The organism is Duganella sp. CF458 (assembly GCF_900113115.1).
In the GTDB taxonomy this organism is placed as follows: Bacteria; Pseudomonadota; Gammaproteobacteria; order Burkholderiales; family Burkholderiaceae_D; genus Rugamonas.
This window is the reverse complement of sequence record NZ_FOOF01000004.1, coordinates 1-56693: the sequence shown is the minus strand read 5'-3', so window position 1 is coordinate 56693 and position 56693 is coordinate 1. Positions and strand designations below refer to the sequence as shown.

The 56693-nt window shown below is 62.3% G+C and carries 53 protein-coding genes (1 of these 53 running past the window's edge); 39 read left to right on the top strand and 14 right to left on the bottom strand.

The genetic code is table 11. The features are described from left to right. The 6 genes from smc to BM269_RS07210 form a co-directional block, all read left to right on the top strand. Positions 1-2485, top strand: partial view of a chromosome segregation protein SMC gene (gene smc, locus BM269_RS07235; protein ID WP_090436353.1) — the 3' portion only. 1052 nt of this gene lie to the left of the window's left edge; only the last 2485 of its 3537 coding nucleotides appear in the window; its start codon lies beyond the left edge, outside the window; the stop codon is at positions 2483-2485. 14 nt (positions 2486-2499) lie between these two features. Further along, positions 2500-3636, top strand: a complete 1137-nt coding sequence (locus BM269_RS07230) for a cell division protein ZipA C-terminal FtsZ-binding domain-containing protein (RefSeq protein WP_090436352.1) — start codon at positions 2500-2502, stop codon at positions 3634-3636. 8 nt (positions 3637-3644) lie between these two features. Further along, positions 3645-6008 (top strand): NAD-dependent DNA ligase LigA, encoded by a 2364-nt coding sequence (ligA, locus tag BM269_RS07225; RefSeq protein WP_090436351.1) that lies wholly within the window; start codon positions 3645-3647, stop codon positions 6006-6008. A gap of 2 nt (positions 6009-6010) precedes the next feature. Continuing rightward, positions 6011-6547: a peptide deformylase gene (def, locus tag BM269_RS07220; RefSeq protein ID WP_090436350.1), complete on the top strand. Its 537-nt coding sequence runs from the start codon at positions 6011-6013 to the stop codon at positions 6545-6547. 76 nt (positions 6548-6623) lie between these two features. Then, positions 6624-8609: an OPT family oligopeptide transporter gene (locus tag BM269_RS07215; protein WP_090436349.1), complete on the top strand. Its 1986-nt coding sequence runs from the start codon at positions 6624-6626 to the stop codon at positions 8607-8609. A gap of 23 nt (positions 8610-8632) precedes the next feature. Further along, positions 8633-9454 carry an aldo/keto reductase gene (locus BM269_RS07210; RefSeq protein WP_090436348.1) on the top strand — a complete coding sequence of 274 codons (822 nt, stop codon included), beginning with the start codon at positions 8633-8635 and terminating at the stop codon, positions 9452-9454. Positions 9455-9464: 10 nt separating this feature from the next. Here the strand turns inward: BM269_RS07210 and BM269_RS07205 are convergent, their stop codons facing one another. Continuing rightward, entirely contained in the window at positions 9465-10232 is a 768-nt protein-coding gene (locus BM269_RS07205) for a MipA/OmpV family protein (RefSeq protein ID WP_170860305.1), read from the bottom strand. 109 nt (positions 10233-10341) lie between these two features. Here BM269_RS07205 and BM269_RS07200 point away from each other — a divergent pair, with 109 nt between their 5' ends. Together BM269_RS07200 and BM269_RS07195 are read left to right on the top strand one after the other, a co-directional pair. After that, positions 10342-11013, top strand: a complete 672-nt coding sequence (locus tag BM269_RS07200) for a response regulator (RefSeq protein WP_090436346.1) — start codon at positions 10342-10344, stop codon at positions 11011-11013. Beyond that, a complete protein-coding gene (locus tag BM269_RS07195) occupies positions 11010-12413 on the top strand; it encodes a sensor histidine kinase (RefSeq protein ID WP_090436345.1) in 1404 nt (467 codons plus the stop codon). Before BM269_RS07200 ends, BM269_RS07195 begins: the two co-directional genes overlap by 4 nt. On the opposite strand, the gene BM269_RS07190 is transcribed toward BM269_RS07195, so the two are convergent. The 4 genes from BM269_RS07190 to map all read right to left on the bottom strand — a co-directional run bounded on the left by BM269_RS07190 (position 12391) and on the right by map (position 17432). Continuing rightward, positions 12391-13143, bottom strand: a complete 753-nt coding sequence (locus tag BM269_RS07190; protein ID WP_307152482.1) for a flagellar brake protein — start codon at positions 13141-13143, stop codon at positions 12391-12393. The genes BM269_RS07195 and BM269_RS07190 overlap by 23 nt on opposite strands. Before the next feature lie 122 nt (positions 13144-13265). Next, positions 13266-14015, bottom strand: coding sequence for a pseudouridine synthase (locus tag BM269_RS07185; protein WP_170860304.1), 750 nt, complete (start codon positions 14013-14015; stop codon positions 13266-13268). Beyond that, positions 14015-16597: a [protein-PII] uridylyltransferase gene (locus BM269_RS07180; protein WP_229204530.1), complete on the bottom strand. Its 2583-nt coding sequence runs from the start codon at positions 16595-16597 to the stop codon at positions 14015-14017. The genes BM269_RS07185 and BM269_RS07180 overlap by 1 nt, the downstream gene beginning before the upstream one ends. 16 nt (positions 16598-16613) lie before the next feature. Then, a complete protein-coding gene (gene map / locus BM269_RS07175; RefSeq protein WP_090436344.1) occupies positions 16614-17432 on the bottom strand; it encodes a type I methionyl aminopeptidase in 819 nt (272 codons plus the stop codon). 336 nt (positions 17433-17768) lie between these two features. On the opposite strand from map, the gene BM269_RS07170 reads away from it, so the two are divergent. Together BM269_RS07170 and BM269_RS07165 are read left to right on the top strand one after the other, a co-directional pair. Further along, complete coding sequence (locus tag BM269_RS07170) at positions 17769-20186, top strand: phosphocholine-specific phospholipase C (protein WP_090436343.1); 2418 nt, start codon at positions 17769-17771, stop codon at positions 20184-20186. Positions 20187-20301: 115 nt separating this feature from the next. Then, positions 20302-22197, top strand: coding sequence for a M6 family metalloprotease domain-containing protein (locus BM269_RS07165; RefSeq protein WP_090436342.1), 1896 nt, complete (start codon positions 20302-20304; stop codon positions 22195-22197). Positions 22198-22202: 5 nt separating this feature from the next. Here BM269_RS07165 and BM269_RS07160 read toward each other — a convergent pair whose 3' ends face one another. From BM269_RS07160 to BM269_RS07150, 3 genes are all read right to left on the bottom strand, one after another. Continuing rightward, positions 22203-22814, bottom strand: coding sequence for a hypothetical protein (locus BM269_RS07160; RefSeq protein ID WP_090436341.1), 612 nt, complete (start codon positions 22812-22814; stop codon positions 22203-22205). A gap of 62 nt (positions 22815-22876) precedes the next feature. Beyond that, positions 22877-23077 (bottom strand): DUF4287 domain-containing protein, encoded by a 201-nt coding sequence (locus tag BM269_RS07155; RefSeq protein ID WP_090436340.1) that lies wholly within the window; start codon positions 23075-23077, stop codon positions 22877-22879. Positions 23078-23087: 10 nt separating this feature from the next. Then, the gene (locus BM269_RS07150) at positions 23088-23522 is read right to left on the bottom strand and encodes an SRPBCC family protein (RefSeq protein WP_090436339.1); all 435 of its coding nucleotides are present in this window, start codon (positions 23520-23522) and stop codon (positions 23088-23090) included. A gap of 327 nt (positions 23523-23849) precedes the next feature. Here BM269_RS07150 and rpsB point away from each other — a divergent pair, with 327 nt between their 5' ends. The 17 genes from rpsB (at position 23850) to BM269_RS07065 (ending at position 40526) form a co-directional block, all read left to right on the top strand. Beyond that, complete coding sequence (gene rpsB, locus BM269_RS07145) at positions 23850-24602, top strand: 30S ribosomal protein S2 (protein ID WP_090436338.1); 753 nt, start codon at positions 23850-23852, stop codon at positions 24600-24602. A gap of 145 nt (positions 24603-24747) precedes the next feature. Beyond that, positions 24748-25662, top strand: a complete 915-nt coding sequence (gene tsf, locus BM269_RS07140) for a translation elongation factor Ts (protein WP_090436337.1) — start codon at positions 24748-24750, stop codon at positions 25660-25662. A gap of 164 nt (positions 25663-25826) precedes the next feature. Beyond that, positions 25827-26543 (top strand): UMP kinase, encoded by a 717-nt coding sequence (gene pyrH / locus BM269_RS07135; RefSeq protein ID WP_090436336.1) that lies wholly within the window; start codon positions 25827-25829, stop codon positions 26541-26543. A gap of 33 nt (positions 26544-26576) precedes the next feature. Continuing rightward, complete coding sequence (frr, locus tag BM269_RS07130) at positions 26577-27137, top strand: ribosome recycling factor (RefSeq protein ID WP_090436335.1); 561 nt, start codon at positions 26577-26579, stop codon at positions 27135-27137. 65 nt (positions 27138-27202) lie between these two features. Then, the gene (gene uppS, locus BM269_RS07125; protein WP_090436334.1) at positions 27203-27952 is read left to right on the top strand and encodes a polyprenyl diphosphate synthase; all 750 of its coding nucleotides are present in this window, start codon (positions 27203-27205) and stop codon (positions 27950-27952) included. Positions 27953-27995: 43 nt separating this feature from the next. Further along, positions 27996-28832 carry a phosphatidate cytidylyltransferase gene (locus BM269_RS07120; protein ID WP_090436333.1) on the top strand — a complete coding sequence of 279 codons (837 nt, stop codon included), beginning with the start codon at positions 27996-27998 and terminating at the stop codon, positions 28830-28832. 8 nt (positions 28833-28840) lie between these two features. Further along, on the top strand, positions 28841-30013 hold the full coding sequence (ispC, locus tag BM269_RS07115) for a 1-deoxy-D-xylulose-5-phosphate reductoisomerase (RefSeq protein WP_090436332.1): 1173 nt from the start codon (positions 28841-28843) through the stop codon (positions 30011-30013). 15 nt (positions 30014-30028) lie between these two features. Further along, positions 30029-31393: an RIP metalloprotease RseP gene (gene rseP, locus BM269_RS07110; RefSeq protein ID WP_090436331.1), complete on the top strand. Its 1365-nt coding sequence runs from the start codon at positions 30029-30031 to the stop codon at positions 31391-31393. 17 nt (positions 31394-31410) lie between these two features. Beyond that, on the top strand, positions 31411-33744 hold the full coding sequence (bamA, locus tag BM269_RS07105; protein WP_090436609.1) for an outer membrane protein assembly factor BamA: 2334 nt from the start codon (positions 31411-31413) through the stop codon (positions 33742-33744). A 44-nt stretch (positions 33745-33788) separates the two neighbouring features. Further along, positions 33789-34301, top strand: a complete 513-nt coding sequence (locus tag BM269_RS07100) for an OmpH/Skp family outer membrane protein (RefSeq protein WP_229204529.1) — start codon at positions 33789-33791, stop codon at positions 34299-34301. A 19-nt stretch (positions 34302-34320) separates the two neighbouring features. Next, positions 34321-35376: a UDP-3-O-(3-hydroxymyristoyl)glucosamine N-acyltransferase gene (lpxD, locus tag BM269_RS07095; protein WP_090436329.1), complete on the top strand. Its 1056-nt coding sequence runs from the start codon at positions 34321-34323 to the stop codon at positions 35374-35376. Further along, positions 35373-35834 carry a 3-hydroxyacyl-ACP dehydratase FabZ gene (gene fabZ / locus BM269_RS07090; protein WP_055924214.1) on the top strand — a complete coding sequence of 154 codons (462 nt, stop codon included), beginning with the start codon at positions 35373-35375 and terminating at the stop codon, positions 35832-35834. Before lpxD ends, fabZ begins: the two co-directional genes overlap by 4 nt. Positions 35835-35839: 5 nt before the next feature. Then, complete coding sequence (gene lpxA, locus BM269_RS07085; RefSeq protein WP_090436328.1) at positions 35840-36631, top strand: acyl-ACP--UDP-N-acetylglucosamine O-acyltransferase; 792 nt, start codon at positions 35840-35842, stop codon at positions 36629-36631. Beyond that, positions 36615-37769 (top strand): lipid-A-disaccharide synthase, encoded by a 1155-nt coding sequence (lpxB, locus tag BM269_RS07080; RefSeq protein WP_090436327.1) that lies wholly within the window; start codon positions 36615-36617, stop codon positions 37767-37769. Before lpxA ends, lpxB begins: the two co-directional genes overlap by 17 nt. A 130-nt stretch (positions 37770-37899) precedes the next feature. Beyond that, entirely contained in the window at positions 37900-38517 is a 618-nt protein-coding gene (rnhB, locus tag BM269_RS07075; RefSeq protein WP_090436326.1) for a ribonuclease HII, read from the top strand. Beyond that, positions 38514-39299, top strand: coding sequence for a TrmH family RNA methyltransferase (locus BM269_RS07070; protein ID WP_090436325.1), 786 nt, complete (start codon positions 38514-38516; stop codon positions 39297-39299). The genes rnhB and BM269_RS07070 overlap by 4 nt, the downstream gene beginning before the upstream one ends. 27 nt (positions 39300-39326) lie before the next feature. After that, the gene (locus tag BM269_RS07065; protein WP_090436324.1) at positions 39327-40526 is read left to right on the top strand and encodes an EAL domain-containing response regulator; all 1200 of its coding nucleotides are present in this window, start codon (positions 39327-39329) and stop codon (positions 40524-40526) included. 8 nt (positions 40527-40534) lie between these two features. Here the strand turns inward: BM269_RS07065 and BM269_RS07060 are convergent, their stop codons facing one another. Beyond that, positions 40535-41380, bottom strand: coding sequence for a posphoenolpyruvate synthetase regulatory kinase/phosphorylase PpsR (locus tag BM269_RS07060; RefSeq protein ID WP_090436323.1), 846 nt, complete (start codon positions 41378-41380; stop codon positions 40535-40537). A 153-nt stretch (positions 41381-41533) separates the two neighbouring features. Between BM269_RS07060 and ppsA the strand changes: the two genes are divergently transcribed. From ppsA to BM269_RS07025, 7 genes are all read left to right on the top strand, one after another. Beyond that, positions 41534-43960: a phosphoenolpyruvate synthase gene (gene ppsA, locus BM269_RS07055; protein WP_090436322.1), complete on the top strand. Its 2427-nt coding sequence runs from the start codon at positions 41534-41536 to the stop codon at positions 43958-43960. Positions 43961-44036: 76 nt separating this feature from the next. After that, on the top strand, positions 44037-44456 hold the full coding sequence (locus BM269_RS07050) for an NfeD family protein (protein ID WP_090436321.1): 420 nt from the start codon (positions 44037-44039) through the stop codon (positions 44454-44456). 13 nt (positions 44457-44469) lie between these two features. Next, the gene (locus BM269_RS07045) at positions 44470-45390 is read left to right on the top strand and encodes an SPFH domain-containing protein (protein WP_090436320.1); all 921 of its coding nucleotides are present in this window, start codon (positions 44470-44472) and stop codon (positions 45388-45390) included. Between the two features lie 166 nt (positions 45391-45556). Further along, positions 45557-45979, top strand: coding sequence for a DUF4259 domain-containing protein (locus BM269_RS07040; protein WP_090436608.1), 423 nt, complete (start codon positions 45557-45559; stop codon positions 45977-45979). Further along, entirely contained in the window at positions 45976-47049 is a 1074-nt protein-coding gene (locus tag BM269_RS07035) for a hypothetical protein (RefSeq protein WP_090436319.1), read from the top strand. Before BM269_RS07040 ends, BM269_RS07035 begins: the two co-directional genes overlap by 4 nt. Positions 47050-47061: 12 nt before the next feature. Next, positions 47062-47310, top strand: a complete 249-nt coding sequence (locus tag BM269_RS07030; protein WP_090436318.1) for a DUF1272 domain-containing protein — start codon at positions 47062-47064, stop codon at positions 47308-47310. Next, entirely contained in the window at positions 47288-48133 is an 846-nt protein-coding gene (locus BM269_RS07025; protein WP_090436317.1) for an NAD-dependent protein deacetylase, read from the top strand. The genes BM269_RS07030 and BM269_RS07025 overlap by 23 nt, the downstream gene beginning before the upstream one ends. On the opposite strand, the gene BM269_RS07020 is transcribed toward BM269_RS07025, so the two are convergent. Continuing rightward, positions 48114-48656: a FlgO family outer membrane protein gene (locus BM269_RS07020; protein ID WP_090436316.1), complete on the bottom strand. Its 543-nt coding sequence runs from the start codon at positions 48654-48656 to the stop codon at positions 48114-48116. The genes BM269_RS07025 and BM269_RS07020 overlap by 20 nt on opposite strands. 66 nt (positions 48657-48722) lie before the next feature. After that, complete coding sequence (gene smpB, locus BM269_RS07015) at positions 48723-49172, bottom strand: SsrA-binding protein SmpB (RefSeq protein ID WP_090436315.1); 450 nt, start codon at positions 49170-49172, stop codon at positions 48723-48725. A gap of 67 nt (positions 49173-49239) precedes the next feature. Here smpB and BM269_RS07010 point away from each other — a divergent pair, with 67 nt between their 5' ends. Together BM269_RS07010 and BM269_RS07005 are read left to right on the top strand one after the other, a co-directional pair. Next, positions 49240-49671 carry a type II toxin-antitoxin system RatA family toxin gene (locus BM269_RS07010; protein WP_057262688.1) on the top strand — a complete coding sequence of 144 codons (432 nt, stop codon included), beginning with the start codon at positions 49240-49242 and terminating at the stop codon, positions 49669-49671. Beyond that, positions 49664-49945: an RnfH family protein gene (locus tag BM269_RS07005; RefSeq protein ID WP_090436314.1), complete on the top strand. Its 282-nt coding sequence runs from the start codon at positions 49664-49666 to the stop codon at positions 49943-49945. Before BM269_RS07010 ends, BM269_RS07005 begins: the two co-directional genes overlap by 8 nt. Positions 49946-49956: 11 nt before the next feature. Here the strand turns inward: BM269_RS07005 and BM269_RS07000 are convergent, their stop codons facing one another. Together BM269_RS07000 and BM269_RS06995 are read right to left on the bottom strand one after the other, a co-directional pair. After that, positions 49957-50484, bottom strand: a complete 528-nt coding sequence (locus BM269_RS07000; RefSeq protein WP_090436313.1) for a DUF4124 domain-containing protein — start codon at positions 50482-50484, stop codon at positions 49957-49959. A 90-nt stretch (positions 50485-50574) separates the two neighbouring features. Further along, positions 50575-51093 carry a gluconokinase gene (locus BM269_RS06995; protein ID WP_229204528.1) on the bottom strand — a complete coding sequence of 173 codons (519 nt, stop codon included), beginning with the start codon at positions 51091-51093 and terminating at the stop codon, positions 50575-50577. A gap of 143 nt (positions 51094-51236) precedes the next feature. On the opposite strand from BM269_RS06995, the gene guaB reads away from it, so the two are divergent. The 3 genes from guaB to BM269_RS06980 all read left to right on the top strand — a co-directional run bounded on the left by guaB (position 51237) and on the right by BM269_RS06980 (position 55942). Then, positions 51237-52697, top strand: a complete 1461-nt coding sequence (guaB, locus tag BM269_RS06990; protein ID WP_090436312.1) for an IMP dehydrogenase — start codon at positions 51237-51239, stop codon at positions 52695-52697. Between the two features lie 54 nt (positions 52698-52751). Then, positions 52752-54353, top strand: coding sequence for a glutamine-hydrolyzing GMP synthase (gene guaA, locus BM269_RS06985; protein ID WP_090436311.1), 1602 nt, complete (start codon positions 52752-52754; stop codon positions 54351-54353). A gap of 395 nt (positions 54354-54748) precedes the next feature. Beyond that, on the top strand, positions 54749-55942 hold the full coding sequence (locus BM269_RS06980) for a tyrosine-type recombinase/integrase (protein ID WP_090436310.1): 1194 nt from the start codon (positions 54749-54751) through the stop codon (positions 55940-55942). 58 nt (positions 55943-56000) lie between these two features. Here the strand turns inward: BM269_RS06980 and BM269_RS06975 are convergent, their stop codons facing one another. Then, a complete protein-coding gene (locus BM269_RS06975) occupies positions 56001-56183 on the bottom strand; it encodes a helix-turn-helix transcriptional regulator (protein ID WP_229204527.1) in 183 nt (60 codons plus the stop codon). Positions 56184-56693 lie beyond the last annotated feature (510 nt).

Below are 56693 nucleotides of genomic sequence, written 5' to 3'. Positions count from 1 at the left end.
ACTGTCGGCGCGCGTGGAAGAAGCGCGCATGCTGGCGGAGCAGAAGGGCGAGCTGCTGCCGGTGCTGGAGCAGGAGTGGCGCGAGGCGCAGACCAGGAGCACCGAGTCGCGTGCCCGCATCATGCAGGCGCAGCAGCAACTGGAGCTGGAATCGGCGCACCAGCGCAATGCCTCCAACATCCTGGCCGGCCTGGCGACGCGCAAGGAGCGCTTGCAGCAGGAGAAGGGCGGGCTGGCAATGCCCGATTCCTCGCACCTGGCCAACCTGAAGATGCAGCTGGAAGAAAAGCAGCAGTCGCTGGAAGAGCAGAACATGATGCTCGAGGAAGCGCTGGAGCAGCAGCCAAAGCTCGAGGAGGAGCGCCAGGCCGCGCAGGCTGCCGTGCAGTCGGAATCCGCCGCCACGCACCAGCTGGAAGCGCGCCTGAACGCGTTGCGCCAGCTGCAGGAGCGGGTGCAGACCGAAGGCAAGATCACCCCGTGGCTGCAAAAGCATGAACTGAATGAGCTGCCGCGCCTGTGGCAGAAGCTCGATATCGAACAGGGCTGGGAAACCGCGCTCGAAGCAGTATTGCGCGAGCGGACTTCGGCGCTGCAGGTGTCCAATATCGAATGGGCCAAGCATTTCTTCAACGATGCGCCGCCGGCCAAGCTGGCCTTGTTCGCGCCCGCTGCGGGCGGCGCTGCACCTGCGCCTGCGCCTGCCGGCGATGCGGCGCTGCGGCCGTTCATTGACCTGCTGAAGCTGAACGACCCGGGCTTGCGCGCAGTGCTGCAGGACTGGCTGCACAATGTCTTCCTGGCTGACGACAACGCCAGCGCCTTCGCGGCGCGCGCCACGTTGCCGGCCGGAGGCTGCTTCGTCACCAGGCAAGGTCACATCATCACGCAATCGTCGGTGCGCTTCTACGCCGCAGACGACGAGCAGGCCGGCATGCTGGGCCGCCAGCACGAAATCGAGAACATCACCAAGCAGTTGCGCGCACAATCGATGCTGGCCGAAGAAGCGCGCAGCCGCGCCGTGCGCGCCGATGCGGCGCTGGGCAACCACAGCCGCCTGCTGACCGAGCTGCGCGCCAAGGTGCAAAGCCTGACCGCCAGCGTGCACACGCTGCAGCTCGAAGTGGTCAAGCTGTCGGAAATTGAAGCGCGCTTCAACCAGCGCAGCAACCAGATCGAGACCGACCTGGCCGAAATCTCGGCGCAGGAAGAAGAGCAGATGCAGGTCAAGCTCGAATCCGAGGAAAAGTTCGAGCAGCTCGATATGGAGCTGGGCAATCTGCAAGGCGAGCATGAAGACGGCCAGACCGCCTTCATGGCGAAAGAGCAGCGCCTGGCCGATGCCCGCGAAGCTCTGCGCGAACTGGAACGCAAGGCCCAGGAAGCCGAATTCGCCGAAAAATCGGGCCGCAACCGCATCGACGAACTGCGCCGCAATATTGCCACTGCCACCGCGCAGGTCGCGCAAGTGACGGAAAGCCTGCAAGCGGGCAAGCTGGAACTGGAGGGCCTGGAAGCCGGCACCGCCAACGAGGGCTTGCAGGACCTGCTGGACCGCCGCACGCAGCAGGAACGCGCGCTGGCCGACGCCCGCCATGAACTCGACCAGATAACGCAGCAACTGCGCCAGTTCGAAGACTCGCGCATGCAGTCCGAACGCAGCCTGCAGCCGCAGCGCGACAGGATCACCGAGATGCAGTTGAAGGAACAGGCGGCGCGCCTGAACCAGGAGCAGTTCGCGCAGCAACTGGCTGAAGTACAGGCTGACGAAGCCGCGCTGGCCGAAAAACTGCACCCGGACATGAAAGCGTCCTACCTGCAGGGCGAAGTGACCCGCCTGACCAACGCCATTACCGCGCTGGGCGCCGTCAACCTGGCCGCGCTGGATGAACTGGCCACCGCGTCGGAACGCAAGAATTTCCTGGATGCGCAGAACCGCGACCTGAACGAGGCGATTGCGACCCTGGAGGATGCGATCACCAAGATCGACAAGGAAACCCGCGACCTGCTGCAGGACACCTTCGACCGCGTCAACCAGAGCTTCTCCGAACTGTTCCCGATCCTGTTCGGCGGCGGCCAGGCGAAGCTGATCATGACGGGAGAGGAAATCCTCGACTCCGGCGTGCAGGTCATGGCGCAACCGCCAGGCAAGAAGAACGCCACCATCCACCTGCTGTCCGGCGGCGAAAAAGCGCTGACTGCCACGGCCCTGGTGTTCTCGATGTTCCGTTTGAATCCCGCGCCATTCTGCCTCCTGGACGAGGTGGACGCGCCGTTGGACGATGCCAATACCGAGCGCTTCTGCCGCATGGTCAAGCGCATGTCCGACCAGACCCAATTCCTCTTCATTTCGCACAACAAGATTGCGATGGAGATGGCCAATCAACTGATCGGTGTGACGATGCAGGAGCAGGGCGTATCGCGCATCGTGGCGGTGGACATGGAATCCGCCGCATCATTTGCTACAGAGGCTCAAGCCGCATGATTACAGATTTTCAAATGAGTTTGATTGCCGCCGGCGGCGTGTTCGTCGTTGGCGTCATTAGCTACAACAAGTGGCAGGAGTACAAGCTGAAAAAGCGCGTCGAGCGTGCCTTCGACGGCCAGCACGACGACGTGCTGATGCGGACCGATGACGGCGTGCGCGCCGAGCCGCGCTTCCACCTCGACGACGTGCCGATGCCGGACGCCGGCTCCGGCGCCTACGGCGTGCCGGAGCATGTCGGCAGCCACGTCGGCAACGTCGCTGCGCCGAATTTCGCGCCCAACGTCGCGCCGGACAGCAATGAAGCCGCGCTGCCGGTACGTAGCGCCGATGCGGATGTGCCGGCCGAAGAACTGGCCACCTGCCTGGTCGACCCGCTGATCGATTGCCTGCTGCCGCTGGAGATGGAAGCGCCTGCGCGCGGCGAGAAGCTGCTGCCTGCGCTGCAGAAGCTGCGCTTTGTCGGCAACAAGCCCATCCACTTTATCGGCCTGGCCGTCAGCGGCGATTGGGAGCCGGTGCGCCACGGCGTGGTGTACACCAGGCTGCAAGGCGGCGTGCAACTGGCCAGCCGCAGCACGGCATTGAACGAACTGGAATACTCCGAGCTGGTGAGCCGCCTGCGCAGCGTATCCGACGAAATCGGCGCCGAACCGCAGATCCCGGACATGATCGAGGTGATGCAGGATGCGAAAAACCTGCACCGTTTCGTTGCCAACCACGACGCCCAACTGGGCGTGAACCTGGCTTCCAACGGCGCGCCATGGAATATCGCGACCCTGCTGGGCGCGCTGGAAAAGCTGGGCTTCGATGTGCGTCCCGACGGCCGTTATGCGATGCCCGACGGCGAGGGCGGCTACCTGTTCTCCCTGTCCACCAACGTCACGCTGGCCGAGGAAACCACTTCGCGCCTGACGCTGTTGCTGGACGTGCCTTGCGTGGCCCCGGCGCGCGACGGCTTCGGCTCGATGATCGGCTGCGCCAAGAACCTGATGGCACGCCTTGACGCGACCATCGTCGACGACGCCAACCAGCCGCTGGCCGACGAAACCCTGGCCAGCATTGCCGGCCAGGTGAGGGAGTTCTACGACGACATGGCGGCATCGGATATCCCGGCCGGCTCCACCCGCGCGCTGCGCCTGTTCAGCTGAGCGGAAGCATGAGCGACACCCAACACGCCACACCAGCGGAACGCGCGGCCTGGCTGAACGCCGAGTTGAACCGCCACCTGCACGCCTACCACGTGCTGGACGCGCCGACCATTCCGGATGCCGAATACGACAAGTTGTTCGTCGAACTGCAGTCAATCGAGGCGGCGCACCCGGAATTGCAGGCGCCCGATTCGCCAACCCTGCGCGTCGGCGCGCCGCCGCTGGGCGAATTTGCCGCTGTGACGCATGCGGTGCCGATGCTGTCGTTGAATAATGGTTTCAACGAGGAGGATATCGAGAACTTCGACCGCCGCGTGCGCGAAGGGCTCGACGCCGTGCAACTGGTCGAATACGCCACCGAGGCCAAGTTCGACGGCCTGGCCATCAACCTGCGCTACGAAGACGGCGTCTTCGTGCAGGCCGCAACGCGTGGCGATGGCTACACGGGCGAAGACGTGACCGCCAATATCCGCACCATCAAAGGCATCCCGCTGCGGCTGAATACCGATGCACCGCCGCCGGTACTGGAAGTACGCGGCGAAGTGCTGATGTTCAAGGCCGATTTCGCCGCCCTGAACGCTCGCCAGCGTGAATTGGGCCAGAAGGAGTTCGTCAATCCGCGCAACGCAGCGGCCGGCGCGCTGCGCCAGCTCGACTCGCGCATCACCGCGCAGCGCAAGCTGAGTTTCTACGCCTACGGTATCGGCGAACTGACCGGCGCCGAGCTGCCGGCAACGCATAGCGCGCTGCTGGACTGGTATGCCGAACTTGGACTGCCGGTATGCGCCGAGCGTGAAGTCGTGCGCGGCAAGGACGGCCTGCTGGGCTATTACGAGCGGATCGGAAAAGCCCGTCCATCGCTGCCGTACGAGATTGACGGCGTGGTGTACAAGACCAACCGCTTCGAAGACCAGCGTGCGCTGGGCTTCGTATCGCGCGCGCCGCGTTTCGCGCTGGCGCACAAGTTCCCGGCCGAAGAAGCGCTGACCACGGTGCAGGCGATCGAGGTGCAGGTTGGGCGCACCGGCGCGATTACGCCGGTGGCGCGCCTGGCGCCGGTCTTCGTCGGCGGCGTGACCGTCACCAACGCCACGCTGCACAACGAGGACGAAGTGCGCCGCAAGGACGTGCGTGTCGGCGACACCGTCATCGTGCGCCGGGCCGGCGACGTGATCCCGGAAGTGCTGTCCGTTGTACTGGAAAAACGCCCGGCACCGGAGCCGCTGATGTGGGCATTGCCGGCCGAATGCCCGGTGTGCGGTTCGCACGTGGTCCGCGCGGCAGACGAAGCAGTGGCGCGCTGCTCCGGCGGCCTGTTCTGCTCGGCCCAGCGCAAGGAAGCGATCCGCCATTTCTGCGGCCGCCGCATGATGGATATCGAAGGCCTGGGCGACCGCTATATCGACAACCTGGTCGAGTGCAATCTCGTACATGGCGTGGCGGACCTGTATCGCCTGACGCTGGACGACCTGCTGAAAATGAAACGCCTGGCCGACGAGCGTGACGGCAGCACGCCGGAAACCGTGGCCCAGGGCAAAGTACCGACCAAGTGGGCTGAAAACCTGCTGGACGCCATCGCCGCTGCCAAGAATCCTCCGCTGGAGCGGCTGCTGTTCGCCCTGGGCATTCGCCACGTCGGCGAATCGACTGCCAAAACCTTGGCCGACTGGCTGGGCAAGCTGGAATTGATCCGCAAGGCCCCGGTGGCCGTGTTGCGCGTGCTGCCCGATATCGGCGGCACCGTGGCCGAATCGATTGCGGACTTCTTCGCCGAAGAGCGCAACCAGGAAGCGCTGGACGCCTTGCTGGCAGCGGGCGTGGCGCCGAAAGGGGAGCACGCGCCGAAAGCCGCATTGCGCGAAAAACTGGAAACGGTCGCGCTGCTGGCGGCGATCGGCATCCCCAAGCTGACCGAACCACGGGCCCGGCAGCTTGCCGAGCAAGTCGAACAGGTCAAGCCGGGCGCCACGTTGCTGGCACTGGCCCACCTGCCGGTCTTCAACGTCTTCGGCCTGCCGGCCAACGTGGCGGAAGCATTGGAAGAGTGGATGCGCGAGCAGGCCAACCGCGACGCGCTGGTGGCCTTGCACGAACTGCGGGAAGAGCTGCTGGCGGAACTGCCGGCAGTGGCCGAAGCGGAAGGCGCCATGAGCGGCAAGACCTTCGTGCTGACCGGCACGCTGACGACCATGAGCCGGGACCAGGCGCAAGCCATGATCGAGGCCGCGGGCGGCAAGGTATCCGGTTCGGTGTCGAAGAAAACTTCCTACGTCGTCGCCGGCGCGGATGCCGGCAGCAAGCTGGCCAAGGCCGAAGAGCTGGGCGTGACGATTCTTGACGAAGCGGGCTTGCTCGCGCTGCTGGGAGGCTGAGCATGGCCGTACGTGAAATCCTGAAGATGGGCGATCCGCGCCTGCTGCGCGCGGCCGAACCGGTGCGCGAGTTCAATACCAAGGAGCTGCACGCCCTGATCGTCGACATGTTCGACACCATGCACGCCGCAAACGGCGCCGGCCTGGCCGCGCCGCAGATCGGCGTCAACCTGCAGCTGGTGATCTACGGCTTCAAATCCAATGCGCGCTATCCGGACGCGCCGCAGGTGCCGGAAACGGTGCTGATCAACCCTGTGCTGACGCCGATCGGCGACGACATGGAAGAGGGCTTCGAAGGCTGCCTGTCGGTGCCGGGCCTGCGCGGCAGCGTGCCGCGCCATACCCGCCTGCATTACGAGGGCTATGACCAGTTCGGTGAGCGCATCGTGCGCGACGCGGACGGTTTCCACGCCCGTGTGGTGCAGCACGAGGTGGATCATTTGCTGGGAATCCTTTACCCGGCACGGATCCGCGACTTCTCCAGGTTCGGCTTCACCTCGGTGTTGTTCCCCGACCTCGATCCCGGCGACGACGATTGATTTGTTTGGCGGCGCCGCGAATCTGGCGTAATATCCCGGCCACTTTGTATCCTTATCAACACAACGGATTACCCAGATGAGCAACCAGTCGCAGAATAACCCGCTCGAATTCAGTGTCCGCGGCATCGTCCTCGGTATCTTCATTACGCTGATCTTCACCGCCGCCCAGGTGTACCTTGGCCTGAAAGTCGGCCTGACCTTCGCCACCTCGATTCCCGCCGCCGTGATTTCCATGGCCCTGCTCAGCGCATTCAAGGATGCGACGATCCAGGAAAACAATATCGTGCAGACCATCGCTTCGGCCGCGGGCACGCTGGCCTCGGTGATCTTCGTGCTGCCTGGCCTGCTGATGATCGGCTGGTGGGCCAAGATCCCATTCTGGCCAACCTTCGGCGCCTGCGCCATCGGCGGCGTGCTGGGCGTGATGTACACCATGCCGCTGCGCCGTGCGCTGGTGTCGCAGTCGGACCTGCCGTATCCGGAAGGCGTGGCTGCTGCGGAAGTGCTGAAAGTCGGCACCCAGTCCCGCGCCGGCGCGCAAGAAGGCAAGGCTGGCCTGTGGGCTGTGATCTGGGGTTCCGTGGCTTCCGCCATCTTCGCCTTCCTCGCCGCGGCCAAGCTGGTTGCCGCCGAAGTGGCGCATTTCGCCAAATTCGGCAACGGCGCCACCGGCCTGGGCGCATCGAGCTCGCTGGCCCTGGTCGGCGCCGGCCACCTGATGGGTATTGCGGTCGGCATGGCCATGCTGGTTGGCCTGGTGATCGCCTGGGGCATCCTGGTGCCCTTGCTGACCATGGCCAACCCGGCCGCACCTGGCGTTTCGGTGGCCGACCACGCGCTCGGCATCTGGAGCACCCAGGTACGCATGATGGGCGCGGGTACCATCGGCGCCGCGGCAATCGTGACGCTGGCGACCCTGGCCAAGCCGGTCATCGGCGGCTTGAAGTCGGCCATGGAATCGGCGCGCAGTGCCAAGGCAGGCGGCGCCGATGTGCCGCGTGAAGACAAGGACCTGCCGATCTTCATCGTCGGCCTGGTGACCCTGCTGTCGATGGTGCCTGCCGGCTGGCTGCTGTCGTCCTTCCTGTCGGGCGGCCCGCTGTCCTCGATCTCGACCCCGCTGGTGGTGGTGGGCATCGGGTACATCCTGATCGCCGGCATGCTGGCTGCCGCGGTCTGCGGTTACATGGCCGGCCTGATCGGCTCCTCCAATTCGCCGGTGTCGGGCCTGGCCATCCTCTCGATCCTCGGCGCCGCAACCTCGGTGGGTTGGGTGGGCCGCGAAATCATGGGCCCCGACACCGCCCAGGCGCTGATCGCGTTCGCGCTGTTCGTCACCACCGTCGTGCTGGCCGTCGCCGTGATCGGTAACGATAACCTGCAGGACCTGAAGACCGGCCAGCTGGTTGGCGCCACCCCATGGAAGCAGCAGGTTGCCCTGATCATCGGCGTATTCGCAGGCTCCTGCGTGGTGCCGCCGGTGCTGGAACTGCTGAACCACGCGAACGGCTTTGCCGGCGCACCGAATGCCAACGCGATTTCCGACCAGCCTTTGGCCGCGCCGCAAGCGACCCTGATTTCCACGCTGGCAAAGGGCGTGATCGGCGGCGACCTGAAATGGGACCTGATCGGCTATGGCGCCCTGATCGGCCTGGCGCTGGTGGCGCTCGACTTCATCCTGAAGAGATCGAGCCACCGCAAATATAGCTGCGCACCGCTGGGCGTCGGCCTGGCAATCTACCTGCCGTCGGCGGTGACGTCGCCGGTCGTGGTGGGCGCAATTGGCGGCTACTTCTTCGAGCGTGCAATGCGCGGCAAGAAGCATGGCGAAGCGGCTTCCCGCCTCGGCGTGCTGGTCATGTCCGGTTTCATCGTCGGCGAAAGCTTGTTCAATGTAGCCTTGGCCGGCCTGATCGTGCTGACCAACAAGGGCGAACCGCTGGCAATCGCCAACAGCATGAGCGAGGCGACCACGATGCTGATTGCGTTGGCCGTGGCTGGCGCGGTGGTGGTGGGTCTGTACCGCTGGTCCGCGAAGTCGGCCAGCGCCATTGAGGCTTGACGCAACACTTTCGGAGTGCGGCCATGACGCTTTCGAGGATCGGGCAGGGTACGTGGAATATGGGCGAGCGCGCTGCCGGCAAGGCAGCCGAAGTGCGCGCCCTGCAGCTTGGGCTGGACCTCGGCATGACGGTGATCGACACGGCCGAGATGTATGCCGACGGCGGCGCGGAAAAGGTGGTTGGCGAAGCGATCGCCGGCCGCCGGAGCGAGGCTTACCTGGTCAGCAAAGTGCTGCCGCAGAATGCTTGCCGCAAAGGCGTGGTGGCAGCCTGCGAGAAAAGCCTGAAACGCATGAAGGTCGATCACATCGACCTGTACCTGCTGCATTGGCAGGGTAGCGTGCCGTTTGCCGAAACACTGGAAGGCCTGGTCGCCTTGAAGCAGGCCGGCAAGATCCATGAATTCGGGGTCAGCAACTTCGATCTTGCGCAAATGAAGGCAGCCACCGCATTGGCGGGCGGCGATGCCATCGAAGCCAACCAGGTGCTGTACAACCTGCGCCGTCGCGGCATCGAATGGGATCTGCTGCCCTGGTGCCAGGAGCGGGGTGTCCTGCTGATGGCGTATTCGCCGCTGGAATCGGAGCGCAAGGAGCAGCAACGTTTGCTGGCCGAACCGGCGCTGCTGGCGGTCGCGGCGCGGCACCAGGCCACGCCGGCACAAATCGCGCTGGCATGGCTGCTGCGGCAGGACGGTGTCATGCCGATCCCGAAAGCGACCAGCGAGGCGCACGTGCGCGCCAATGCGGCGGCCATGACGTTGCGCCTGGACCAGGAAGACCTGGCCCAGCTGGACAAGTCGTTTGCGCCGCCGCGGCGTGCCACCCCGCTGGACATGCTCTGACAGCGTCTTCCTAGTAGCGATAGCTGGCGTAGAAAGCGGCCGTCGGCGCCGTATTGCGCCGTGTGATCGGGCTGCGCGCCGCTTCGCGTACCAGCGTGCTCGAGCCCAGCATGCCGGTGAGTGTCCAGCGCTGGTCGACATGGTGCTCCCAGGCGAATTTCAGCACAGCCTCGTACATGCCGGCCTTCGGCGAGAACTGCTTGTGACCGGTGCGCAAGGCTTGCGATGCGCTCACGCCGTGGTACGTCTGCATATACTTTTGATCCGCGAAATTCGCGCCCAGCGACAGGGCTAGCTTGTCGCTCTTGTCTTCGTGCAGCACGCCGCTGATGTCCAGGCCCGCGGTCTTGCCGTTCTCCTTATGCGACAACGGCAGCGAAGCGCTGGCGCCCAGCACCAGGCCCGGTACGATGCTGTAGCCGGCGTGCAGGTTGGCCGTGGCGCTGGCCTTGATATCGCCCATGCCGCGCAGCTCGGTACTGCCGCGGCTGCCGATAATGCTGGACTCGTTCTTCTCCAGGCGTTCTCCGCGCACGCCCAACGCTGCATCCAGCGAGAGATTTCCCAGCGCAGTGCCATATCCCAAGCCGCGCATGCTGCTGGCATACAGGCCGTTGGCCATCTGGTAGTCGAGGATGATGACGGGGGCGAGTTGCATTTCCTTCGAGCCGGCGTAGCGCGGTGCAGCGGCCAGGCCGCCGCCAAGGGTGAGCGTGTTTTCCTGTGCATAGGCACTGGTGCAGCAAGCGAGGATGAGAATTGAGACTGGAAGTTTCATGACTTGTTCTAAAAAAAGTGATGGAGGCGGCAGTTTCCCAGCGCTCCATGAAGATTGGATAAAGCGCATCTTCATGCTTCCTTCAGGTAGCTGTGTTTAGAATGGCGGCATGAAGATCCTTCTGATTGAAGACGATATGGACCTTGGCAACGGCATCCGCATTGCGCTGACCGACCAGGGAATGGACGTGACCTGGGTGCGCCAGCTGGCCGATGCGCAGCGCCAGCTCGAGCAGCGCGGCTTCGACCTGCTGCTGCTGGACTTAGGTTTGCCGGACGGTAATGGCATGGACCTGGTGGCCAGCCTGCGGCGAGGGCGGGAGGGCGTGCCGATCCTGATCCTGAGTGCTCGGGATGCCTTGTCCGACCGGCTGCTTGGCCTGGATAGCGGCGCGGACGACTACCTGGTCAAGCCGTTCGAGCTGGCGGAGCTGCTGTCGCGGGTCCGCGCACTGGCCCGCCGCAGCTATGGGTTTGACGGCGAGACCATGGAGCTGCGTGGCATCGTGCTGCATGTGCCGACGCGGCGTGTCACGGTCAACGGGCGTCCCGCCGACCTTACCGGCAGCGAGTATGAATTGTTGCGTATCCTGATGATGCGCGCTGACCGCGTGGTGACCAGGCGCAGCCTGGAGGAGCAGGCATTGCCTGGCTCCCAGGCCAACGCCAGCAATTCACTGGACGTCCATATGGCCAACCTGCGCCGCAAAGTGGGGGAAGGCCTGATACGCACCGTGCGCGGCGTGGGATATGTTATCGACCAGCGCGAGGTGGGCCGGTGATCCGCACCATCTGGCGGCGGCTTGTGGCGCATAGCATGGTGGCGCGCCTGTTGATGGCGCAGATGTTTGTCCTGTGCCTGCTGTGGCTACTCGCGCTGGTCTACGTGGTGCATGACGCGACCCGGGATAAAGTCACGCTGGAGCTGGATTCAAGCTACCACGCGATCATTGCCATCGCCGAGAACGAACTGGGCCACCCGGTAAAGATGCAGGATTCCATCCGAAAAGTGGAAATCGCACTGCGCGAAATGGCCGGTGTCGAAATCAACGCTTTTCCCGGCCCCAGCTTCATTGTCGAGAACAGCAACGGACTGCTGTACCGCTCTGTTGAAGTGCCGCCGGGCACAAGAGCCGGTGCGCTCGGTGAACTCTTGCTGTTCGAAAGTGGCGGTAGCACGTGGCGCAGCCGCACCGTGCAGTCGACCAGATCGGACGTGCGCATCACCAGCATCATGCCTGCCGATGGCGTCAACATCTTCTTACGGCTCGTATCGCGCGGCACGTTCTTGCTGCCCTTGTTGATCAGCTTTCCTTTCCTGATCCTGCCGGCCTGGCTGTCGATACGGCTGGCCCAGGGACCCTGGACCAAGGCCATGGCGGACCTGGCGACGCGCGGCCCGCAGGACTTGCGCCCATTGCCGGTCGATGGCCGCCCGCGCGAGCTGGTTGCCATGTTCAACCGGATCAATGCCTTGCTGGCACGGGTCAGCGACAGTGCGGAACGTGAGCGCGCCTTCATCGCCGATGCCGCGCACGAACTGCGCACCCCGCTGGCGGCCATGCGCGTGAACGTGGAAGCGTTGCAGCGCCAGGCCAGTGACCCGCGCCAGCAGCAGCTGCTGGACGGGATTGTCAGCGGCAATGCGCGCGCCACACGGCTGGTTGGCCAGCTACTGGGGCTGATGCGAAGCGACGCGACAAGCGGCGACCAGGATGAGCAGATCTGCTTTGACGCGTTGGTGCAGGAGCGGATGGCTGCCCTGGCCGGCATTGCCGACGCCAAGGGCGTCGAACTGGAGCTGAGTGGCGACGAAGGGCTTCACCTGTCCGGGCGCAGGGAGGGGCTGGTGTCCCTGGTCGACAACCTGCTCGATAACGCCATCAAGTACAGCCCGGAGCGTGGCAAGGTGCTGGCCGATGTGCGGCGCGCCGACGGCAGCGCCGTGCTGCGCATTTCCGACCAGGGGCCCGGCATCACGCCCGAATTGCGCGAACGCGTGTTCGACCGCTTCTTCCGCGATCCGCGCCAGGCGCAGGCGCATGCCGGCAGCGGCCTGGGATTGGCGATCGCCCTGGCGGTGGCGCGCCAGCACGGCGGCAGCATCGCGCTGGATGCCGCCGGCAGCATGGGCCTGTGCGTGACGGTGCGGATGCCCCTCAGCGCGGGGAACGGGTACTGAGGCGTTCGAGGATGCGGTGCAGTTCATCCTGCATCGCGGGCGACAGGTTCTGGAACTGGCAACCGATCTGGACCTGCTCGCCGAGCAGGAAGGAGCGGAAATGGCGCGACAGGCGGATTTCCAGGTCGCAGATCAGCACCGAACCCGGACCCATGTCCAGGCGCACGCGCTGCAGCTTGCGGCCGACGTGCAGCCCGACCGCGTCGCGCGGCGAGCAGCGCATGCCGACGCCGCCGACTGCGAAGTCGTACAGCTGCAATTCGTACGGCTTGCCATTCAGGACAAACGAAGCGGTGTGGTAGGTGCCGAGCGGCGTTTCCAGGCGCGGCGCGGCGCGGCGGTTGAGCACCTGGCAGCGCTCGGGAAACTGCGCGGGAATCAGCGTCGGCTGCTCGGGCAGGGCATTCCAATGCGGATCGTCCAGCTTGAACTGGAACTTGGCACCGCGCAGCCACGCCACGAAAGTGCACTCGCCGGGCGGCAGGGACGAACCTTCGTTAAGCTGGATGACGAAATGCGGCAGTTCGGGATCGACCGAGAGCAGGCGGGCCATCACCGCTTGGGCGTTGTCCCGATGGTAGATGGTAATCGCGTCGCCCGCATCGGCCAGCGCCGTCAGTGCGTCGCCGATGTCGTCGGGGTCCACGATATCGTGTGGATGCGACCCCGCGGGAATCGGATCGACCGCGTCTTGTGGACGGGGCGGCCCCTTGCGGAAGTCGTTTGGCATTGGATCGTTCACAGCTCAGGTTCTCGTTTTTTAGGAGAAGACGCCAATACTTTACCGCGTTCTGAGGCCCAGCGCTTGCTAAACGGCAATGAATGCTGCCTTTCTGTTGCGTTGATGCCGACTCAGAATCGCTCGTCCGGGCTGAGGTAGCGCCATTGCCCTTCAGGCAAGTTTCCAAGTTTGACACGACCAATCCGCACGCGCTTCAAGCCTAACACGCGCAGCCCGACCATCTCGCACATACGGCGGATCTGGCGCTTCTTGCCTTCGCGCAGGGTGAAGCTGAGCTGGTCGTCGTTCTGCCAGCGTACCTTTGCCGGCAGCAGCGGTTTGCCGTCCATCCACAGGCCGTGGTTCAGGCGCTGCAAATCGCTGTCGGGCAGGCGGCCCGGCCTGGTGTACTCGACGCGCACCAGGTATTCCTTGTCAACGTTGGTGTTTTCGCCAATCAACTGCTTGGCTACGCGGCCGTCCTGGGTCAGCACCAGCAGGCCGACCGAGTCGATGTCGAGGCGGCCGGCGGGCACCAGGCTGCGCAGCTGGTTGCGGTCGAAGCGTTCCGGCGAACTGTCTTCGGCCCAGCGGTTTTCCGGCTTGATCAGGACCACGGCCGGCTGGTAGCCGTCTTCGGCCTGGCCGGACACATAGCCGACCGGCTTGTTGATCAGGATGGTGACGCGGCGCGCCTGTTCGGCGGCAGCCTGGCGCTCCACGGTGACTTTCTGGCTGGGGTAGACCTTGGTGCCCAGTTCGGACACCACCTGGCCATCCACGCGCACCCAGCCCTTGGCGATCCATTCATCGGCTTCACGGCGGGAGCACAGGCCCAGTTCGGACATGCGTTTGGACAGGCGTAACAATTCTTCGGACATCAGATTTTCAGTACATCGAGTAAGTCGGTTTCCAGCTGGAGCTGGGTGCGGGCATTGGCCAGGGCCGGACCGTCGACGATGAACACGTCTTCCACGCGTTCGCCGAGGGTCATGATCTTGGCCGTATGCAGATTGATCTTGTATTGGGTCAGCACGTTGGCGATCGAGTACAGCAGGCCGGTGCGGTCGTTGGCCGCCACCGACAGCAGGTAGTACTGACCACGCTCGTCGGGCCGCAGGTCCACTGTCGGCTGGATCGGGAAGGTGCGCGACAGGCGCGACAGGCGTCCCTTGCTGGGCGAGCTAAGCGGCCCTTGCGTCACCAGCAGCTCGCACAGTTCGTGCTCGATCAGGTTGATGATGTCGCGGTAGCTCTTGGCGAAATTCTGCTCGGTGACCAGGAAGGTGTCGAGCGCATAGCCATGCTTCGTGGTGTGGATCTTGGCATCGAGGATGCTGAAGTTCTTGCGGTCGAAGTAGGAGCAGATGCGCGCGAACAGGTCGGGCTGGTCCTTGATGTAGACCGCCACCTGCAAGCCTTCGCCGATCGGCGCCAGGCGCGCTTTCACCACCGGTTGCTCGCTGTCCAGGCGGTCCCATAGGGCGCGGGTCTGCCAGGCGATATCGCTGGCGTCGTGGCGCAGGAAGTAGGCCAGGTCGAGCTGCTTCCACAGCGCTTCATGCGCATCGGGCGGCAGGCCGTACAGGCGCAAGGTGGCCAGCGCTTCCTGCTGGCGGTTCTTCAGCTCGCGGTCGGCGGAATGCGGTTCGCCGCCCAGTACGCGCAGCGTCATCTTGTACAGGTCTTCCAGCAGCTTGCCTTTCCAGGCGTTCCAGACCTTCGGGCTGGTGCCGCGGATGTCGGCCACCGTCAGCAGGTAGAGCGCGGTCAGGTGGCGTTCGTCGCCGACCGTCTTCGCAAACGCCTGGATCACGTCCGGATCCGACATGTCCTGTTTCTGCGCCACGTGCGACATGGTCAGGTGCTGTTCGACCAGGAAGGACACCAGTTCGGTGTCTTCCTGATTGATGCCATGCTCCTGGCAGAATTGCTCGACGTCGGCCACGCCCAGCTTGGAATGGTCGCCGCCGCGGCCTTTGGCGATATCGTGGAACAGCGCGGCCACGTACAACAGCCATGGCTGCGGGAAGTTCGCCATCAGCTGCGAGCAGAACGGGTATTCGTGGGCGTGCTCGGTCATGGTGAAGCGGCGCATATTGCGCAGCACCATCATGATGTGCTGGTCCACCGTATACACGTGGAACAGGTCGTGCTGCATCTGGCCCGTGATCTTGCGGAAGCTCGGCAGGTAGCGGCCCAGGATGGACAGCTCGTTCATCCGGCGCATATTGTGGATGATGCCCTGTGGCGCCTGCAGGATGCGCAGGAAGTAAGCCTTGTTGACCGGATCGGCGCGGAAGCCGGCGTCGATCTTGAAGCGCTCGTGCCACAGCGCGCGCATGGTGCGCGCGGTCATGCCTTTCAGGGCAGGGCGCTCGCACAGCAGAACGAAGATTTCCATGATGGCCGACGGCGTCTTTTCAAACGTGTCGTCGTCGTTCATGTCGATCATGCCGTTCACTTCGCTGAAGCGCTCGTTGATGCGCAGCGTCTCCCCGGCATGCGGGAACAGGTAGGATTCGATGTTCTGCAGCAGGATGGTATTCAGCTGCACCACGGTCTTGGCGGCCCAGTAGTAGCGCTGCATCAGGTATTCGCTGGCGCGGCGCATGTGGATGCCGGAGCCGGTGGCTTTCAGGCCCAGGGTTTCGGCCACGGCGGTCTGCACGTCGAACACCAAACGGTCCTCGCGGCGGCCGGCCACCAGGTGCAGGCGCACGCGGATATCCTTGAAGGCGCGCTCCTTCTCCATCAGCTGGCGCGCCTCGGTCTGGGTGATCAGGCCGCGCACGGCCAGCGTGCGCCAGGAATTGGCCAGGCCGGCAGCCTTGGCCATCCACAGGATCACGTGCAGGTCGCGCAGCCCGCCCGGGCTTTCCTTCACGTTCGGCTCAAGGCTGAACGGGGTGTCCTCGTACTTGGCATGGCGCTGGCGCATCTCGATGGTCTTGGCCTCGAAGAAGGCGCGCGGGTCCATGACCTTGTTGTAGGCGTCCTGCAATTGCGCGAACAGCACCATATTGCCGGCCACAATGCGCGCTTCCAGCAGGCTGGTTTGAACGGTGATGTCGGCCCTGGATTCGGCCAGGCATTCGTCGATGGTGCGGATGCTGTGGCCCACGTCCAGGCCCAGGTCCCATAGCAGCTGGACGAATTCTTCCAGCTTGCCGCGCGTGGCATCGTCCGGCGCCTGGTGCAGCAGGATCAGGACGTCGACGTCGGAATAGGGGAAAAGCTCGCCGCGGCCGTAGCCGCCCACCGCCACCAGGGCCGCTTGCGGCGGCAGGCGGTTGGCAGCCCAGGCTTGCGTCAGGACGTCGTCGACGCTGCTGCGCAGGTTGCGCAACAGCTTCTCGGGCATGCCGTCTTCATGGAAGTTGGCAATGATGCGCTGGCGGTCCGACTTGAGTCGGGCCTTGAGCTGTTCCCGCAGGTCCTTCTTCATCGCGGCGTGGGGCATGCGTGTATCGGCCGAATCAGGCTGCGGCTTTTTCGGTGACAAAGGCCGGCGGCGGCGGGCTGCCGGCGGACAGGGTGAACACTTCGTAGCCGGTCTCGGTGACGACCAGGGTATGTTCCCATTGTGCGGACAGGCTGCGGTCCTTGGTCTTGATGGTCCAGCCGTCAGGCATTTCCTTGATTTCGCGGCGGCCGGCGTTGATCATCGGCTCGATCGTAAACACCATGCCCGCTTGCAGCACCGGGCCGGTGCCCGGCTTGCCGTAGTGGAGGATCTGCGGTTCTTCATGGAACACCTTGCCGATGCCATGGCCGCAGAATTCGCGCACCACGCTGTAGCCGTTTTTCTCGGCATGCACCTGGATGGCGTGGCCGATGTCGCCCAGGGTGGCGCCCGGTTTCACCTGCTCGATGCCGAGCCACATGCATTCAAACGTCACGTCGGACAGGCGCTTGGCCAGGATCGACGGCTTGCCGATGAAGAACATGCGGCTGTTGTCGCCGTGGTAGCCGTCCTTGGTGATGACGGTGATGTCGAGGTTGACCACGTCGCCATCCTTCAGCACCTTGTCGCCCGGGATGCCGTGGCAGATCACGTCGTTGACGGAGGTGCAGATGGCCTTGGGGTAGGGCGTGTAGCCCGGCGGGCAGTAATTCAGCGGCGCCGGCACCGTGCCCTGCACATTGGTCATGTACTCGTGGCACAGGCGGTCCAGCTCGCCGGTGGTGACGCCGGCCTTGACGAAGGGAGTGATGTAATCGAGCACTTCGGAGCCGAGGCGGCCGGCCTCGCGCATGCCTGCGATGTCCTCGGGGGTTTTGATATGGATAGTCATGGATTTTGCAAAGGGTGCGTTGTCCCCGGGATTATAAACGACAACGCTATGCCGACTTGGCGCCTGGCCCCGGCGCAATCGGCTCATGCCATGAAGCGGTCATAAATGCGGCTTAGGATCCTGCATTCCGCCTTTGCTTGCGGTCGAAAGTTCATTGCTGTGGCTTTTGGCGGTATTTCGCAATTTAGCGGCGCATGAATCTTTCGAATGCCGTGTGCGGTCTGTGCTGAACTGTTGTTTGCTTTCGTTTATTGATGCAAAACGCAACTTCGCGGCGTGCCGGCGCGTGATTTCTCGCCATAATCGAACCACCCAAACTGACCTGAAGGAACCCCGATGTCCACCAGCCGCCGCAAGTTCCTCGGCTTCGCCTCCGCAGGCGCTGCCAGCACCTTCTTCCCCGACCTGATCAAGCAAGCCCTGGCTGTCCCGGCCTACAGCGCCACCGGCACCCTGGCCGACGTGCAGCACGTGGTCATCTTCATGCAGGAAAACCGCTCCTTCGACCATTACTTCGGCACCTTGGCCGGGGTGCGCGGCTTCAACGACCCGCGCGCCATCACGCTGCCGGGCGGCAAACCGGTCTGGTACCAGCCTAACGGCACTGGCAGCTACGTCCTGCCGTTCCACTTCGACGCCAAGAACACCAGCGCGCTGTCGCTGGGCACCAACCATAGCTGGAAAGGCTCGCAAACCACCTGGCAAGGCTGGGACGCCTGGGTCAAGCAGAAAACGGCACAGAGCATGGGCTATTTCGATCGCGCCGACCTGCCGTTCTATTACGCCCTGGCCGACGCCTTTACCATCTGCGATGACTACCATTGCTCGATTTTCGGCGCCACCGACCCGAATCGCATGTATTCGCTGACCGGCACCAACCAGAACTGGCTGGGCGCGATGGGCAGCCTGTACAACATCGACTCGGCCGGCTACTACAACAATGATCCGAAGTACGACAACATCACGCCGGCCGTGACGGCCAGCGCGCCGAACTGGCGCACCTATGCCGAAATCCTGGAGGCCAACAGCGTCAGCTGGAAGGTGTACCAGGAATGGGACAACTACGGCGACAACTACCTGGCCTATTTCCGCAACTTCCGCGTCAACGCCGACGGCACCCGCCTGTCGGAAAGCAGCCCGCTGTACCAGAAGGGCCGTGTCATCGCTCCCGGTTCCACTGAAACCAATGCGCGCGGCACCAAAGGCGACTGGCTGGTGAATGCCTTTGCCGATGACGTGCGCAACAACCGCTTGCCGCGCGTTTCCTGGATCGTCGCGCCGAACGATTACACCGAGCACTCGCCGAACTCCCCAAACGCAGGGGAGAACCTGACCGCCCGCCTGCTGGCGGCGCTGGTTGCCAATCCGGATGTCTGGTCAAAGACCGTGTTCCTGATTACCTACGACGAAAATGACGGTTTCTTCGACCACGTGCCTTCGCACATGGCGCCGCTGAATACGGGCATGGGCCGCAGCACCATGGCCGACAACGGCCAGTATGAGAACTACAATGGCGTGCCGGTCGGCCTTGGCCCGCGCGTGCCGATGCTGGTGATCTCGCCCTGGAGCAAAGGCGGGCGCGTTTGTTCGCAACTGTTCGACCATACGTCCAAGCTGCGCTTCCTGGAGGAGTGGCTGGTGGCGGGCCTTGGCAAACAGCGCGCGAGCATCGCCTGCGACAATATCTCACCGTGGCGCCGTGCCGTATGCGGCGACCTGACCTCCGCCTTCGACTTCAAGGCGCCCAATGCGAGCTGGCCGTCGACTGTGCCAAAGTCGACCACCTATCAACTGGTATCGGGCAAGCCTTACCCGCAACCGCCGGCGGTACAGGCTTTGCCGGCGCAGGAAGGCGGTAGCCCGCGCTACTCCTGTGCCTTGCCGTACGCTTTTGCCGCCACCGCGCGTGTCGCTTCGGCGAAACAGGTGGAACTGTCCTTCTTCAACCAGGGCGCGGCAGGCGGCGCATTCATCGTCTATTCCCAGGCCCGCAGCGACGGCCCCTGGTACTACACCGTGGAGGCGGGCAAGAAGATCGAGCGCGAAGCCTGGAATTGGAACACGCCGAACTACCACCTGAGCGTGGTCGGCCCGAACGGCTTCCAGCGTGAATTCGGCGGCGTGCTGGCGCTGGCCGCGGCAGCCGGTGGCGCCCGCCCGGAAGCCTGGCTGAATGCAAAGCCATCGGCGCTGTCGGTGGATGTCGTGCTGTCCAACCTGGACGGCGGCCGCGCCGCCACCTTCCGCCTGGGCGACAACGCCTACGGCCGCGCTGCGACCAGCCACACCGTGGCCGCCGGGCAGCAGGTGACGGTCAATGTGCCGCTCGGCGCGAGTTACGGCTGGTACGACCTGAGTGTGACCTGCGACGTTGATGCGCAATACCTGCGCCGCATGGCTGGCCGTATCGAAAATGGCCAGGCAAGCCGCACCGATCCGGTGCTGGGCCGCACTGCGGCTGGCCCGCAAGCAACGCTGTCGGCCAGCGCGGGCTCGGTTGTGCGCGGTACGCCGGTCAGTTTCACTTATTCGGTACCGGCATCGCAGGTCAACAGTAAGAATTGGATCGGTATTTACCGGAGTGGTGTGACTCCCGGTTCCTCCGCTTCGCTGTCCTGGCAATACGTCAGCACCGGCAGCGGAAGCGCCACGTTTGCCACGTCCGGACTGGCCGCCGGCAGCTATGTGGCTTGGCTGCTGTACAACGATGGCTACACCACCTTGACCAGCCCGGTGGCGTTTTCGGTGACGTGATGGAAGTGCGCGATTGTGCCGATTTCCGCACCGCGCACATATAAATTCATCAAGACTTGCACAATCGTGCGTGATTTACTTTCCTTTCTTTACAACAACAAATGGAGAGACCGAAATGCGATTGAAAGTTGCAACTGCTGCGGTGATGCTGCTAACCAGCCTGTTCGCGCAGGCTGGCTTGCCTTACAAAGACAGTATTTATGAGTTCAAGCAGCCGGGCGGCGAAAAGCTGCGCGTGCACCTGGACGGTAACGACTATTACGCCGAACAGCGTACCGACGACGGCTCGTTGATTGTCTATGACGCGGCCAGGAAGGGCTTCTGCTACGCCACGGTGAACGCCGCCGGCGACGAGCTGGTGTCGACCGGCGTGCTGGCGACCAATGCCAAGGTGCGCAGCCTGGGCGGCGGCACCGCCAAGAAACAGGATGGCCTGAGCCCGGACGCCCGCGCCCGCAAGGCGAAGGAAAAGTTTGAAAAGATGAACAACCGCTCGCTGGAGAGTGCCCGCAAATCCGCGAGCATCGCAGCGAGCGCACCGCAGGCGCTGGCCGCCCCCGTGACAGGGCAGGTGAAAGGCCTGACCGTGATCATCGACTTCCCGGACGTGCCGGGCACGATCACCCAGGCGCAGGTCAATTCCTTCCTGAACGATATGCCTTACACCGGCTTTGGCAACGCGCAATCGGTGCGGGGCTACTGGCAGTCCGTCTCGGGCGGCAAGCTCGATTACACCAATGCCACCACGGTCTACTACCGCGCCAAGCGTAACAAGGCCTATTATGCGGACAGCTCGCTCGATTCCGGCGTGCGCTCGCAGGAGCTGATCTCGGAGGCGCTGAATTGGCTGGAGTACACGCAGGGCTTCAACTTCGCTTCCCTGAGCGTGGACGCCAGCAAGCGCATCCGCGGCCTGAACTTCTTCTACTCAGGCGGTGCCGACAGCGCCTGGTCCAAAGGCCTGTGGCCGCATATGGGCTGGCTGGGCAAGCAGTTCTGCGCGGACGGCGTTTGCACCGGCTACTACCAGATCACGAACATGGGCAACAGCCTGGCCATCGGCACCTTCTCGCACGAGACGGGCCACCTGGTGATGGGCTGGCCGGACCTGTACGACTACGACGGCAGTTCCGAAGGCTCGGCGGCCAGCTATTGCATCATGGGCTTCGGCAGCATCGGCGCGCAAAGCCAGTATCGCCCGGTGCCGCCAAATGGGTTCTTCCGCTACCAGGTCGGCTGGGACACGGTGACCGAACTGAATCCGGCGCTGAATGCCAGTGCACCGAAAGGGCGCCTGAGCCACACTTCCGGCTCGCACGCGCTGTATCGTTGGACCAACCCGGCCAAGACTGATGAAGCGTTCTACGTTGAGGCGATCTACAAAGCCGACCAGAACCTGTACCAGCTCGGCTCCGGCCTGGCAGTGTGGCACGTCGACCCGGCCGGCAACAATTCCAACGAATGGCATCCGTACGTGCAGATGGAGCACGCCGACGGCCGCCGCGACCCCGAGAACAATGTGAATCGCGGCGACGGCACCGACCTGTATGACGGCGCAATCTACAAAGCCTTCTACGATACAGTGCCGAACAACTATGCCAGCCATGGCACCAACTCGCGCTGGTGGAGCGGCAGCGGTTCGAACTTCGGCCTTGCCAACATCAGTGCGGCTGCGAAGACGATTTCCTTCGATGTGGTGAAGGGCGACGGCTCGGCGGGCGGCGAGACGTATACCGGCTACCTGTCCGGCACCAATGCATCCGCCATCCATCCATCGCCATATTTCTACTACAACGGCGGCACGATCAAGGCCAATCTGTCCGGCCCATCGAATGCCGACTTCGAGTTGAAGATCGAGAAGTGGAATGGCAGCGCGTGGGTGCAGGTGGCTTCATCGACCAGCCCGACGTCGACCGAGGCAATCAGCTACAGCGCGGCCTTGGCTTACTACCGGATCACCGTCTACTCGTATAGCGGCTCAGGCAACTACACGCTGACCGTCACGAAGTAACTCGCCTACGGCAAAGGTGCCTGCTGGCCGCCGGCTTTCTGCAGGGCGGCCAGACGGGCATCAATTGCGGTCAGCAGTGCTTCCGTACGCTGGCGCTGCGCCGCCATGTCCCGCTCGGCCGTCGTGCGATAGCGCGCTGAATCGAATGCTGCGTGGTAATTCTGGACCAGTGCCAGGTAGATCGCACCAACTCCCAACACGGTGCTGAGGGAAGCGCCCACGACGAGCTTTTTCAAGCTGGCAATCGAGGCCTCGATTCGATCAAACCTGGCCTCGGTAGCCCTTTGGCGCTCGTCGGCCCTTGCTTCATAGCCATCCATACGCTGCTCGAAGGCTTCCGCCCTGATGGCCTCGCGCTCCACAATGTCGCGCATGCGTTGCTCAAGGGCTTTTGCCCGAAGCGCATCGCGTTCACGCGCAGCAGCTTCGCGCTCGCGGGCAGCAGCCTCGCGCTCGTCAGCCCGCGCGGTGTACGCTTCAATCGTGGAGCGGAATTCCGCGAGTCTTGCGTCCGAGCGACCCTCAGTGATCGCGAGGTTGGAATCAACATACTGTTTGGTTGCTGGATCCATGATTTCATCTTCGGCGGGGAGGGGATGGATGTCAACCAGGCTCATGAGGGCACCACGACGTGTTCCCCCATTGTGGCGACGCTCCCCGCCCACCGCTTGGACGCGGATCAAGCTTTGCCGTTCTCCGCCTTGAAGTGCGCAACAAGGGCATTGGCATGGCCGTGGCCCATGCCGTGGTCGGTCTTCAGCACCGCCACCATATCCATATGCTTGACGCCCTTCATGCCTTTCAAGAGCTTGAACCAATGCTCGACCGGCTTGCCATATTTCGCTTCGATTGATGGAAAATAAGAGGAGGGAGTTCCCATGGTCGTCTCCTTATTGCTCAACCAGCAAAGCGAGCAGGGCCAGCGACTGTTGCCAGCCGACGTAGCACTGTTCGGCGGGGATCACGGCCGGTACGCCTTCCTGGGTGATGTCGACTTCCGTGCCGCAGGACACCGCGCGCAAGGTGATGGTGGTTTGCATCTGCCCCGGCAGGTTCGGGTCGTCGAACACTGCGGTGTAGCGGATCTTCTCGCCTGGATGCAGTTCCAGGTATTCGCCGCCGAAGGAGTGGCTGAAGCCGGTGCCAATGTCGACAAAGGACATGCGGTACTTGCCGCCGACGCGGGCGTCCATTTCATGCACGTCACCCAGGTAACCATTCGGCGGCAACCATTTGTTGAAGGCCGAGGCGGTGGTCCAGGCCTTGTAGACGCGATCCGGAGCAGCGCGCAGGACACGGTGCAGTTTGATGGTATTCGTAGCCATTTCAGTAGTCTCCAGGTTTGGGGTGGGTTGGTAGAGGTACGACGCGCCGGCGCGTCCGGAATCGACACGATCACGACAAAAAATACACAATAATTCAGAATTCTTTGTATTTATTATCAAGTTTGCACTAAGATGCCGTCCGGCGCACTGCGCGGAAGGCTGCAACACGCTTGCATGAGCCCCCTCCAATACGCTAAAATTTATGGTTGCCTGACCTAGCGTCTTGCAATAGCAGCAAATTTTCTTATTTTATAAACCCGAATCCCCCCAACAAGGGTGCCCGCAAGGGTCACTGGGAGGATTCCAGACCAAACCCTGGAGTAAATAATGTCTGTAACGATGCGTGAAATGCTGGAAGCCGGCGTCCACTTCGGTCACCAAACCCGTTTCTGGAACCCAAAGATGGCTCCGTTCATCTTCGGCCACCGCAACAAGATTCACATCATCAACCTGGAAAAGACCCTGGCCATGTACCAGGACGCGATGAAAACCATCCGTCAAATCTCCGCTTCCCGTGGCACCATCCTGATGGTTGGCACCAAGCGCCAGGCTCGCGACATCATCGCTGCTGAAGCTCAGCGCGCCGGTGTTCCGTTTGTTGACCAGCGTTGGCTGGGCGGCATGCTGACCAACTTCAAGACCATCAAGACCTCGATCAAGCGCCTGAAAGACATGGAAGCTTCCATCGAAGACGGTTCCGTCGAGAAGCTGTCGAAGAAAGAAGCACTGCTGTTCCGTCGCGAACTGGACAAGCTGCAGAAATCCATCGGCGGCATCAAGGATATGGGCGGTGTTCCTGACGCAATCTTCGTGGTTGACGTTGGTTACCACAAAGGCGCGATCACCGAAGCCGCTAAGCTGGGCATTCCAGTGATCGGCGTGGTCGATACCAACCACTCCCCAGAAGGCGTGACCCACGTCATCCCTGGTAACGACGACTCCTCCAAAGCGATCACCCTGTACGCTCGCGGCGTAGCAGACGCGATCCTGGAAGGCCGTGCAAACGCTACCACTGAAGTCCTGGAATCCATCAAGACTGCAGCTGGCGACGAGTTCGTAGAAGTTAACGAGCAGGCTTAATTGCCTGGCCGTCGCAAGACGGCTTCAGCTTGAGAAAGGGGTGGCCCACCAGCTCCCCCTTTTTTTTAAACAGAATACTCCGGAAGAGCTGGCTGCCTGTGGCGCCGCCCCGGAACAGAATCCCAACCGAATACAGGAGAAACACATGGCAGCAATTACTGCAGCAATGGTAGGCGAACTGCGCGCAAAAACCGACGCGCCAATGATGGAATGCAAAAAAGCGCTGACCGAAGCCGGCGGCGACATGGACAAAGCGGAAGAGCTGCTGCGCGTTAAGCTGGGCGGCAAGGCTGCCAAGGCATCCGCCCGCGTTACCGCGGAAGGCGTGGTTGCCTCCTTCATCGCCGGCGGCGTTGGCGCCCTGGTCGAAGTGAACTCCGAGACCGACTTCGTTGCCAAGAACGACGACTTCCTGGCCTTGGCTGCCCTGGCTGCCAAGCTGGCTGCTGAACAAAACCCGGCTGACGTTGCAGCCCTGCTGGCACTGCCAGCTGGCAACGGCCAGACCCTGGACGAAGTGCGCGCTGCCCTGGTTGGCAAAATCGGCGAAAACATGTCGATCCGTCGCTTCCAGCGTTTCGAAACCACCGGCAAGCTGGCTTCCTACCTGCACGGCACCAAGATCGGCGTGATCGTCGAGTTCGACGGCGCCGACGAGCAAGTTGGTAAAGACGTGGCCATGCACATCGCTGCAATGAAGCCGGTTGCCCTGTCGTCCGAGCAAGTGCCTGCCGACCTGATCGCTAAAGAGCGTTCGGTTGCCCAGGCCAAGTCCGACGAAGATGCAGCTGCTGCTGTTGCCGCTGGCAAGCCTGCCCAGCCAGCCGACATCGTTGCCAAGCGCATCGATGGCGCTGTTGCCAAGTACCTGAAAGAAGTGTCGCTGATGAACCAGGCTTTCGTGAAGAACGACAAGCAGTCCATCGAGCAGATGCTGAAAGCCGCCAACACCACCGTCAAGGGCTTCACCATGTACGTCGTGGGCGAAGGCATTGAAAAGAAAGTTGACGATTTCGCGGCGGAAGTCGCAGCCCAGATGGCTGCCTCCAAAGGCGCATAATCAAGAGAACGGGCCGAAAGGCCCGTTTTTTTAAGCCTGCTGTAAAGGGGTGTTAAGTCTTTTTTAAGGCTTTCAATCCTGAATTAAACGGTGGACAATGGCATTTCCGTTATCATTGCCGCCGAAGCCACACCGAACAAAACATTTAAAAGGAGCCCCAGCTCATGTCAAAACCAGCCTTCAAGCGCGTCCTCCTGAAATTGTCCGGCGAAGCCCTGATGGGCGATGACCCGTACGGCATCAACCGCGGCACTATCGAACGCATGGTGGCGGACGTCGCCGAAGTAGCAAAGCTGGGCGTTGAACTGGCGGTCGTGATTGGCGGCGGCAACATCTTCCGTGGCGTGGCGCCTGGCGCCCAGGGCATGGACCGTGCAACCGCCGACTACATGGGCATGCTGGCCACCGTGATGAACGCGCTGGCCTTGGCCGACGCGATGAAACACGTCGGCGTGACCGCTCGCGTGATGTCGGCCATCGGCATCGAACAGGTGGTCGAGCCTTACGTGCGCCCGAAAGCCCTGCAGTACCTGGAAGAGGGCAAGGTCGTCGTCTTCGCCGCCGGCACCGGCAACCCGTTCTTCACCACCGACACCGCAGCGGCTCTGCGCGGTTCGGAAGTGAGTGCGGAAATCGTGCTGAAGGCCACCAAGGTCGATGGCATCTACACCGCCGACCCGAAGAAGGATCCGAACGCCACCATGTACCACAAGATCAGCTTCGATGAAGCGATCGCCAAGCACCTGCAAGTCATGGATGCCACCGCCTTTGCGTTGTGCCGTGACCAGAAACTGCCGATCAAAGTATTCTCGATTACCAAGCCGGGCGCGTTAATGAACGTGATTATGGGCGAGGAAGAGGGTACACTGGTCCACGTTTAAAATATTTCAAGTAATTGCAACAGGAGAGCAGCAATGTCTATCGCTGACATTAAAAAGAACACTCAGGACCGCATGGTCAAATCGCTGGAAACCCTGAAGGCCGACCTGGCCAAAGTGCGTACCGGCCGCGCCCACGTGGGTATCCTGGACCACGTGATGGTTGACTACTACGGCAACCCGACCCCGCTGAACCAGGTTGCCAACCTGACCCTGGTCGACGCGCGCACCATTGGTGTAGCCCCGTTCGAAAAGAAAATGGGCGCCGTCATTGAAAAAGCGATTCGTGATTCCGACCTGGGCCTGAATCCGGCTTCGCAGGGCGACATGATCCGCGTGCCGACCCCGCCGCTGAACGAAGAGCGCCGCAAGGAAATGGTCAAGCTGTGCAAGGGCGAAGGCGAAGACGCCAAAGTCGCGGTGCGCAACATCCGCCGCGACGCCAACGAAGGCTTGAAAAAGCTGGTGAAGGACAAGGCGATTTCAGAAGATGAAGAGCGCCGCGCAGTTGACGAAGTGCAGAAGCTGACCGACAAGTTCATCGCCGACATCGACAAGACCGTCGCCGAAAAAGAGAAAGAAGTCCTGACCGTCTAAGGTCCCGAAACCGGGGAGGATAGGGGTATTGCCCCTGCCTCCCCGGATTTTTAGTTTACGCACCTATGAAATATTCGAGTTCGACAACCGCAGTTCCTGAGGCGCCCAAGGTGCCGCGCCACCTGGCGATCATCATGGACGGCAATGGGCGCTGGGCCACCAAGCGTTTCCTGCCGCGCGTGGCGGGCCACGTCAAAGGCGTGGAAGCGGTACGTACCGTGGTGGAAGCCTGCGCCGAGCGCGGCATCGAGTACCTGACCGTCTTTGCATTCAGTTCCGAAAACTGGCGCCGTCCGGAAGAGGAAGTTTCGCTGCTGATGAAACTCTTCGTTACCGCCCTGGAGCGCGAAGTGGCGAAGATGCATGCGAACAATATCCGCTTGAAGGTGGTGGGCGACCTGTCGCGCTTCGACCAGAAGCTGCAGGACATGATCGCCAATGCCGAGCGCAAGACCGCCAACAACACCCGCCTGACCGTCACCGTGTGCGCCAACTATGGCGGGCGCTGGGATATCATGCAGGCAGTCGGCAAGATGGTGGCCGAGCATCCGGGTGCGACCGATTTCTCGGAAGAGCAGCTGGCGCCGTACCTGTCGATGGCGTATGCGCCGGAGCCGGACCTGTTCATCCGTACCGGCGGTGAAGAACGCATCTCCAATTTCCTGCTGTGGCAACTGGCCTATACGGAGCTGCATTTCACCGACACCTACTGGCCCGACTTCAATGCCGAACGCCTGGATGAGGCGATTGCCTCCTACCAGGGCCGCGAACGCCGCTTTGGCCGCACTGGCGACCAGGTGGCAAAGAAAAGCTGATACAAGCGAATAAGCTGACAAGCGCTAACAAGAGCCAATAACAATGCTGAAAACCCGCGTGATTACCGCCGTCCTGCTGCTGGCGGTATTGTTGCCTGTCCTGTTCTCCGGCTACCAGCCGGCGGTGAATGTGGTGGTGGCTGTGTTCTTCGCCGCCGCCGTGTGGGAAGCCTTCCGACTGTTCAAGAACCGCGCCGCGATCGTCGTGGCGGCGGCATGGACGGCGGCCTTTGTCTACACCTTCTTCTTCAATGCAGGCCTCGGGCAAGCCCAGTTCTGGCTGGCCATCGGCGCCGCCATCTGGCTGATCCGCTTTGCGCCGTCCCTGAAGCTGGGCTTGCCGCCGGCCGAAGGCATGGGCAACACCATGCTGAGCATGGTGTACGCGGTGACCCTGGTGGCCTGCTTCGTCGCCATCCTGCTGCTGTTCGCGCGCGGCCCGGTCTACCTGCTGTCGGTGATGGCTATCGTGTGGGCGGCGGATATCTTCGCCTATTTCTCTGGCAAAGCCTTCGGCAAACATAAGCTGGCACCCACCATCTCCCCCGGCAAGTCGTGGGAAGGCGCGGTGGGCGGCCTGGTCGCCGTACTGCTGCTGGCCGGCGCCACCGTGCTGCTGGCGCCATCGGTGCCGCTGCTGCAGGAAACCTTTGCGGTGCGCCTGGCCGGCCGCATGGGCTGGGGCATCATGCTGGCCGTGCTGGTGCTGATCGTCGCCGCCTCCATCGTCGGCGACCTGTTTGAATCCATGCTCAAGCGCCGCTCCGGCATGAAGGACAGCAGCAACCTGCTGCCCGGCCATGGCGGCGTGCTTGACCGTATCGACGCGCTGGTGCCGGTGCTGCCCATCGCTGCGTTGATCACCCCAAGGCTGTTCTAAGGAATTCCATGCAACGCATTACCATTCTCGGCGCTACCGGCTCGATCGGCGTCTCCACGCTGGACGTCGTTGCGCGCCACCCGGACCGCTACGCGATCTACGCGCTGACCGCCCATAGCCGCGTCGAAGAACTGGCGGCCCAGTGCATCCAGTTCCGCCCGGCGCGCGCCGTGGTGGGCAGTGCCGCCGCAGCCGGCCAGCTGGGCGCTTTGCTCAGTGCCGCCGGTTGCCGCACCGAAGTGGAGTGGGGTGAAGCCGCGCTGTGCGCCGTTTCCTGCGCCGCCGACACCGATGTCGTGATGGCGGCCATTGTCGGCGCCGCCGGCCTGGCGCCGACGCTGGCGGCAGCCCGCGCCGGCAAGAAAGTCATGTTGGCCAACAAAGAGGCGCTGGTCATGTCCGGCCAGCTGTTCATGGATGCCGTGGCTGAAAGCGGCGCCGTGCTGCTGCCGATCGATTCCGAACACAATGCGATCTTCCAGTGCCTGCCGCAAGGCTATGGCCGGGTGCCGGCGGCCGCCGGCGTCACCAAGATCCTGTTGACCGCTTCCGGCGGCCCGTTCCTGAAGCGCGACGTCGCGACGCTGGAAAACGTGACCCCGGACGAGGCTTGCAAGCACCCCAAGTGGGTGATGGGCCGCAAGATTTCGGTCGATTCAGCGACCATGATGAACAAGGGCCTGGAAGTGATCGAAGCCCACTGGCTGTTTGGTGCCCCGGCCGAACAGATCGAAGTGGTGATCCATCCGCAATCGGTGATCCATTCGATGGTGTCCTACAACGACGGCTCGGTGCTGGCGGAGCTGGGCAACCCGGACATGCGCACGCCGATCGCCCATGCCCTGGCTTACCCGGAGCGCGTCGCCTCCGGTGTGGCGCAACTGGACCTGACCCAGGTCGGCACCTTGCAATTCGAAAAGCCCGATTTCAAGCGCTTCCCCTGCTTGGCGCTGGCCTTCGATGCCTTGCGGGCAGGCGGCACCGCGCCGGCCTTGCTGAATGCTGCCAACGAGGTGGCGGTGCAAGCCTTCCTCGACGAGCGCATCGGTTTCCGCCGCATCGACCGGGTGATCGCCCAGGTCATGGACGAATTGCCGCATGGCGCGGCCAGCAGCATCGAAGCCGTGATGGCGCAGGATGCGCTGGCACGGGCCGTGGCAGAACGGATTATCGCCGGATAAGCAGCACAGAAGCCCATGGACACTTTCCGCACCATACTCGCCACGATCGTCTGCCTTGGCTCCCTGATTATCATCCACGAGTTGGGGCACTACCTGGTGGCACGCTGGTGCGGTGTCAAGGTGTTGCGTTTCTCGGTCGGCATGGGCCGCATCGTCTGGATGCGCAGGTTCGGCAAAGACCAGACTGAGTGGGCCCTTTCCGCCATCCCGCTGGGCGGCTACGTCAAGATGCTGGACGCGCGCGAAAGCGATGTGTCCGGCCTGCCGGCCGAAGACCTGGCCCGCGAATTCACCCGCCAGAATGTCTGGAAACGCATCGCCATCGTGGCCGCCGGCCCGCTGGCCAACTTCCTGCTTGCTATCGCCTTGTACGCCGGCCTGTACATGTCCGGCGTGCGCGAGCCGACTGCGCGCCTGGCCGAACCTGCGAAGGCAACGGCTGCCGCCAACGCCGGCCTGCACCGGGGCGACCTGGTCAAGTCCGTCAACGGCGATGCGGTGCAGGGCTGGTCCGAGCTGCGCTGGGCCATCATCCAATCCGCCATCCACAAGGACGGCCTGAAGCTGGTGGTCGAGCGCCCCGGCTACGGCGAGCTGCGCGTTGCGCTGCCGGCCGAAGCCGCAGCCCATGTGAGCCTGGAAGACGACGTGCCGGCCGTGATTGGCCTGGACCTGATGCGCCCGCCGCCGGTGATTGGCCGCATGCAGGAGGGCGGTGCGGCCCGCCGCGCCGGCATGCTGAAAGGCGACGTCATCGTTGCGGTGGACGGGCAGCCGATCGACGATGCGCGCGGTTTCGTGGCCGAAGTCCTGCGCTCCCCAGGCCGCAAGCTGGTGGTGACCGTGCTGCGCGAGGGCCGCCAGCAGCAATTGGAACTGACCCCCGACGCGGTCGAGGACCGGCAGGCAAACAGCAAAGGTCTTGTAACAGTCGGTAAGATCAAGGCCGAACTGGTGGGCGCAGTTGATACGATGGTGGTGCATTACGGGCCGCTGGAGGCGACTGCCAAAGCCGTGCGCCAGGTGAAGGAAATCTGCACCATGACCTTCAAGATCCTGGGCCGCATGATTGTCGGTGAAGTCTCCCTGAAGAATATTACCGGCCCGTTGACCATCGCCGAATATGCCGGGGAAACGGCGAAAATGGGCGCCGAGCCATTTATCGCCTTCGTCGCCTTTATCAGCGTGAGTCTTGGACTGATGAATTTGCTGCCAATTCCTGTTCTGGATGGGGGGCATTTGCTGTATTATTCGCTGGAAGTTTTGACAGGGCGCCCCGTTTCCGAGCGCTTTGGAGAAATGGCGCAGCGTATTGGACTGGGATTGCTGGTGTCGTTAATGGCGCTGGCGATATTCAATGACCTGGCCCGGCTGCTTTAATTTTTTTCGATTTGCCGATGAAATTACACACTGATCGTATCGCTCCTCAATTCCGCCGCACCCTGGTAGGCGCTGCCGTCCTGGCCTTCTGCTCCGGCAGCGCAATCGCCGCCGAGTCGTTTGTCGTCAAGGACATCCGCGTCGAAGGCATCCAGCGTACCGAAGCCGGTACCGTGTTCAGCTACCTGCCGGTGCGCGTGGGCGAAACCTTCAGTGACGACAAATCCGTAGCCACCATCAAGGCCCTGTACGCCACCGGCATCTTCAAGGATGTGAAGCTGGAGCGCGACGGCAATGTGCTGGTGGTGATCGTGGAAGAGCGCCCGGCCATCGCCAAGGTGGACTTCAAGGGCACCCACGAATTCGAAAAGGACATGCTGGTCAAGGCGCTGAAGGACATCGGCGTCGGCGAAGCCAAGACCTTCGACAAGGCATCGGTCGACCGCGCCGAGCAGGAATTGAAGCGCCAGTACCTGTCGCGCGGCCTGTACGGCGTGAAAATCACCACCACCGTGACGCCGATGGAGCGCAACCGCGTCAGCATCGACTTCGAGGTCGATGAAGGCGACGTGGCGCGCATCAAGCAGATTAATATCGTCGGCAACAAGGCTTTCAGCGACAAGGAGCTGAAAGAGCAGATCGCCCTGAATACCGGCGGCTGGTTCAGCTGGTACACCAAGTCCGACCAGTATTCCAAGACCAAGCTGAATGGCGATATCGAGACCCTGAAGTCCTGGTACCTGGACCATGGTTATATCGAGATGAACGTCGATTCGACCCAGGTCTCGATTACCCCGGACAAGAAGGACATCTACATCACCATCAATATCACCGAGGGTGAGAAGTACACGGTCTCCGACATCAAGTTCGAAGGTGAAATGTTCGGCCGTGAAGACGAGTTGCGCCAGCTGGTGCTGCTGCAGAAGGGTAAGCTTTACTCCGGCAAGCTGCTGACCGGCACCAACAAGCTGATTACCGACCGCCTGGGCACCTTCGGCTTCGCTTTCGCCAACGTGAATGCCAACCCGGAAATCGACCAGGCCAAGCGCGAAGTCGCGTTCACCTTCTTCATCGATCCGGGCAAGCGCGCCTATGTGCGCCACGTGAACATCTCGGGCAACACCACCACCCGCGACGAAGTTATCCGCCGCGAATTCCGCCAGTTCGAATCGAGCTGGTACGACGCTTCCAAGATCAAGCAATCGCGCGACCGCGTCGACCGCACCGGCTACTTCAAGGACGTGACGGTCGATACGCCGGAAGCACAGGGCACCTCGGACCAGGTGGACATCAACCTGTCCGTGGTCGAGCGCCCGACCGGCAACTTCCAGATCGGCGGTGCGTTCTCGCAAGCCGAGAAGTTCACCTTCAACGCGGCGATCCAGCAGGCCAACTTCGCCGGCTCGGGCAACACGGTGGGCCTGGAACTGAATACCTCGAAGTACAGCCGTACCATCGCGTTCTCGCACACCAATCCCTACTTCACGCCGGACGGCATTTCGCGCAGCTATGAGCTGTACCTGCGTACGTTCCGCCCGCCAGCGGTGAATACCGGCTTGTACACCATCAAGCAGACCGGCGGCCGCGTGAGTTTCGGCGTGCCGTTCTCCGAACAGGACACCATCTTCTTCGGTATCGGCCTGGAAAAATCGAACGTGGAAACCGACGAATCGTCGCCGACCTACTTCAAGCAGTACGTGCGCGACCTGGGCGGCCCGGCCAACGGCGTCGGTTCCGTCAACGCCTACTCGGTACCGCTGACCGCGGCCTGGGCGCGCGACAGCCGCGACTCGGCCATGACGCCGACCCTGGGTTATATGCAGCGCATCAACCTGGAACTGGACGCGATCGGCGAGTCGAAGTACTGGCGTGCCGTGTACGAAACCCAGTGGTACAAGCCGCTGACCAACAAGATCACCCTGGCGCTGAAAGGCGAGGTTGACTACGGCCGCGGCTTCGGCGGCAAGAACTACCCGGTGTTCAAGAACTTCTACGCCGGCGGCATCGGTTCGGTGCGCGGCTACCAGAGCTCCTCGCTGGGCGCGGTCGACCCACGCTACGGCGACTCGCTGGGCGGTGCTTCGCGCCTGATCGGTAACGCCGAACTGCAGATGCCGTTCCCCGGCCAGGGGCAGGACCGTTCGCTGCGCTGGTTCGGTTTCCTCGATGGCGGCCAGGTGTACGCGGAACGCCAGAAGATGCGCTTGTCCGAGCTGCGCTTCTCGGCCGGCCTGGGCCTGAGCTGGATTTCCCCGGTAGGCCCGCTGAAGTTGAGTTATGCTTTGCCTCTGAACGACAAACTGGGTGACCGCCTGGAACGCTTCCAGTTCCAGATGGGTACTGGTTTCTGATGCATTTAGTGCACCAAAGCAACTTATTTGGACGGAGAATCGAGTTGAAGACTGCAACCGCTACCCTGGGCAAGATCGCTGCCGTACTGGCGCTGGGCATGATGGCCTCGGCACCGGCGCTGGCGCAGTCCTCCCGGATTGCCTGGCTGAGCGCCGAGCGCATCTACAACGAATCGAAGCTGGCCAAGCTGGCCGACGGCAAGCTGCGCGACGAGTTTTCCAGCCGCGAAAAAGCGCTGCAGGAACTGGCCATGCGCTCCAAGGCAGCCGCCGAAAAATGGGAAAAGGAAGGCACCGCCAAGCCCGAGCCTGAGCGCAGCAAGCTGCAGCGCGAAGCTTACGAGGCGGACCTGAATTTCCAGCGCCGCCAGCGCGAATTCCGCGAAGACTTGAACCAGCGCACCAACGAAGAGCGCGCTGCGATCGCCGAAAAGGCGACCAAGATCATCAAGCAGCTTGCAACGACCGAAGGCTACGACATTGTCCTGCAGGACGCCGTGTGGGCCAGTCCGCGCATCGACATCACCAACAAGGTGCTGGAAGCGCTGGACAAATAACCGATAGATTGGATTTAAGATGGGCCTTCGACTAGGAGAACTGGTCGAGCGCCTGGGCGGCCAACTGGTGGGGGACCCGGAACTTTATGTTGCCGGGATCGCGCCGTTGACCGATGCAGGCGCTTCGCATATCAGCTTCCTCAGTAACAGCAAATTCCGCTCGCAAGCGGGGCAAAGCCAGGCGGCAGCCCTGATTGTCAGCGCCAATGACGATGCCACCGTGGCCGAGACCTATACGGGTGCCCGCATCGTCGTCAAGAATCCCTATGTGTACTTTGCCCGTGCCGCGCAGATCTTCGAAGCGCAGACGGCGTACGTGCGCCCGGCAGGCGTGCACCCGACGGCTTACGTCGACCCGGCTGCCAGCGTGGACCCGAGCGCCCATATCGGCCCCAAAGTGGTGGTCGAAGCCGGCGCCGTGATCGGCGCCGGCGTGGTGCTGGACGCCGGCTGCTATATTGGCCGCGACGCCCAGGTGGGCGAGGGCAGCCATTTCTTTGCCAACGTGACCTTCCATTCGAAGTGCGTGATCGGCAAGCGCGGTATCATCCACTCGGGCGCCGTGATCGGGACCGACGGCTTCGGCTTTGCCAACGACGGCGGCGTCTACGTGCGCATCCCGCAGGTGGGCCGGGTGGTGATCGGCGACGATGTCGATATCGGCGCCAACACCACCGTCGACCGCGGCGCGTTGGCGGACACTATTATTGAAGACGGCGTGAAGCTGGACAACCAGATCCAGATCGGCCACAACTGCCATATCGGCGCGCACACGGCAATGGCCGGCTGCGTCGGCGTGGCGGGCAGTGCGAAAATCGGCAAGTACTGCACCTTCGGTGGGGCGGCGATGATCCTGGGCCACCTGACGATCGCGGACCACGTCCATATTTCGTCGGGCAGCCTGGTATCGCGTTCGATCACCGAAGCGGGCCAGTACACGGGCTTTTACCCGTTGGCCAAGAACAGCGACTGGGAGAAGTCGGCTGCGATTGTCCGGAACTTGCCGACGATGCGCGATAAAATGCGCGCCCTGGAAAAAACCATTAAAACTAAAACCGAAGACGAAGAATCATGACGACTACCGAAAACAAAACGATGGACATCTGCGAGATCAAGGCGTACCTGCCGCACCGCTACCCGCTGCTGCTGGTCGATCGCGTCATCTCGTATGAAGAGAACAAGTCCATCACCGCGATCAAGAACGTCACCGTGAACGAAGAGTTTTTCAACGGCCACTTCCCGCACAAGCCGGTGATGCCTGGCGTGCTGATGATCGAAGCGATGGCGCAGACCGCAGCCCTGCTGTCGTTCAAGTCCATGGGCATCAAGCCGGACGAGAATTCGGTGGTGTACTTTGTCGGCATCGACAACGCGCGCTTCAAGCGCCCGGTTGGCCCTGGCGACCAGTTGAAGATGGACGTGGAAATCCTGCGCAATGCGCGCGGCATCTGGAAGTACAAGGCGGTCGGCTCGGTCGACGGCCAGGTAGCGCTGGAAGCTGAGCTGATGTGCACCATCCGCTCCGTGGAGTAAGCAGCATGGCGACCATCCACCCAAGCGCGATTGTCGACCCGAAGGCCGAACTGGCCGCCGGCGTCGAGATCGGCCCATACACGATCATTGGCCCGAACGTGGTGATTGGCGAGAACACCGTGGTGGGCCCGCACGTCGTGATCGAGGGCCATACCACGATCGGCAAGAACAACAAGTTCTTCCAGTTCTCGTCCATCGGCGCCGCGCCGCAGGACAAGAAATGGAACGGCGAACCGACCCGCCTGGAGATCGGCGACGACAACACCATCCGCGAATTCTGCACCTTCAACGTCGGCACGGTGCAGGACAAGGGCGTGACCAGGCTGGGCAACAACAACTGGATCTCGGCCTATGTCCACCTGGCGCATGACTGCGTGGTCGGCAACAACACCATCTTCTCCAACAACGCCCAGATGGCGGGCCATGTGGAGATCGGCGACTGGGTCATCATGTCGGGCTTCGCCAACGTGCACCAGTTCTGCAAGATCGGCGCCCACGCTTTTGTCGGCATGAGCACCAGCCTGACCCAGGACGTGCCCCCGTTCGTGCTGTTGAACGGCAATCCGGCGGCAGCCCACGGCGTCAATATCGAAGGCCTGAAACGGCGCGGCTTTACCCGCGAGCAGATCAATGCCATCCGCAACGCCTACAAGCTGCTGTACCGCTCCGGCCTGACGCTGGACGAAGCCAAGGCGGCGATGATCGCAGCCGAAGCCGAACTGCCTGAGGCGGACGTGCTCCACGCGCGCGCGATGCGCGAATTCCTCGATACGACCACCCGTGGCATCGTCCGCTGACGTATCGATCGCAGTAGTCGCCGGCGAACCTTCCGGCGACCTGCTGGCAGGCCGCCTGTTGGGCGGCCTGCGCCCGCACCTGCCCGACGCGCGCTTCCACGGCATCGGCGGCCCGGCCATGATGGAACATGGATTCGAGTCGCAGTGGCCGATCGAGAAGATGACCGTGCGCGGGCTGTTCGAAATCATTCCACGCTACCGCGAGCTGAAAGGCATCCAGGACACGCTGCGCGACCAGTTGCTGGCCGATCGGCCGGCCTGTTTCATTGGTGCCGACTATCCGGGCTTCAACCTGGGGCTGGAAGCGCAGTTGCGCGCCGCCGGCATCCCGACCGTGCATTACATCGGCCCGCAGATCTGGGCCTGGCGCGGCGGCCGCATCAAGAAAATCATCAAGTCGGTATCGCATATGCTGGTGATCTTCCCGTTCGAGGAAGAGATCTACAAGAAAGCGGGCGTACCGGTCACCTACGTCGGCCACCCGCTGGCCGAAGTGATCCCGCTGCAGCCCGACGAAGCGGCCGCGCGCCGCCAACTGGGCCTGGCGGACGACGCCAACGTGGTCTGCGTCATGCCGGGCAGCCGCATGGCGGAACTGAAGTACAACACGGCCGCCTTCATCGGCGCCTGCAAGCTGCTGCTGCAGCGCGACCGCACGTTGAAGTTCGTGGTGCCGATGGCGGGAGAAAAGCAGCGCAAGTATTTCCTGGAACTGATCGCCGAAGCCGGCCTGCAGGATGTCGAGCTGATGCTGCTCGATGGCCAGTCGCACAGCGCCATTTGCGCCGCCGACGCCGTGCTGGTTGCCTCCGGCACCGCTTCGCTGGAAGTGGCGCTGTTCAAGAAGCCGATGGTCATCGCCTACAAGATGATGGCCGCGTCCTGGCATATCATGAGACATATGGGCTACCAGCCATGGATCGGCCTGCCGAACATCCTGGCGCGCGAGTTCCTGGTGCCGGAAATGCTGCAAAACGCAGCCACTGCCGAGACCTTGGCCGACGCCATGTGGAAACAACTGAGTGACGTGCCGCACCGCCTGCAACTGGCGCAGCGCTTCACCGACATGCATCACAGCCTGCTGCGTAACAGCGCCCAGGAAGGCGCCGCCGCAGTCCTAAAGGTCATCAACAGATAAGCCCGTGTCCCACCATGGGGTCACACCCGAAATGAGACACGATCCCAGCCGTATCGCGGATCAGCCCGTGTCCCGATTCGGGTGTGACCCCAAGGTGGGACACGAACTGGACAGTAGAAAGAATTGAGTGATGTCCCAACAATCCGGTCTGTTTGACGACCTTCCATATTCCCTCGACGAGATTATCTGCGGCGTTGATGAGGCGGGGCGCGGCCCCTTGGCCGGTCCGGTGTTTGCCGCGGCCGTGATCCTGGACCGCAACCGCCCGATCGCCGGCCTGCGCGATTCCAAGAAACTCAACGAGGCCCGCCGCGACGAGCTGGCGCCGCTGATCCGCGAGCACGCAATCGCCTGGGCCGTCGCCAAAGCTTCGGAAGAGGAAATCGACCGCCTGAATATCCTGCAGGCTAGCCTGCTGGCGATGAAGCGCGCGGTCTATGCGCTGCAAACCATACCGACCCTGGCCCTGATCGACGGCAACAAGTGCCCCGTGATGCGCATCCAGAGCATCGCCATCGTGGAAGGCGACGACAAGATCGAATCGATTTCGGCTGCCTCGATCCTGGCCAAGACCGCGCGCGACGCGGCCCTGGTCAGGCTGCACAGGAAATACCCGCAGTACGGCTTCGACCAGCACAAAGGCTATGGCACCGCGCTGCACCTGGAGCGCTTGCGCGAGCACGGCGCGTCGCCGGTGCACCGCCGCAGCTTTGCGCCGGTACGCGAAGTCCTGGAGCGCGCGCTGTGAAGCACATCACTTCGCGCGACAACGCGCAATACAAGGAACTTAGCAAGCTGGCCACCAACTCGCAGGCCCGCCGCAAGGCCGGCCGCAGCCTGCTCGATGGCGTGCACCTGTGCGAAACCTGGCTCGAGCTGCGCGGCCACCCGGAACAGGCCATCGTGGCCGAAGGCGCGCTGCGGAATCCGGAAGTGGCGGCCATCATCGCCCGCCTCGAAGCCGGGCATGCCCACGTCCTGTGCCTGGCCGACCAGCTGTACCACGCTGTCAGCCAGGTGGAGCATGGCGTCGGCCTGATGTTCCTGATCGGCACACCGCAGAAAGAGGTGCCGCAGGCTTTGACCACCAACGCAGTCCTGCTCGATAACGTGCAGGACCCGGGCAACGTCGGTTCCATCCTGCGCAGCGCCGCCGCGGCGGGCGTGAAGGAGGTGTATTGCGCCCCCGGCACCGCCTTCTGCTGGTCGCCGAAAGTGCTGCGCGCCGCCATGGGCGCCCACTTCGTGCTGGACATCTACGAAAACGTCGACCTGCCGCAACTGGTGCAGAGTGCCCGCATCGCCACCCTGGCCACCAGCGGCTACGCGGCCGAGCAGCTTTATCAGCTGGACCTGAAACGACCGGTCGCCTGGATCTTCGGCCACGAAGGGCAGGGCGTATCCGAGTCGCTTTTAAGCAACGCCACGCACCGCGTGATCGTGCCGCACCTGGGCAAAGTCGAGTCGCTGAACGTCGCCGCATGCGCGGCAGTATGCTTTTTCGAGCAAGTCAGGCAAAATCTGACTTAGTAAAACTAAGCAAGTGGGATTGGCGTTATGGAAATTGCAAGCTTGCACTTTCTGGTCGCCGAGGGCGAACCCATCCAGCGAGAGCTACTGCTTGGCATGCTGCGCCACCTGGGCGCCCAGCACGTCACGCCGGCGTCCGACGGAGTCGGTGCGCTGCGCATCCTGGAAATCGGGCTCAGTCCTCCCACCAACATCGCCCTGATGGACTTGACGCTGCCCGGCATGGACGGGCTGGAAGTCATCCGCCGCCTGGCCGAAATCGACTGCCGGGCCGGCATCATCATCCTCGCCGCGGAAAATGCCGACGTGCTGTTTTCGGTCGAGACCATGGCCGAAGCCTACGGGCTCGATGTGCTGGGCAGTTCAGGCAAGCCGATGACCTCGGCCCGGCTGCTGGAACTGATTGCCAACTACCGTGAGCCTGCCGTCGAACCGGACCCCGGTCCGGCACACCCGGAATTCACGTTTGCGGAAGTGGAGCGCGGACTGCAGGAACGCCAGTTCGGACCTTACTTCCAGCCCAAGATTGAACTGGAAACCGGTGCCGTCACCGGACTGGAAATGTTCGCCCGCTGGCACCACCCGGAGTATGGCGTGCTGGGCCCGTCAGCCTTCGTGCCGGTGCTGCAAAGCGTGCGGCGAGTTGACTTCCTCGACTGGTGCATGATCGAACAGTCGGTGGCGGCCTGCCGCAGCCTGCACGACCAGGGCATTCCGATTTCATTTTCTTTCAATGTCGACCCGAGCACGCTGGCGCACCCGCAGTTCATCGCCCAGATGACGGCCTGCCTCGAGCGCCACCGCGTGCTGTCGGACTACGTCACGTTCGAGATCACGGAAGCTTCGGTGCTGACCACCAACCCGCACTTCCTGGAACGCCTGCTGCGGCTGCGCATGATGGGATTTGGCCTGGCGATCGACGATTACGGCACCGGGCGCTCCAACCTGCAACTCCTGGCCGCCATCCCCTTCTCGGAATTGAAGATTGATCCCAGCTTTGTCGATGGCGCCTCGCGCAAGCGCCCCATCGGCACCGTATTGAAATCCTTTATCGGGCTGGCCCGCAGCCTGTCGCGCGACGCTTGCGCGGTCGGGGTCGAAACCAGGGCGGATTGGGACTTCCTGCAAGGCCTGGGCTGCGCTTACGCCCAGGGCTTCTATATAGCCAACCCGATGCCGCTGGACGACATTCCGGGCTGGCTGCACGACTGGAAAAGCTTCTTCTGAGCGGAAGCTCAATACACCGAACGATTCGGCTTGATTTCCTGCAGGATGGTGGTCGAAATCTCTTCGATCGACTTGGTGGTGGACGACAGCCAGCGGATGCCTTCGCGGCGCATCATGGCTTCCGCCTCGTTGACTTCATAGCGGCAGTTCTCCAGCGAAGCGTACTTGGAGCCGGCGCGGCGCTCGTTGCGGATCTCGGACAGGCGCTGCGGCTCGATGCTCAGGCCGAAAATCTTCGATTTGAAGGCATACAGCGCGGAAGGCAGTTTGCCGCGCTCGAAATCGTCCGGGATCAGCGGGTAATTGGCGGCCTTCACGCCATATTGCATGGCCAGGTACAGCGAAGTAGGGGTCTTGCCCGAACGCGACACGCCGACCAGGATCACGTCCGCCGACGACAGGTTCTTGTTGGACTGGCCATCATCGTGTGCCAGCGAGAAGTTGATCGCCTCGATACGGTTCTTGTATTCCTCGCTATCGACCACGTTGTGCGAGCGGCCGATGGTGTGGGTCGACTTGACCCCCAGTTCCTGTTCCAGCGGCGCCACAAAAGTCTGGATCAAGTCCATATGCATGGCGTTGGCGCGCTGGATGACCTCCGACAGCTCCGCCTTCACCAGGGTGGAAAACACGATCGGCTTGGTGCCGTCCTCGGCCCCGACCTCGTTAATTTTGCGCACTGCATCATACGCTTTGTCGCAGGTGTCGATGAAAGGCAGGCGGATCTGGCGGAAGCGCAGGTCGAACTGGGTCAGCACCGAATGACCGAAGGTTTCAGCGGTGATGCCCGTGCCGTCAGAGACAAAGAAGACGGTGCGGCTAGACGATGGCAATAAACGTTGATCTTGTGGCATCAAAAAAGCTTTTCCAATGGATGAATCGTCAATTTGCTCGGCAGGCTGTAAAATGCCTGCCAACAGTAAGATTGTGCTGCACGGCGCCAAGAATGACAAGAACGATGCCGCGCGCACCTGCGTAAAGATTTTTATCATCAAAAAGGTGTCTTTATGACTAACGCAGCATTGAAGGAGCAATCCGACGGGGTGTACGTTGCCTCGTTCGAGACCTTGCGCATGACGGATGTCGAATCCGTCGGCGGCAAGAACGCGTCGCTGGGGGAGATGATTTCCCAGCTGGCTGGTGCCGGTGTTCGGGTGCCTGGCGGTTTCGCAACCACCGCGCAAGCCTTCCGCGACTTCCTGTCGCACAGCGTTGACGGCGGCCCATCGCTGGCCAAGCGCATTGCCGACCGCCTCGAACACTTGAACGTCGACGACGTGCGCGCCCTGGCCGCCTCGGGCGCCGAAATCCGCCAATGGATCATCGACACCCCATTCCAGCCACGCCTGGAAGCCGAGATCCGCGCCTTCTACGACCGCCTGGTCGCCGATTCCAGCACTGAAGTGTCGTTCGCCGTGCGCTCCTCCGCCACCGCGGAAGACTTGCCTGACGCATCCTTCGCGGGCCAGCAGGAATCCTTCCTGAACGTGGTCGGCATCGACAACGTGCTGGAAGCGATGAAGCACGTATTTGCATCCCTGTACAACGATCGCGCGATTTCCTACCGCGTGCACAAGGGCTTTACCCACGCCGAGGTGGCGCTGTCGGCCGGCGTGCAGCGCATGGTTCGCTCCGACACGGGCGCATCGGGCGTGATGTTCACCATCGACACCGAGTCGGGCTTCAAGGACGTGGTCTTCATCACTTCCTCGTACGGCCTGGGCGAAACCGTGGTGCAGGGCGCCGTGAACCCGGACGAATTCTACGTCCACAAGCCGATGCTGGAGCAGGGCAAGTCCGCCGTGATCCGCCGCAACATCGGCTCCAAGCTGATCAAGATGGAATTCACCAATGAAGCCAAGGCCGGTCGCTCGGTGAAGACCGTCGACGTGCCGATCGAGATGCGCAACCGCTACTCGCTGGTCGACGCTGAAATCGTCGAACTGGCCAAGTACGCCATGATCATCGAGAAGCACTACGGCCGTCCGATGGACATCGAGTGGGGCAAAGACGGCCGCGACGGCAAGCTGTACATCCTGCAGGCCCGTCCCGAGACCGTGAAATCGCAGCAGAAAGCCACCGATTCGCAGCAGCGCTTCAAGCTGAAATCGACCGGCACCGTGCTGACCTCCGGCCGTGCCATCGGCCAGAAGATCGGCGCCGGCCCGGTGCGCGTGATCAACGATCCAAGCGAGATGGAACGCGTACAGCCGGGCGACGTGCTGGTGGCCGACATGACCGACCCTAACTGGGAACCGGTGATGAAGCGCGCATCGGCCATCGTCACCAACCGCGGCGGCCGTACCTGCCACGCAGCGATCATCGCGCGCGAGCTGGGCGTGCCGGCAGTGGTGGGCTGCGGCGACGCGACCGACGTGCTGAAGGACGGTAACTTCGTGACCGTATCCTGCGCCGAAGGCGACGAAGGCAAGATCTACGACGGCCTGCTGGAAACCGAAATTTCCGAAGTCCAGCGCGGCGAACTGCCACCGCTGAAGACCAAGATCATGCTGAACGTGGGTAACCCGCAACTGGCCTTCGACTTCCAGTCGGTGCCGAACAACGGCGTGGGCCTGGCCCGCCTGGAGTTCATCATCAATAACAATATTGGTGTGCACCCGAAAGCGATCCTGGAATACCCGAACATCGACGCCGACCTGAAGAAGGCAGTGGAATCGGTGGCGCGCGGCCACGCTTCGCCAAAGCAGTTCTACATCGACAAGCTGGCGGAAGGCATCGCCACCATCGCCGCGGCCTTCTGGCCGAAGAAGGTGATCGTGCGCATGTCCGACTTCAAGTCGAACGAGTACAAGAAGCTGATCGGCGGTTCGCGCTACGAGCCGGACGAAGAAAACCCGATGCTGGGCTTCCGCGGCGCCGCGCGCTACCTGTCGGCGGACTTCGCTGCCGCATTCGAGATGGAATGCGTCGCCATGAAGCGCGTGCGTGAAGAGATGGGCCTGACCAACGTCGAGATCATGGTGCCATTCGTGCGCACCCTGGGCCAGGCGGAGAAAGTGGTCGGCCTGCTGGCCAAGAACGGCCTGAAACGCGGCGAGAACGGCCTGCGCGTCATCATGATGTGCGAAGTGCCTTCCAACGCCGTGCTGGCGGAGCAGTTCCTGGAACACTTCGACGGCTTCTCGATCGGCTCCAACGACCTGACCCAGCTGACCCTGGGCCTGGACCGCGACTCCGGCATGGAGCTGCTGGCAGCCGACTTCGACGAACGCGATCCTGCGGTACGTGCGCTGCTGGGCATGGCCATCTCGGCCTGCATCAAGTTGAACAAGTACATCGGCATCTGCGGCCAGGGCCCGTCCGACCACCCGGAACTGGCCGTGTGGCTGATGCAGCAGGGTATCGAGACCATGTCCCTGAATCCGGATTCGGTCATCGACACTTGGCAGAAGCTGGCAGAAATGCAACAATAAACCAACGATAAGCCTCGTTGCCCGAACCCCCGTGGCCTTGTCGGCGACGGGGGTTTTTTTACTTTTGGAGATTGAGATGGCTGACTGGATGTTGTGGGCGATTGGCGCGGGCGTGCTGGTCACTCTCGAACTGTTTAGCGGCACGTTCTACCTGCTGATGATTGCCATCGGCATGGGAGCGGGCGCCCTGGCTGCGCTGGCCCGCGTCGATATGCCCGGCCAGATGCTGGTCGCGGCCATCGTGGCGGCGATTGCGACGCTGCTGCTGCGCCGCAGCCGTTTTGGCAAGAGCACGCAGCCGCCGGCTCAATCCAACCCGGACGTCAACCTGGACATCGGCCAGAGCGTCAACGTGCCGGCCTGGCAGGACGGCGTCGCGCGCGTGATGTACCGCGGCGCCATGTGGGACGTCGAACTTGCGCCGGGCGAAGCCGCGGCGCCGGGCGTATTCAAGATTCGCGAAATTCGCGGTAGCCGGCTGATCGTCGGCGCATAACAAGGAGAAGTGAATGGAATTCAGTTTTGGCACAGTCACGCTGGTCATCTTCATCGTAGCGTTGGTGTTCGTCTTCAAGACCATCAACGTGGTGCCGCAGCAGCACGCCTGGGTGGTGGAGCGGCTTGGCAAGTATCACGCCACGCTGGGGCCCGGCCTGAACATCGTGGTGCCCTTCATCGACCGCATCGCCTACAAGCACGTGCTGAAAGAGATCCCGCTCGACGTGCCGTCGCAGGTCTGCATCACCAAGGACAACACGCAGTTGCAGGTGGACGGCATCCTGTACTTCCAGGTGACCGACGCGATGCGCGCCTCGTACGGCTCGACCAACTACGTTGCCGCGATTACGCAGTTGGCGCAGACCACCTTGCGTTCGGTGATCGGCCGCATGGAGCTCGACAAGACCTTCGAAGAGCGCGACCACATCAACACCACCGTGGTGAACGCGATCGACGAATCGGCCGCCAACTGGGGCGTGAAGGTGCTGCGCTACGAAATCAAGGACCTGACGCCGCCGCAGGAAATCCTGCACGCGATGCAAGCCCAGATCACGGCCGAACGCGGCAAGCGCGCGCTGATTGCCGCCTCCGAAGGCCGCAAGCAGGAGCAGATCAATATCGCCACCGGCGAACGCGAAGCAGCCATCGCCCGCTCCGAAGGCGACAAGCAGGCCGCCATCAACCGCGCCCAAGGCGAAGCCGCCGCCATCCTGGCGATCGCGGAAGCGACTTCCGGCGCGCTGAAGCAGGTCGGCAGCGCGATCCAGCAACCGGGCGGCGAAGCGGCGATGAACCTGAAAGTGGCCGAGCAATACGTGGACGCCTTCGGCCAACTGGCCAAGACCAACAACAGCCTGATCGTCCCCGCCAACGTCGGCGACATGAGCAGCCTGATCGCCACCGCCCTGCAAGTCGTCAAAACCCAAAAATAGCGATGGCCGAGGCCGTGTCCCACAATGGGGTCACACCCGTTTCGGGACACGGCCTCGAGTGTAGTTCGCATGAGCTCGTGTCCCATTTCGGGTGTGTCCCCACGGTGGGACACGGGCTGTGCCGTAATTGCGTACAATGCGGCCTTATATCGAACAGGAGGCGCATGTGGGAACCTGGGCTGTTGGGCCGTTTGGCAATGATTTCGCGCAGGATTGGGCGCAAGACCTGCAGGAGTCAAGGGACCTTTACTTTATCGAGGACACGCTGAACAACGTGTTGCAGGCGGAGACCACCGAGTATCTGGAGGCGCCGTTTGGCGCGGAGGCATTGGCCGCCGTGGAAACCTGGTCGCGCCTGCAGGGCAAGGGCGGTGCGAAGGATGAGGATTCCGGGCGCGTCGATGAGTGGGTGGCCGAGGTGCAGGCGAAGCTGAGCAAGCCGCGTGCCGATATCGCCGACAAGGCACAGCGCGTGTTGGCGCTAGTGTTGTCGGAAGCTTCGGAATTGCGCGAATTGTGGGAAGACAGCGAGCATTTCGAGGATTGGCGCGCCACCGTGACCGACCTGCAGCGCAGGTTGTCGGCATGAAGCGCATTCTGGCCGTCGTCCTGGCATCCGCTGCGTGGTCGGCGCATGCGGGCGATGCCGCTACCGATGCTGCTGTCAGCGGCCGCATCTCCCAGATCCGCGCCATGCCGCCAGCCGCGAATGCTGCTGCGGCGGGTGCGCAGCGCCGTGAACTCGATGCCGCTTGGCGCTTCTTTGGCGATTATCGCGACAACGCGCTCCCGCTGCTGCGCCGCGAACTGGTCGCGGAACTTCGCGCATCGCGCCCCAGCCAGCCTTTGCTGCTGGACGCTGCGTGCTTCCTGGTCGCCTATGGCGCCGAAGCCGACAAGCCGCTCGCCGTCCAGGCCGCACTAGCGATCAATCCCGATGCGGCGCTGGATGGCCCGCAATTGTTCCGCCTGATGCATGCCGCTGCGGCAAGCCAGGATGCACGCCTGCTGCCCCTGATCGACCGCATCTTCCTGCGCAAATCCGTCACCATTCCGCTGCCGCAGCAGGGTTCGATGATCGACGAAACCGGTGTGCGCGCCTTGCTGTATGGCCGCTTTGGCGCGGCAGGCGAGCGCCATCTTGTCGCGCAATTGCGCGACCCGGCGCTGGTCAAGCCGGTTCTCGATGTGCTGCAGATCGTCGGCTCGCCAGCCAGCGTGCCTGCGGTTGAGCCGCTGCTGCAAAGCGCCGACATGGAGACCTTCACGCGGGCAGTGAACTTCCTGGTGCGCTCCGGCGGCCCGCAGGGCCGGCAAGCGCTGCTGGCACTCAAGCCGCAAGGGTTGTCGAAAGAAGCGGTGGCGTTCTTCGCTCCGATGCGCCAGCAGCTTGCGCAGCAACCGGCGCCGCAAGCAGGCAAGGGCGCTTTAGCCGATGCTGAAGTGAGGCGCCTGCTAGATGCGCTGGAAACGAGCGGTGGACGCTACCAGGGCATCGACCCGTCGGCCATCGTTCAATCGCGCTTGCCGAAGCAGGAATTGCTGGAGCGCCTGACGCGTATCCGCGAGCGCAGCTTTGGGCGCGCGACGAACGAGGCACTGGCCGACATCGACACCACCAGCGCTTTGCTGAACGCAATCAGCTACCGACATCAATAAAGGAACCTCGACATGCTGCAAATGCGACCCAACTGCGAATGCTGCAACAAGGACTTGCCGCCTGGTGCGCAGGACGCCTTGATCTGCTCATTCGAATGCACCTTCTGCGCCGATTGCGTGAACGATACGCTGCACGGCAAATGCCCGAACTGCGGCGGCGACTTCGCTCCGCGTCCAACCCGTGCCGCATCGAAGCTTGAAAAGTACCCGGCATCGACCGAACGCGTCTTCAAGCCAAATGGATGCGCCGCAGCCGAGTGAGACTCAACTGGCGCGCTGGCTGGCGCGCCACAGCCGCGTGCTGGTTCTCACCGGCGCTGGGCTGAGTACTGCCTCCGGCATCCCCGGCTACAGGGACAAGGACGGCGTGCGGCGCGGCCGTACCCCGATCCAGGGCCCCGAATTCCGTCGCAACGAGGCGGTCAGGCGCCGTTACTGGGCCCGTAGCATGGTGGGCTGGCCCACAGTCTCGCGCGCCGAGCCGAACGCCGGCCACCGCGCCATCGCCGAGCTGGAAGCCGGTGGCCACGTGCATAGCGTGATCACACAGAACGTGGATGGCCTGCATCAGCGCGCGGGCAGCAAGCGCCTGATCGAGTTGCATGGCAACCTGCACCATGTGATCTGCCTCGCATGCCAGGCCCGCTATTCGCGCGCCAGCCTGCAGCCGCAGCTTGAGCACGACAATCCGGATCTGGCGGACCTGCTGGCCCAGCCGCTTCCTGATGGCGATGCCGCCATCGAACCGGATGCGCTGCAGGATTTCCATGCGCCGGCGTGCGCCGCCTGTGGTGGCGTGCTGATGCCGGACGTGGTCTTCTTTGGCGATAACGTGCCGGCCGCGCGCACGGCGCAGGCCTTGGCTGAAATGGAGGCCGCCGATGCGCTGCTGGTGGTCGGGTCTTCCCTGATGGTGTTTTCCGGCTACCGCTTCTGCCGCATGGCTGCAGCTTCGGGCAAGCCGATTGCCGCCATCAACGCCGGCATCACCCGCGCCGACGACCTGCTTTCACTGAAACTGGAGCTGCCCGCGCAGGAGGTCCTGCCGCTGCTGGTCGACCTGCTCAGCGTCCCATCAGCATAGAACGCACCACGCTGTCTTTGGCGAGCACGTAATCGGTAGCGGCCATCACCTGATTGGTTTGCGGCTGCACCACTTTGATGTTGACGAAGACGGCGTCATTGGTTTCGCCGTAGGAGCCGACCACCACCGCCTGGGCATTGTGGTTGTGCGCCATTTCGCCAACTTCGCGCGTGAGCATCATTTCGCCTTGCTGGCGTTTCATGTAGAGCGAAGTACGCAGCTTCATTTCGAGCATGCGCAGCCCGCCTTGGGCGAGACGGGTCGATACTTGTTCGGAAACCAGCCGGCCCAGCGTGGAGCTCTGGTCCAGCGCGTCGATGTTGACGACGGTCGCCATGATCAGCGGCTTGTCACCCGCCAGGCGGCCGTTCAATTGCGAGAGCAGGGCGTCGGCGGCCTTGTAACTGGCGCCGACAAACTGGTTCTGCGACGTTGCGGCGTAATTGTTTTCCTGGGGCTTGTCGGAGAACCAGGCGCAACCTGCCAGCGCAAGAGGAAGAAGTAGGACAGCAACAGCTCGCATTGACGATCTCCTTTTACCTGAGTGTAGCACTCGCGTTGCTGCTTGGAAACGTAGCTAGCCTTCCGTTTATCGACGGTGTTGCTTCATAGCTTGCGCCACTTCGCGGCTGGCGTCGCGGTCTTTTTCCGAGGCGCGCTTATCGTGTTGCTTCTTGCCCTTGGCCAAGCCGATCTCGCACTTGATGCGGCCGCCCTTGAAGTGCAGGTTCAACGGCACCAGGGTATAGCCGGAGCGCTCGACCTTGCCGACCAGCTTGTCGATCTCGGCACGGTGCAGCAGCAGCTTGCGGGTACGCACGGCTTGCGGGTGAATATGGGTGGAAGCGGTAGGCAGGGCGCTGATGTGCGCGCCAAACAGGTACAGTTCGTTATCGCGGATGGTAACGTAAGCTTCCTTGATCTGAACGCGCCCATCGCGGATCGCCTTGACTTCCCAACCTTCGAGCGCGATTCCGGCTTCATACTTGTCTTCAATGAAGTAGTCGTGGAAGGCTTTGCGATTATCGGCAATGGACATGGGTAAAAATGCGTGGGTCGGTTAAACTACGGGTTCTTTGGACAACATCATAGCAAACGGTTACTCAATGGCAGTAGTGCACAAGTCGGTATTCCTGGGATACAGCGCCGAGCAAATGTTTGATTTAGTGGCAAAGGTCGAGGATTATCCCAAATTTTTGCCCTGGTGTGGCGGAGTTGATGTCCGCGAACGGGGTGAGAACCATGTTGTGGCCAGCGTTGGGATCAATTTCCATGGTGTTAAGCAGCATTTCACCACCTCCAACTCGAATACGCCGTTCAGCGAAATCCGCATGAAGCTGGTCGACGGCCCGTTCAAAACCCTCGATGGCACCTGGACGTTCAAGGCCTTGCGCGAAGATGCCTGCAAGGTCGAACTTGATTTGCACTACGAGTTTTCCAGCAAACTGCTGGAGCAGGTGATCGGCTCCGTATTCGGCATGATTGCCAACAGCATGGTCGACTCCTTCTGCAAACGTGCCGAGACTGTCTATGGCTGACCGCATCAAGATTACGGTGTGCTATGCACCGGCTTCGCAGCCTCTGCTGTATGCGCTGGAAGTGGATGAGGGCACCACCATCGGCCAGGCCATCGAAATCAGCGGCATCCTGCAGGAAGCGCCTGAGATCAACCTGGTGACGATGCCGGTTGGAATTTACGGCAAGAAAAAGACGCTGGATACGGTGGTGCGCGCGCGCGACCGGATCGAAATCTACCGGCCGCTGATCGCCGACCCGAAAGACGCCCGGCGCCGCCGGGCGAAGAAGGCTTAACGCGTTCCTGCTTATTTACACATGCTGTTGACGGACTCGCGCTGCTCCTTGACCTTCTGTGCGCGGGATTCATCGGACATGTAGTTGCGTTCGCCGTTCGGGCCCATTTCGGAAACGCGCATGCCGCTTTCCAGCATGCCGATGTTGCTCTTGGCTTCCGCACAGTACTTCTTCTTCTCGGCTTCGCGCTTGGCATCTTCAGCGGCCTTGGCGGTCTTTTCAGCCGTTTCCTGCTGGCGCTTCTTGTAGTCCGCGTTGCGTTCCGCCAACGAAGGCTTCGCAGACGCGGCTTTGTCGTCGGATGCCGGCACCTCTTCGCCTTCGGCGCCAGGCGTTGCAGCCACATCCTTGCGCATGTCGGCTACGGGCGCGCCGCGCGGGGCTTTCAGGATGCGGTTTGGCGGCGTGCCGGGTGGAGGCGGCTGGTCCGACAGCTGTTTCACGCCTTTTTCGTTCACCCACATCCACTGCGCTTGGGCGAGGGAAGTGCAGGCAATCAGCGCCGTTGCCAGCGCCAGGCGGGTAATACGTTGATTCATAGGGAGATTTCCTTGGGTGAGAGTGTACATTTCACCCCGAAATCCCCCTGTTGTCAAATTTATTTCCCAAAAGAATCGTCGGGTTACCCCTTAGGCTTGCTGTTGCAGGGTTTGCAGGATGGTGTCCACCAGCGCTTGCGGCGACTGGGTCAGGTCAAGGCGTATACCGGCTTCGTCGGCTTGGAGTGGTTCCAGGTCGCGCAGTTGGCTGTCCAGTAGTGAGGCCGGCATGTAGTGGCCGGGGCGGGCGTGCATGCGCTGTTCGAGCACATCGCGCTCGCCATGGAGGTAGACGAAACGGAGTTCGGGATCGCCGCTGCGCAGCAGGTCGCGGTAGCGGCGCTTGAGCGATGAACAGGACAGCACCAGGCCCTCGCCACGTTCGCGGGCAGCGCTGATCTCTTTGCGCAGCGTTTGCAGCCAGCCGGCGCGGTCGTCATCATTCAGCGGAATGCCGGCTGACATCCTGGCCAGATTTTCCGGAGGGTGATAGCTGTCGCCCTCCAGGAAAGTCACGCCGAGTTCGGCGGCCAGTCGCCTACCGATTTCGCTTTTGCCGGCCCCGCTGACGCCCATGACGACGACGCGCAAATTGGTATTGATTTTCATGTCCCCTGGAATGCCTGATAGCGCTATCTGTAGGCGCCAGTTTAGATCAACTGTCAGCAGGCCGTCCAGCAGCGGTTTGAGGATTGCCGAGACGAAAGCGAATGTTTCCTGTATAATCTGCTTTTGCGCCTATAGGAAATACTATGCGTCTGCTCCAAAAAGCACTCACTTTCGATGACGTGCTCCTCGTCCCCGCGTATTCCAACATTCTGCCTGCGGATACGTCCCTCAAGACTCGCCTGACCCGTAACATCTCCCTCAACATTCCTCTGCTGTCCGCAGCGATGGATACCGTTACCGAAAGCCGTTTGGCGATCGCAATGGCACAGGAAGGCGGCATCGGCATCATTCACAAAAACCTGAAGCCGAAAGACCAGGCGCGTGAAGTGTCGAGGGTCAAACGTTTCGAGGCCGGCGTGCTGCGCGACCCGATCACCATCCCTCCGGACATGAAGATCCGCGACGTGATCAAGCTGACCGAGCAATATGGTATTTCCGGCTTCCCGGTTGTTCAGGGCAAGGAAGTGGTCGGCATCATTACCAATCGTGACCTGCGCTTCGAGAAAGAGCTGGACGCCGAAGTGCGCGCCAAGATGACCCCGCGTGAAAAGCTGGTCACCGTCAATGAAGACGCCAATACCGAAGAAGCCAAGCGCCTGATGAACAAGCACCGCTTGGAGCGCGTACTGGTGGTGAATGAAGCTTTTGAACTGCGCGGCCTGATCACCGTCAAAGACATCCAGAAATCGACCGAACACCCGAACGCATCGAAAGACCAGCACGGCAAACTGCTGGTTGGCGCGGCAGTCGGCGTCGGCGCGAAAGATGAAGAGCGTATCGACCTCTTGGTAGCAGCAGGCGTGGACGTGCTGGTGGTGGACACCGCCCACGGCCATTCGCAAGGCATCCTGGACCGCGTGAAGTACATCAAGACCAAGTACCCGCATGTTGACGTCATCGGCGGCAATATCGCCACCGCCGCCGCTGCGAAAGCGCTGGTGGAATACGGCGCGGACGCGGTCAAGGTCGGTATCGGCCCAGGCTCGATCTGCACCACCCGTATCGTTGCAGGCGTGGGCGTGCCGCAGATCACCGCGATCTCCAACGTGGCAGAAGCACTGAAGGGCACCGGCGTTCCATGTATCGCCGACGGCGGCATCCGCTTCTCGGGCGACATTTCGAAAGCACTGGCAGCCGGCGCATCCACCGTGATGATGGGCTCCATGTTCGCCGGGACCGAAGAAGCACCGGGCGAGGTGATCCTGTACCAGGGCCGTTCGTACAAGTCCTACCGCGGCATGGGCTCCCTGGGAGCGATGGCCGATGGCTCGGCCGACCGCTACTTCCAGGACGCCAGCGCCAAGCAGGACAAGTTCGTACCGGAAGGCATTGAAGGCCGTGTGGCCTACAAAGGCTCCGTGCTGGCGATCCTGTTCCAGCTGGTGGGCGGCGTGCGCCAGTCCATGGGCTACTGCGGTTGCGCCACCATCGACGAACTGAAAGAGAAAGCAGAATTCGTCGAGATCACGTCGGCCGGCATGCGCGAATCGCACGTGCACGACGTCCAGATCACCAAAGAAGCGCCGAACTACCGCTCCGAATAAGTATCCCCGCAAAGCGGCGACCAAGTGTCGCCGCAATTTTTTTTTGCCCCCGCTATGCACTCAAAAATCCTCATTCTTGATTTCGGTTCCCAGGTGACCCAGCTGATCGCACGCCGCGTGCGCGACGCGGGCGTGTTCTCCGAGGTTTACCCGTACGACGTAGACGACGAATTCATTCGCAACTACGGCGCATCGGGCATCATCCTGTCCGGTTCCCATAACTCCACGCTGGAAGGCGATTCCCCGCGCGCACCGCAAGCCGTGTTTGAAATCGGCGTGCCGGTGCTGGGTATCTGCTACGGCATGCAGACCATGGCTGCGCAATTGGGCGGCAAAGTGGAAAACGGCCTGGTACGCGAATTCGGCTACGCCGAAGTGCGCGCACGCAACCACACTGCGCTGCTGAACGGCATCAACGACTTCGTCACCGACGAAGGCCACGGCATGCTGAAGGTCTGGATGAGCCACGGCGACAAGGTCCTGGAAATGCCGGCCGGCTTCAAGCTGATGGCGTCCACCGAATCCTGCCCGATCGCCGGCATGGCCGACGAAGACCGCAAGTTCTACGCCGTGCAGTGGCACCCGGAAGTGACCCACACCGTGCAGGGCAAGGCCATGCTGGGGCGCTTCGTGCACGAAATCTGCGGCTGCAAGGCAGACTGGAATATGCCGGACTACATCACCGAAGCGGTGGAGAAGATCCGCGCCCAGGTCGGCACCGATGAAGTGATCCTCGGCCTGTCCGGCGGCGTCGATTCCTCCGTGGCCGCAGCCCTGATCCACCGCGCCATCGGCGACCAGCTGACCTGCGTCTTTGTCGACCACGGCCTGCTGCGCCTGAACGAAGGCAAGATGGTGATGGACATGTTCTCCAAGAACCTGGGTGTGAAAGTGATCCAGGTCGATGCGACCGAACAGTTCATGGGCCACCTGGCCGGCGTCACCGATCCAGAGCAGAAGCGCAAGATCATCGGCCGCGAATTCGTCGAAGTGTTCCAGGCCGAATCGGCCAAGCTGGTGAACGCCAAGTGGCTGGCACAAGGCACCATTTATCCTGACGTGATCGAATCCGCAGGCAAGGGCAAGAAAGGCCAGACCATCAAGTCGCACCACAACGTGGGCGGCCTGCCGGAGACCATGAAGCTGCAGCTGCTCGAACCGCTGCGCGAATTGTTCAAGGACGAAGTGCGCAAGCTGGGCGTGGCACTGGGCCTGCCGCACGAGATGGTGTACCGCCATCCATTCCCGGGCCCAGGCCTGGGCGTGCGCATCCTGGGTGAAGTGAAGAAGGAATACGCCGACCTGCTGCGCCGCGCAGACGCCATCTTCATCGAAGAACTGCGCAACACCCCATACGAAGGCGCCGTCATGGCTGGCGAAGACGCTCCGCAAAACTGGTACGACGCTACCTCGCAAGCATTCGCCGTGTTCCTGCCGGTGAAATCGGTCGGCGTGATGGGCGATGGCCGCACCTACGACTACGTCGTGGCCCTGCGCGCCGTGCAGACCCAGGACTTCATGACTGCACACTGGGCGCACCTGCCACATACGTTGCTGGGCAAGGTCTCCAACCGCATCATCAATGAAGTGCGTGGCCTGAACCGCGTGGTGTACGACATCAGCGGCAAGCCGCCGGCGACCATCGAGTGGGAATAATTTCCCATTAGGCTGCAACTAGCAGCACTCGGTTAAAATCCAGAGCCAAGCCCCTGATTTTTCAGGGGCTTTTTTCATTTCTGGTGGCGAAATCTGGCAACGTCAGGCACCCCCAAGCGGCTCCTTTTGGTGGTGCGTTGGATGGTACTGCGGGACCGTGTTTGCCGCGGCTCTCCGATGCCATCAAACGTGTCACAAACGGTTGATGGTATCGAAATCGCGTAAGTCACTGATTGGATTGGGAAAAGCGCCCGATTCATCATCATTTTCGCTGATGGTATTGGAACACGGTTTTTGGCCGTTTTCCACCACGAAAGCGGGCTTTTTTAGTGCCGCTAACTTGTTGATTTGATGTGGGAAATAGGCAGGATGATGGTGCCGGTTGAGAGTGAAATATGCTGACAGACACAAAACTGCGGAATTTGAAGCCCGGGCCGCGCGCTTACAAGGTCGTGGACCGCGACGGCCTGTATGCCATGGTGCTTGTATCCGGCGTGGTGTCGTTCCGGTTCAATTACCGGATCAACGGGCGCCAGGAGACGTTGGTACTCGGTCGTTATGGCAGGGACGGGCTGACGCTGGCAGAGGCGCGCGAAAAGCTCGATGCGGCCAGGAAGCTGGTGGCGTCCGGTCTATCGCCCATGCAGCACAAACGGCGCCAGAAGCAGCGCCGGGCAGGGGAGGAATCCTTTGGGGAGTGGGCGGAGCGCTGGCTCACCAACTATCGCATGGCTGAATCGACGCGTGACATGGGGCGCTCGGTGTATGAGCGCGACCTGGAACGACCTTTCGGCAAGCTGCTGCTGCACGAGATCACGCATGAGGAACTGCGTGCCTTGTGCGACAAGATCGTGGCGCGCGGCGCGCCGGCCACGGCGGTGCACGCGCGCGAGATCGTGATGCTGGTGTTTCGCTATGCCGGCCAGCGCGGGCACGAACACCCCAATCCGGCCGACAAGGTGCCGCCCTGCGCAATTGCCACGTTCCAGCCGCGCGACCGGGCGTTGAGCAGTACGGAGATCCCCTGGCTGTACGAATTCCTGGAGCAGGTGCAAAGCGCGCCCACGCTAAGGCTGGCGGTCAAACTGCTGCTCCTGACCTTAGTCCGTAAATCCGAACTGACGGACGCGACCTGGGACGAGTTCGACTTTACGCACGGCATCTGGACCATCCCCGCAGAGCGCATAAAGCGGCGCAACCCGCACAACGTGTATCTCTCCCGTCAAGCCATCGACATGTTCATCGCGCTGCGCACCTGCGCTGCTGGTTCGCGCTACGTGCTGCCATCAAGGTACGACGCCGACCTGCCGATCTCGAACGCTACGCTGAACCAGGTGACGACGTCGGTGTCGCGCGTGGCGCGTGCTGCGGGCCGGCCGCTGGCCGACTTTTCACCGCACGACTTGAGGCGTACTGCGTCGACCCTTCTGCACGAAGCCGGCTACAACATCGACTGGATCGAGAAATGCCTGGCCCATGAGCAGAAGGGTGTACGCGCCGTCTACAACAAGGCCGAGTACGCGCAGCAGCGGCGTGCCATGCTGCAGGACTGGGCCGACATGATCGACGCTTGGGTCAAGGGCGCTTAGGGCCTGGTGCGGGCTGCGGAACTGCTGCGGCCTGTTGTTGCGCGATCCAAGCGTCGACCTAGTGCAGGTCCCAGGCGACGGCCCGTGTCGTGATGGAGAAACGTTTGGGGAACTTTCCCGCACGTTCGAGTTCGAGAATGGTGCGTTCGCCAAGCGGCACCTTTTGCAGCAGCTGCTTGCGTTTAATGAGCACGCGGCCGGGTGTCATCATTTCCTGGGAGGTCAGTGCGCGGGCATTCATAGGTGGCTCCTTCAATCGACGAAATGGAATGATTGTGCCGGCTGAGACTTCAGCGCTTGGCGATTCGGACTGTGAGGATATGTTTGCACCGTAACCGGAGTAGGCAACGGTGCGAACAGAGCCAATCGTAGGTGGGGACGAATACCGTGCGATCTGCGCGGTCGTCCATGGGGAGAACTGATGGACTAGCTTCTCGGATTTCGTGATAGGGCTCGCCAACATCAACAGGGCCAGCTTCTGCAAATGAAAATTTAGATTGGCAAGAGAGCGGTGTCAAACTTTGTACACCGAAATCAGGCGAGGGCTGTTGAACGCATGGAAAAGGAAGTGTTAAAAAAGGCAACGGCGTACTTTGCGGGGGAGTCGCTGCCAGGTACGCGTTCATGAAGTCGGTGCGACTCGACGGATACCCGATGGATTTGCTTTGCAGGGTCTTCAATGTCTCTCGCAGCGGCTTTTACGCATGGCAGGGGCGCAAGCCGTCGCGCCGCGCTCAGGAGGACGCCAAGC

What these genes read in the sequence shown, in the direction of transcription:
- BM269_RS07230 (WP_090436352.1), top strand. Translation starts at nt 2,500, where the DNA reads ATGAGTTTGATTGCCGCCGGCGGCGTGTTCGTCGTTGGCGTCATTAGC.
- ligA (WP_090436351.1), top strand. Translation starts at nt 3,645, where the DNA reads ATGAGCGACACCCAACACGCCACACCAGCGGAACGCGCGGCCTGGCTG.
- def (WP_090436350.1), top strand. Translation starts at nt 6,011, where the DNA reads ATGGCCGTACGTGAAATCCTGAAGATGGGCGATCCGCGCCTGCTGCGC.
- BM269_RS07215 (WP_090436349.1), top strand. Translation starts at nt 6,624, where the DNA reads ATGAGCAACCAGTCGCAGAATAACCCGCTCGAATTCAGTGTCCGCGGC.
- BM269_RS07210 (WP_090436348.1), top strand. Translation starts at nt 8,633, where the DNA reads ATGACGCTTTCGAGGATCGGGCAGGGTACGTGGAATATGGGCGAGCGC.
- BM269_RS07205 (WP_170860305.1), bottom strand. Translation starts at nt 10,232, where the DNA reads ATGAAACTTCCAGTCTCAATTCTCATCCTCGCTTGCTGCACCAGTGCC.
- BM269_RS07200 (WP_090436346.1), top strand. Translation starts at nt 10,342, where the DNA reads ATGAAGATCCTTCTGATTGAAGACGATATGGACCTTGGCAACGGCATC.
- BM269_RS07190 (WP_307152482.1), bottom strand. Translation starts at nt 13,143, where the DNA reads ATGCCAAACGACTTCCGCAAGGGGCCGCCCCGTCCACAAGACGCGGTC.
- BM269_RS07185 (WP_170860304.1), bottom strand. Translation starts at nt 14,015, where the DNA reads ATGTCCGAAGAATTGTTACGCCTGTCCAAACGCATGTCCGAACTGGGC.
- BM269_RS07180 (WP_229204530.1), bottom strand. Translation starts at nt 16,597, where the DNA reads ATGCCCCACGCCGCGATGAAGAAGGACCTGCGGGAACAGCTCAAGGCC.
- map (WP_090436344.1), bottom strand. Translation starts at nt 17,432, where the DNA reads ATGACTATCCATATCAAAACCCCCGAGGACATCGCAGGCATGCGCGAG.
- BM269_RS07170 (WP_090436343.1), top strand. Translation starts at nt 17,769, where the DNA reads ATGTCCACCAGCCGCCGCAAGTTCCTCGGCTTCGCCTCCGCAGGCGCT.
- BM269_RS07165 (WP_090436342.1), top strand. Translation starts at nt 20,302, where the DNA reads ATGCGATTGAAAGTTGCAACTGCTGCGGTGATGCTGCTAACCAGCCTG.
- BM269_RS07160 (WP_090436341.1), bottom strand. Translation starts at nt 22,814, where the DNA reads ATGAGCCTGGTTGACATCCATCCCCTCCCCGCCGAAGATGAAATCATG.
- BM269_RS07155 (WP_090436340.1), bottom strand. Translation starts at nt 23,077, where the DNA reads ATGGGAACTCCCTCCTCTTATTTTCCATCAATCGAAGCGAAATATGGC.
- BM269_RS07150 (WP_090436339.1), bottom strand. Translation starts at nt 23,522, where the DNA reads ATGGCTACGAATACCATCAAACTGCACCGTGTCCTGCGCGCTGCTCCG.
- rpsB (WP_090436338.1), top strand. Translation starts at nt 23,850, where the DNA reads ATGTCTGTAACGATGCGTGAAATGCTGGAAGCCGGCGTCCACTTCGGT.
- tsf (WP_090436337.1), top strand. Translation starts at nt 24,748, where the DNA reads ATGGCAGCAATTACTGCAGCAATGGTAGGCGAACTGCGCGCAAAAACC.
- pyrH (WP_090436336.1), top strand. Translation starts at nt 25,827, where the DNA reads ATGTCAAAACCAGCCTTCAAGCGCGTCCTCCTGAAATTGTCCGGCGAA.
- frr (WP_090436335.1), top strand. Translation starts at nt 26,577, where the DNA reads ATGTCTATCGCTGACATTAAAAAGAACACTCAGGACCGCATGGTCAAA.
- uppS (WP_090436334.1), top strand. Translation starts at nt 27,203, where the DNA reads ATGAAATATTCGAGTTCGACAACCGCAGTTCCTGAGGCGCCCAAGGTG.
- BM269_RS07120 (WP_090436333.1), top strand. Translation starts at nt 27,996, where the DNA reads ATGCTGAAAACCCGCGTGATTACCGCCGTCCTGCTGCTGGCGGTATTG.
- ispC (WP_090436332.1), top strand. Translation starts at nt 28,841, where the DNA reads ATGCAACGCATTACCATTCTCGGCGCTACCGGCTCGATCGGCGTCTCC.
- rseP (WP_090436331.1), top strand. Translation starts at nt 30,029, where the DNA reads ATGGACACTTTCCGCACCATACTCGCCACGATCGTCTGCCTTGGCTCC.
- bamA (WP_090436609.1), top strand. Translation starts at nt 31,411, where the DNA reads ATGAAATTACACACTGATCGTATCGCTCCTCAATTCCGCCGCACCCTG.
- lpxD (WP_090436329.1), top strand. Translation starts at nt 34,321, where the DNA reads ATGGGCCTTCGACTAGGAGAACTGGTCGAGCGCCTGGGCGGCCAACTG.
- fabZ (WP_055924214.1), top strand. Translation starts at nt 35,373, where the DNA reads ATGACGACTACCGAAAACAAAACGATGGACATCTGCGAGATCAAGGCG.
- lpxA (WP_090436328.1), top strand. Translation starts at nt 35,840, where the DNA reads ATGGCGACCATCCACCCAAGCGCGATTGTCGACCCGAAGGCCGAACTG.
- rnhB (WP_090436326.1), top strand. Translation starts at nt 37,900, where the DNA reads ATGTCCCAACAATCCGGTCTGTTTGACGACCTTCCATATTCCCTCGAC.
- BM269_RS07065 (WP_090436324.1), top strand. Translation starts at nt 39,327, where the DNA reads ATGGAAATTGCAAGCTTGCACTTTCTGGTCGCCGAGGGCGAACCCATC.
- BM269_RS07060 (WP_090436323.1), bottom strand. Translation starts at nt 41,380, where the DNA reads ATGCCACAAGATCAACGTTTATTGCCATCGTCTAGCCGCACCGTCTTC.
- ppsA (WP_090436322.1), top strand. Translation starts at nt 41,534, where the DNA reads ATGACTAACGCAGCATTGAAGGAGCAATCCGACGGGGTGTACGTTGCC.
- BM269_RS07050 (WP_090436321.1), top strand. Translation starts at nt 44,037, where the DNA reads ATGGCTGACTGGATGTTGTGGGCGATTGGCGCGGGCGTGCTGGTCACT.
- BM269_RS07045 (WP_090436320.1), top strand. Translation starts at nt 44,470, where the DNA reads ATGGAATTCAGTTTTGGCACAGTCACGCTGGTCATCTTCATCGTAGCG.
- BM269_RS07035 (WP_090436319.1), top strand. Translation starts at nt 45,976, where the DNA reads ATGAAGCGCATTCTGGCCGTCGTCCTGGCATCCGCTGCGTGGTCGGCG.
- BM269_RS07030 (WP_090436318.1), top strand. Translation starts at nt 47,062, where the DNA reads ATGCTGCAAATGCGACCCAACTGCGAATGCTGCAACAAGGACTTGCCG.
- BM269_RS07025 (WP_090436317.1), top strand. Translation starts at nt 47,288, where the DNA reads ATGGATGCGCCGCAGCCGAGTGAGACTCAACTGGCGCGCTGGCTGGCG.
- BM269_RS07020 (WP_090436316.1), bottom strand. Translation starts at nt 48,656, where the DNA reads ATGCGAGCTGTTGCTGTCCTACTTCTTCCTCTTGCGCTGGCAGGTTGC.
- smpB (WP_090436315.1), bottom strand. Translation starts at nt 49,172, where the DNA reads ATGTCCATTGCCGATAATCGCAAAGCCTTCCACGACTACTTCATTGAA.
- BM269_RS07010 (WP_057262688.1), top strand. Translation starts at nt 49,240, where the DNA reads ATGGCAGTAGTGCACAAGTCGGTATTCCTGGGATACAGCGCCGAGCAA.
- BM269_RS07005 (WP_090436314.1), top strand. Translation starts at nt 49,664, where the DNA reads ATGGCTGACCGCATCAAGATTACGGTGTGCTATGCACCGGCTTCGCAG.
- BM269_RS07000 (WP_090436313.1), bottom strand. Translation starts at nt 50,484, where the DNA reads ATGAATCAACGTATTACCCGCCTGGCGCTGGCAACGGCGCTGATTGCC.
- BM269_RS06995 (WP_229204528.1), bottom strand. Translation starts at nt 51,093, where the DNA reads ATGAAAATCAATACCAATTTGCGCGTCGTCGTCATGGGCGTCAGCGGG.
- guaB (WP_090436312.1), top strand. Translation starts at nt 51,237, where the DNA reads ATGCGTCTGCTCCAAAAAGCACTCACTTTCGATGACGTGCTCCTCGTC.
- guaA (WP_090436311.1), top strand. Translation starts at nt 52,752, where the DNA reads ATGCACTCAAAAATCCTCATTCTTGATTTCGGTTCCCAGGTGACCCAG.
- BM269_RS06980 (WP_090436310.1), top strand. Translation starts at nt 54,749, where the DNA reads ATGCTGACAGACACAAAACTGCGGAATTTGAAGCCCGGGCCGCGCGCT.
- BM269_RS06975 (WP_229204527.1), bottom strand. Translation starts at nt 56,183, where the DNA reads ATGAATGCCCGCGCACTGACCTCCCAGGAAATGATGACACCCGGCCGC.